Source organism: Nonomuraea monospora (genome assembly GCF_039531895.1).
Taxonomy (GTDB): domain Bacteria; phylum Actinomycetota; class Actinomycetes; order Streptosporangiales; family Streptosporangiaceae; genus Nonomuraea; species Nonomuraea monospora.
Genome location: NZ_BAAAQX010000027.1, coordinates 1 through 57,201, shown reverse-complemented (window position 1 = coordinate 57,201; position 57,201 = coordinate 1). Strand labels below are relative to the sequence as shown.

The following is a 57,201-nucleotide window of genomic DNA, read 5'->3' as shown; positions in this document are numbered from 1 at the left end:
TCTGGTCGCCATGCAGGCCCAGGAGCCGAACTGGCCCTACCTTGGCCTGTGGACCCGGATCCGCGGCTTCACCCACGCCGACCTCACCACCCTGCTCACCCAGGGACGGGTGGTGCGTTCCGGCTTCCTGCGCAGCACGATGCACCTCACCGCGGCCGACGACTTCCGCCGGCTGCGGCCGGTGCTGCAGCCCGTGCTGAGCCGCACCGCGGGCTCGGCCCACTTCCGGCGCAACAACGCGGGGCTCGACCCCGAAGCTCTGCTCGCCGAGGCACACGCCCTCCTGAAGGCCGGGCCGCTGCCCAGAAGAGATCTCGCCAGGCACCTCGCGGCCCTCCATCCGGGCCGCGACGGCCGGACCCTGGCCGGTGAGATCGAGCTGCGCACGCCGCTTGTGCACGATCCGGCGACCGCGTCCTGGGGCGGCTGGGGCACCCGCTCGTCGGTCACCGTCACCGCCGCCGCGACCGACGCCCCGCGCCCCGGCGCACTGCGCGACCTGATCGTCCGCTACCTGGCCGCCTTCGGCCCCGCCACCGTGGCGGACATCCAGGCGTGGTGCGGGTTGACCCGGCTGGACCAGATCGTCTCGGAGATGGACGCCGACCTGCGCCATTACACCGGCCCCGACGGCCGGCGCCTGCTCGACCTGCCCGACGCCCCACTCCCCGACCCCGACACCCCCGCTCCGGTGCGGCTGCTGCCCGCCTACGACAACGCCCTCCTGGGGCACGCCGACCGCAGCCGCGTCATCGCCGACGCCGACCGCGGGCAGGTCGCCCCCGGCCAGGCCAGAGTCCTGCCGACGTTGCTCGTCGACGGCTTCGTCCGCGGCACCTGGTCCTTTACCGCGGGCGAGGTTCGGCTGACGCCGTTCTCGCCGCTGTCGGCGAGCGAACAGCAGGCGGTCGATCGCGAGATCGACCAGTTGCTGCCGTTCCTGTCGCACCGGCGCGCATGAGAAGGCCGATGGCCACCTCCAGTCGTTCGAGATAGGTCTCCCGTGACGCGACCTGATGCTTGAGGCCGATCGATGCGCTGATCATCGTCTGCGCGACAGGGCGAGCCGCCTCCCGTCCTGACTCGGCGGCGATCGCCTCCGTGATGAGTTCCTCGAAACGTCGCCGCGGGACATCGACGATCTCTCCGAGGAGGTCGGGATTGTCCTCGACGACCATCGCGAAGTCGCTCGCCAGCGGGCCGATATAGCGCCTGTTCAGGAGGGGAGGAACTTGGTCAGGAGGTCGGCGAGTTTGCTGAGCGAGTCGGCGAGATCGGCGATCGGGCGCAGGCGGTCGCGCAGCCGGCGGAAGGCGTCGGCGAGGCGGCCCGTGTCCCGCTCCGCCACCGGGCGGGCGGCCTCGGCGAGGAGCTCCGCCGCGTCGCGGCCGGCCCGTTCAGGGTGGTCGATCTCGGTGGAGTGGGCTGCGACGCGGGCCATCAGGTCGGCGAGCAGCGCCTGGAGCTGCACCAGGTTCGGGTCCGCGGGCTGGCCGCTCGTCGTGACGTTCTGGGTGAAGTGGGAGCCGGGGCCGCCGAACTGGCTGCCGGTGAACGTCCCGCTGTAGGTGTATTTGTCCTTGTCGGTCATGAGTTCGCCTCGCCGCGCTGTGTGTTGACGTTCTGGACGAACTGAGAGCCGGGGCCGCCGAACTGCGCGCCCGGGTAGTTGCCGCTGTACTCGTAGTGGGTCGTGCTGGAGATCGAGACCGCGGTGGCCTGGCGTCGGTAGGCGGTGGTGTCGACGCCCTTGTCCTCCAGGAAGTCGAGGACGGCCGAGGTCAGGCGCTCCTCGACGAGCTTGGTGTACTTGAAGGCGTCCAGCTCCTGGATGAGGGTGTCGGCCCGCTCGGCCGCGCCCAGCTCGCGCAGGCTCAGCCTCGAACCGTAGTCGTAGGCGGTGTACGCCCGCGGGTCGTCCACGCCGATGGCGTGCCGGAACGCCTGCCAGGCCATGCGCAGCAGCCGTACGGGAGCGGCGACGATGTCGCGGAACAGGTACAGCCAGCGCCCGCGCAGCGCGTGGTAGACCAGGAGCGGAGGTGAGGAGAGCGGCAGCTCGTCCACCGAGCGGTACAACCCGGCCACGGGCGGCAGCACCGTGACGACGAACTCGGTGTAGAGCATCCGGCCCTCGACCGCGAGGTGCACGAACGCGGTGACGGAGGTCCCCCGGTCCACGGCCGGGATGACGGTGCGGCCCGCCGGGTCGAGGACGTGCGGGCCCTCGGAGTTGATGTCCAGCCGCTGGTAGTGCCGCGCGCCTGCCTGCGGGGTACGGATCACCGCGGCGATCACCTGCTCCGGCAGGTTCGTCCACGGGCAGAGCTGGCCGGGATCCACCAGTGGATGCAGCGCCGGGCCCTTGCCGTTCCAGCCGTGCAACTGGTTGAAGCGGCCGGTGGCGACGATCTGGTCGCGGATGAGCAGGTTGATGATGCCCGCCGGGTGGGACTGGGCGCTCATCTGCGCCAGCCGCTCCCGTACGAACGCGTGCAGCTCCACCGGGTCGATCTCGACCAGCGGCCGGGCCGGCCCCGAGCCGTCGCGCGGGCCCGGCGTGCGGTCCAGCTCGACCGCGATGGTCCAGGCCCTGGCCGTGTCGCCGGCTCCGAGGAACGGGTTGCGTCCGGAGTAGAGCGTGACGTTCCCGTGCTGCGCCGCGCCGATCCAGCGCAGCCGCTGCTCGGCCCCCGTGTCGGCCGCCGAGCCAGGCGGCGGTGGCGGCGCTCCGGGGCGCAGGTCGCGGCCGATGACGCGGAACACGGCGACCCGGTAGCCGGCGGCCACGCCGAGGGACAGGAGCACCACGATGAGCAACTGCAGCGACAGGGCGGCACTGCTCGGCGGCGCGCCTCCTTCACGGAAGGAGCTGAGCTCACGTGCGGCGACGTAGGCCACGAGCGCGAAGATGACCGGTATCCCCATCAGCGTCGAGATGACGAACCAGACGAGGATCTTGTAGGGGCGGGAGAGCCGGCGCAGCGGCCGCACGGTGAGCAGCGCGAACGGGATCACCACGGCGAGCCACTGGATCATGACCTCGGTGAACAGGAGCAGGCCGCCGGCGAGCACGACGGTCAGGACGACCTCCCGCGCGAGCAGGAACGATCGCGCGCGCAGGCAGTGCCGCAACACCGGGACCACGTCGAAGCCGCCGTGCGAGGGCGCCACGCCCCGGTGCCGGTTGCGGATGAGCTCGCGCAGCGCCGTCTCACGGAACGACGGATCGAGGTACGCCGCGACCGCCATGTACCGGGTCGCGTTGCGCATGGCCGCGCCGAAGGGGACCTGCGGAGTGGCCGTCGGGTCCGCTGCAGGCGGACTGGTGTACATGCCGGGCTCCTCTCGGGGGAGAGATCAGCCCCACATACGTTAGGCGAATGGTAACCGTACGACTACAGAAAAGTGATTCGGGAATGTATCCTTTTCGTCACGCCCTGTGACTAACGCGAGGCGATCAGGCGGCCCGTTCCCAGGCGGTGACGCCCAGGCGGCCGGTCGAGCCGAGGTCGAAGTGGCCCGGGACACGGTGGCCGCCGACCACGAGGGTGGTGCCGAGCTGGGGAGCCTGCGTGGTGCCGCCGTACGTGTTACGCCACACCAGGGCGAAGCGGGCGGATTGGCCCGGACGGAGGGACACGGTCGCAGGCCCGAAATCCTTGACCGCGGTCGTGACCCGTTGCGCGCCCTTGTCGATCTCGAGGTCGAGTGGCTCACCGGCCTCGTCCAGGACGCGGACCCGGGGGTAGCCGTGGACGCTGCGCACCTCGTCACCGCAGTTGGTGAGGATCACGGTCTGGACGCGGAGCCCCATGGCGGCGTTCGGCTGCTCGGCGGTCAGCGACGTTCCCGAGCCGGGACAGGCCGCGGGCGTCAGCCGCCGCACGGCCGTCGGGGGTGCGGGCCGGTCTTGTACGGTGGCCCGCGTGTCCACGCCGCAACCGGCGAGGCACAGCACGGCGAGGGAAAACGCCCGGACGGCGGATTTGACGGTCATCGGACCCCATTGTGGCCCTTCACCGGCTCCTCAGTTGTCGGGGTGCACCATGAGAAGCACGGCGCGGTTGCAGGCGGCCTGGCCCCGGTACTGGTGCGGGCGCCCGGCATCGAACCGGATGGAGTCGCCTTCGGCCAGGTCGGTGAGGGAGTCGGCGGGGCCTGTGGTGACGTGTCCGCGGGTGAGCACGAGGCACTCCTCGACGCCGGGCAGGTGGGCGTCGGAGTGCTGGGTGTTCTGGCCGATGGCGATGTCGTACACCTCCACGGTGCCGCGCACCCTGATGCGGTGCAGGAGCCGCGCGCTCACCGCGTCGCCCTCGACCTGCGGTCGCCGGTCGTCGGCGCGGACCACCTCGACGGCCGAGGCGGGCGTTTCGAGCAGCTCGCCGAGGGACGCCTTCAGCGCGGTGGCCAGGGCCCACAGGGTGCTCAGGGTGGGGTTGCCCTGGCCCTGTTCGATGCCGTGCAGCGTGGTCTTGCTGATGCCGCCGGCGGCGGCCAGGTCGGCCAGCGAGGTCCCGGCCGCCGTGCGGAGCCGGTGCACGTTCTGCCCCACCACTTGCGTAAGATCCATGCGTATCAGCATAGTGGTATGCATGTACCAGCGAAACGGTTCGGAGGCGACATGACGGTGACGCGGCTGCGCGACATCCCGGGCATCGGTGTGGACACCGTCGGTGACGCGGCTGACGCGATGGACGACCCGGAGTTCCTGCGGCTGGAGAACCTCGACACCGACCTGCGTCCGCCCGCCGTCGCCCTGGCCGCCACGCATGCCGCCGTCGAGGACGACGCGGCCAACAGCTATCTGCCGTTCCAAGGCCATCGTTCCCTGCGCGAGGCCGCCGCCGGGCACGTCGGACGCGTCAGCGGGCGCCCCTACGATCCGGCCACCGAATGCGTCAGTGTGGCCGGCGGGCTCAACGGCGTCCTCAACACCCTGCTCGCCACCGTGGAGGGCGGGCAGGAGGTCGTGCTGTGCGACCCCATCTACGCGGGCCTGGTCAACCGGGTGCGGCTCGCGGGCGGAATCCCCCGCTTCGTCCCCGCTCAGCCCAGCTCGGACGGCTGGACCGTCGATCCCGAACGACTCGCCGACGCCGTCGGACCCAACACGGCGGCGGTCCTGATGATGGGGCCGGCCATGCCGACCGGCCTCGTCCTGGACGAGCGCCACTGGTCCGCCCTCGCCGACGCCTGCGAACGCCACGACGCTTGGCTGATCTACGACGCGGCCATGGAACGCATCCGCTTCGACGGCCGCCCGCCCAGCCACCCCGCAGCCCACGAGGGCCTGGCGCGGCGCACCATCACCGTCGGCTCGGCCTCCAAGGAACTGCGGCTGATCGGCTGGCGCGTCGGCTGGGTCGTCGGCCCCGCCCCCATCATGGCCGACATCCGCCTCGTCGGCATGACCAACGTCGTCTGCCAGGTCGGCCTGGCCCAGCAGGCCGTGGCCGCCGCGCTGGACGCACCCGACGCCGATGCCGACGTCGCCGCCGCCACGGCCACCTGGCGACGGCGCTGCGAGACCGTCCTGGACCAGCTCGCCGCCTACCCGGTCATCCGGCCGCACGGCGGCTGGTCACTCCTCATCGACACCAGGCCCCTGCGGCTGACCGCGTCCGAGCTGTCGCGGCGCCTGTTCGACCGGGCGAAGATCGCAGCCACTCCCATGGACGGCTGGGGCCCCAGCGGCGGGCACTATCTGCGGCTCGTCTTCGCCAACGAACCCGTCGAACGCCTCACCGGCCTCGGCAAGCGCTTCCGCCTGGCCCTCTGACGCCAGCTCCCACGACACCGTCCGATTCCCGAAAAACGAGGCATCCGATGACACCTGCAACGTTCGATGATCTTCTGATTCCCGGCACCCAGGCCTGCCGTGGCGCCCTGGAGGTGGCCACCACGTACCACACGCCCTCCCTGCTCAACCACTCCATCCGCGCCTACCTCTGGGCGGCGGCCCACGCCCAGAGCAACGGCATCGCGTTCGACGCCGAGCTGCTGTACGTGTCGGCCTTGCTGCACGACATCGGCCTGGTGGCGGAGTTCGACAGCCACACGGTGCCCTTCGAGGACGCGGGCGGCCACGTGGCCTGGGTCTTCGGCGCCGGCGCCGGCTGGCCCCCGCAGCGCCGGGCACGGGCTTCGGAGATCATCATCCGGCACATGTGGCCCGAGGTGCCGGTGGAGGAGGACCCGGAGGGGCACCTGCTGGAGCTGTCCACCGCCATGGACATCTCCGGCCGCCACATCGACCAGCTCCCGGCCGAGCTGCGGCGCGAGGTGCTCGAGCGCTACCCGCGCCTGGACCTGGCCAAGGAGTTCATCGCCTGCTTCAACGAGCAGGCGGCGCGCAAGCCGGGCAGCACCGCCGCACAGTCCGTGGCCGGCGGGGTCGCCGACCGCATCGCCCGCAACCCGCTCGGCATCTGACGATGCCGCGGCGCTGCGGCTGCGCCGTCACCTTGACTCACCGCGAACCTGACGATGCCGCGGCACTCCAGCCTCGCCGTGACCTCGACTCACCGCAAACCTGACGATGCCGCGGCACTCCAGCCTCGCCGTGACCTCGACTCACCGCGAACCTGACGATGCCGCGGCACTCCAGCCTCGCCGTGCCCTTGACTCGCCGCGCCGGCGCGCGGGCCGGCTCCCAGCAGGTCACCGCCCTACGCGGCGAGCACGTCCATCCCACCGCGCCCTGACCGCCGGACCAGGTCGGCGGCGGCTTCGGGCCACTCCGGGTGACCGAAGGTGAAACCCGCGCCGAGCAGCCGGCCGGGCACGACCCTGCGGCTTTTCAGCAGCAGCTCCGTGTCCGAACGCAGCACGAACGCCCCAGCCTCGGCCATCCACCTCGTGGCGGGCAGCCCGACAGGAACTCCCCGCGCGCGGCGCAGCGCCCGCATGAACGCGCGTTGCGGCAGGGGGTCCGGAGCGGCGAGGTTGACCGGCCCGGCGAGGTCCTCCCGCTCGATGAGGAATGCCACGGCCCGGGCGAAGTCCTGGTCGTGGATCCACGACACGTACTGCGCGCCACCGCCGACCGGCCCGCCGAGCCCCAGGCGTGCCAGCCGCAGCAACACGTCGAACACGCCGCCGCGATCGGGGCTCATCACCATGGCGGCCCGCAGGCTCACCTTGCGCGTGCGCGGCGTGCCGGCCCGCTCCAGTTCCCGCTCCCACGCCTTCGCGATCTCCACGCTGTACGCCCAGTAGCCCGGCACGCCGGGCTCGCCGCCGCCGATCACGCCGGTCGCCTCGTCATGGGGGGCGTCGAAGCGGTGCGCGTAGATGGTGGCCGTGCTCATCTGCAGCCAGACGCGCGGAGGACGCGCCGCCGCCGCGACGGCCTCACCGACCACGCGGGTGGAGCGCACGCGCGAGTCCATCATGGCGCGCAGGTTCGCCGGCGTGTAGCGGCAGTTGACGCTGCGGCCCGCCAGGTTGATCACGACGTCGCAGCCGTCGATCTTCTCGGCCCACGGGCCGAGGGTCGCGGCGTCCCAGTGGACGTGGCCGTCGCGCGCGGGCCGCCTGGTCAGGAGGACGACGTCATGGCCCGCGGCCGTCAGGGTGCGGTCGAGGATGGCGCCAATCTGCCCGGTTCCTCCGGGTATCACGATTTTCATCCGGCTACCCCCAAGGTCTGGATCGAGCGTAGCGCGGCGGGCTGAACACGTTCAAAGCCGGGTGTTCATCCAGGGCGATCGTCCCGTCCTGACCGAGGACGACGCGTCCGGCCTGCTGGGTCAACCCTGCGGTGGTACGGGTTGCGGCGGCCACCGCGTCGGCGGCGGTGAGGTGGGGCGGACACCCGGCCCGACACGTAGGCGGCGACGTCGCCGGGCAGGTCCCGTGGGGTGAAGCGGGGGCCGGTCGGGGCGCGAGGCCAGCAGGTGCCAGCGGCGGCCCCAGATGACGAGCCGGTACGGCTCGACGCCGCGCACGGTGGCCGCGCCGACGTGGTAGCCGAAGGGAAGCCGCTCCCGAGACGACGACTCCTCGATCCCCGCGATGGCACCGCCGGGCGCGGTCCGCAGACCAACGGTGACGGCGACCCCCTCCTCGTCGTCCAGCAGCGACGGCGACAAGTACGGCGCCGCCGCCGAGCCGGTAGCCGAGGTTGCGCAGGCGCTCCACGTCGGCCCGTACGGTCCGCCCGCTCACCTCGCTTCCCCCGAGGAACCCCGACACCACAGGAAGTGCCCTCAGACGGGCTGGCCGATCGGCCGGATGGTCAGGGTGTTGAGGTCGGCGCCGCCCGGCTGGCCGAGGGCGAAGCAGATGGCCTCGGCGACCGGCTCGGGCGACATGGCGAACGGCGGGACGCCGCCCTGCCAGAAGGCGGTGTCGGTCATGCCGGGGTTGACGAGGGTGACGCCGACGCCGCGGCCGGTGGCGTACATGCGCAGGTTCTCGGCCATGCCGGTGACGGCCCACTTGGTGGCGGAGTAGAGGTTGGCGGGGCTGTTCTTCAGGCCGGCGACGCTGCCGATGAGCACCAGCCGCCCGCTCGTTGCCTCGAGGTGGGGCAGGGCGGCGTTGGCCAGCAGGGCGGGGCCGAGGACGTTGGTGAGGACCATGGGCGCCCACAGTTCGGGGTCGCCGTCGGCGATGGTGCGCGGGTGGTCGGCGGGGATGAAGCCGGCGTTGGCCACCGCGCCGTGCAGGGCGCCGAAGTGGTCCACGGTGCGGGTCACGGCGGCTTGGGTGGCCGGCCAGTCGGCGGCGTCGGCGACGATGCCGAGCAGCCGGTCGGGGTGGCCGGTCTGGTCGAGGAAGGTCTTGAGTTTGGTCTCGTCGCGGCCGGTGACGGCCACGCGGTGGCCGCGGTCGAGGAGCAGTCGTGCGGTGTGGGCGCCGATGCCGCTGGTCGCGCCGGTGATCAGTACGGTCTTGCCGGTCATGCTCATGCTCCCGGGTGTCGGAGGTCCTGCTGCACAGGACGGCTTCGTACGGTGCTGGGCGGCCAGATCGCCTGGCCCGTCCCCGTGTCGCAGGTCGCGTTCGGCCTGCTGACCCCAGGAAACCGGTCTGGCCGCGCACGAGGCAGAGCGCGTTCATAGGGGGGACAAGCTCAACCCCCTTACCGCCGTCACCTGCGCGAACCCTGCGGCTACCGTGGTAGGCATGGACGACCGGCCCGACCACCGCGCCCAGATCCGGGATTTCCTCGCCACCCGGCGCGCGAAGCTCACCCCTGAGCATGTCGGGCTGCCCGCCGGCGGCCGGCGCCGGGTTCCGGGGCTGCGCCGCGAGGAGGTCGCGGTGCTGGCCGGGGTGAGCACGGAGTGGTACACGCGGCTGGAGAAGGGCCACATCAGCGGCGTGTCGGAGGAGGTGCTCGACGCGGTGGCCCAGGCCCTGCGTCTGGACCAGGACGAGCGCACCTACCTGTTCGACCTGGCCCGCGCCGCCCGGCCCGCTCGCCGCGCGCCTTCGCGCCGCAAGGAGGTCCAGGTTCCGCCGCGGGTCCAGTGGCTGCTGGACTCCATGACGATGTCGGCGGCGTGGGTACGCAACGGCCGCGCCGACATCGTCACCTGCAATGCGCTGGCCCGGGCCCTGCTCGCGCCGGTCTTCGACAGCCCGACCACCGCTCAGCACGGCGGCGCGAACCTCGCCCGCTACGTCTTCCTCGATCCGGACTCCCGGCGGTTCTTCGTCGACTGGGACGAGGCCGCCGTCATCAGCGCCGCGCTGCTGCGCGCCGAGGCCGGGCGCGAGCCCCACGACCGGGCCCTGCGCGACCTCGTCGGCGAGCTGTCCACGCTCAGCACGGAGTTCCGCGGCCAGTGGGCCGCCCACGACGTGCGCATCCGCCACGACGGCGGCAAGCGGCTGTGGCATCCGCAGGTGGGCGACCTGGAGCTGACCTACCAGTCTCTCGACCTGCCCATCTCCAGCCGTACGGTGTACGGCCTCACCGTCTACACCGCCGAGCCGGGCAGCACCTCGGAAGAGCGGCTCAAGCTCCTGGCCAGCCTGGCAGCCACCCAGCCGGCGCCCCCTGTCGACCGGCCGCGTTGAGGCGCGCCTGATCCGCTTCTCGCCGCTCAACACTCGGGTCGATCCGGGGCGGTGATCGCATTGACGCGCGACGCTCGCAAGGTTACGGTCAGGACCGTTATCGCGCACAAATGAACGCCATCACGGAGGTGGTGCTGTGCACACCTTTGCAAACAGTCCCTTACGGCAGGGCTCCCAGGTGGAAGGCGGCGGCGCGTGAGACGCGCCGCGCTGTGCGGAACGGCCGCGACGGCGCTCCTGGCGGCACTGCTCACGGCCCTGCCAGGAGCCCCGGCGTACGCGTCCGACCTGCGGATTCTCAACGACGGCTTCGACGACGGGCTCGTCGGGTGGAGCGGCTCGCACAGCCCGGGCGGCGTGGACCCGGTGGTGTGGGACGGACGCACCACCGCCCGCGTCACCGACACCGGCCCGGCCGCCGCCTACGGCAGGGAGAGCATGCCCGGCCTGCCCGCCACGGTCGGCACGCGCTACACCCTCAACGCTACGGTCTGGGCCGAAACCGGCAGCGCGCACCTGTATCTCCGGTTCAGAGACGCCTCCGGCCGCCTCCTCACCGGCGGCGCGAACGCCTCGGCGACGGGCCGGCGATGGAACCGGGTGATGACCTCGGGCGTGGCCCCCACCGGCACCGCCACCGTCTCGGCCCTCATCTACTCGGGCGTGGCCGACGTGGGCACCGCCTACTGGGACGAGGTGCTGATCACCAAGGACCTGACCGACCTGGGCGTGCAGATCGAGAGCAGCGCGCCCAACGCCACCACGTTCGCGGGCGGCAAGGCCTACGCCCTCTACACCGGCACCGCCGACGTCAATCCGCAGCTCGCGGAGATCGACCTGGCCACCGCGAAGGCGACCAGGAAGATCACCATCCCGGACAGCGCGGCCAGCCCCACTGTCGGCGGCTGGGCGGCGGCCACGGCCACCGACGGCAGCGTCTACCTCGGCACCTATCCGAACTCCAAGCTGTACCGGTACGTCCCCGGCCAGTCCACGATCGCCGATCTCGGGCGCGCGGAGGGCGGCTACTCCTTCATCTGGGACCTGGAGCCCGGAGCGGGCGGGAAGGTGTACGGCGGCACGTACAACGACGGCCGCTACTTCAAGTACGACGGCGGCGCCTTCACCACGATCGGGTCCGTGCCCATCGTGGCCGGCGCGCAGTACGTCCGCAGCCTCGCCCACGACCCGGACGCCAACGCCACCTACCTCGGCACCGGCACGGACGCCGGGCTGGTCAGGTTCGACAACGTCACCGGCCAGGTGGACGACCTGCTCCCGGCCGCGTACGCGCACAGCTCCATGGTGGGCGGGCTGACCTGGACCGGGGGCAGGCTGTTCGCCTGGATCGACCGGACGCTGCTCGTCCTGCGCGTCGCCCGCGAGGCCGGCGGCGCGTACACCGCGGTCACCGACGCCGCCCTCACCGACGTGGACCTGCACCACTCGCCGGCCCGCGACGGCAAGGTCTGGTTCGTCAAGGAGGGGCTGCTGCACTCCTACGACGTGGCCACCAGGTCCGTGCAGGCCACCTCCGTCCGCCCCGGGCTCGACGTCACCGGCTACACCTGGTCCGGCGCCACCCTGGCCGGGCTCGGCGCGGCCGTGGACGGCACCAGGATCTTCACCTACGACCCGGCGACGGGCGCCTCCAGCAGCAGGCTCGTCTCCGGCGCCCCCGTGCTGCCGGCCGCGATCAACGCGCTCGGCGCGGGCCCCGACGGCCGCGTCTACACCGGCGGCTACCTGACCGGCGGCACCGGCGTCCACGACCCGCTGCGCGGTGACGGCGACGACAGCAGGCCCGACACGCCGACGCTGGCCGGGCTCGACCAGACCGACAGCGTGCTGGCCCACGACGGGCGGCTCTACCTCGGCGTCTACCCGTCGGCCAAGCTCTACGGCTACGCTCCCGGGGGCTCCTGGCCGCCGGCGCTCCTCTACACCGGGGGCGCGGCGGGCGACAAGGCCGACGACTGCGAGCCGGGCGAGGGGCCGCCGCCGCAGGACCGGCCGTACGCGCTCGCCGGCGGCCCGGACGGCGCCGTCTACATGGGCACGGTGCCGAAGTACGGCAAGCGCAGCGGCGCCCTCACCATCTGGAGACAGGGCACGACCGGGCGAACCCTCTGCGTCGTCCCGGACCAGTCCGTCGTCTCGCTGGCCTACGCCGGAGGCAAGCTGTTCGGCGGCACGTCCACGCGCGGCGCACTGGGCGTGGACCCCGTCTACGCGCCGGGCGCGTCGGCCACGCTCTTCTCCTTCGACCCCGCCACCGCCGCCGTGCGCCTGCACCCCCTCCCCCTGACGGCGCCCAAGGCCGTCACGGCCCTGGCGGAGGTGGACGGCGAGCTGTGGGGCCTGGCGGGCGGCTCGCTGTTCACCCTCGACCCCGCGCAGCCCGGGACGATCACCGCCAAACGGCTGTTCCCCGACCCCGACTGGGCCGCCAGGCCGAGCCTCGCCTGGCGTGACGGAGTGCTGCTCACCGTGGCCCAGGACCCGGACCACGTGTACGGCACCTTCGGCGACCAGCTCTTCCGCATCGACAGAGCGACGAAGACGGCGACCGTGCTGCTGACGGTGGCCGGGATGGAAGGCCTGACGGCCGACGGCTTCGGCAACCTCTACTACAAGATCAACGAGCGGCTGTACCGGTTCGCGATCCCGCGGCCGTAAGCACCCCCTGCTCAGAAAGCGAACCCATGCGAAGAATCCTCACGGCGTTACTCACGCTCCTGACGGGCGCGACGCTCACCGTCGTCGCCGTGCCCGCGCTCCCCGCGCAGGCCGGGATCTGGCACGAATATCCGTCGCCGGCGAACAGGACCTGCAGCGACACCCGCGTCTACAACGGCACCGCCTACCAGGTCTGCCTGGAGTTCAACTACGCGCGTACGCAGGTGCGCAGCGTCGCCTTCATCAGCCCGGGCGCGTACACCAACTTCCAGGTGAACCTGCGCCTCTGGTTCGGCGGAGGCGGAGCCGACATCTCCGACTCGTGCCCGACGATGACCACCAACGCCAGCAGAGCCTGCTACACCGCCTTCACCGACCTCGACCGCCCGTACGTCGTCACCCAGGCCACCTTCGGCATCGCCGGGACGTGGCAGCTCCCGGTCCGGGCCCTGGACATGCGGCTGTCCGCCAAGCAGCAGGAACGGGACAACTGGTGCGGGCCGGGCGCCGTACAGACCACGCTCGCCACGATCGGTGTCTCGGCCCCGCCCCAGTCGGAGCTGGCCGTCAAGCTCCAGACCGACGAGACCCTCTACGGCGTGACCATGCCGGGCAGGATCCCCGGCACGATCAACTCCTACCTCTCCGCCTCCGACTGGCAGTACAAGTGGGAGGAGATCTACGTCGCCAACGGCCAGACCTACGAGGCGGGCATCGACCGGATCGTCACCTCCCTGTCGCGCGGCAGACCGGTGATCGTCCTGGTGATCCCGGGCAAGCTGCCCTGGTGGAACTCCTCCACGCCGACCCTGCGGCACTATCTGACCATCCACGGGTACGGCGGCGTGGTCCACGCCGACGGGTCCGTGCATCCCTCGACGTTCAAGGTGGCCGACTCCGCGGACGGGAGTGAGCACTCCATCGACGTGGACAAGCTGCTCCTGGACAACGCCAACCTCGCCTGGAACGGGATCGACACCGTCGCCATCGTACGAACCTGACCCCGGCCCGGGGGGCGGGCGCGTCCCGGCGCGCCCGCCGTCCCGTGCCAGGCGCCGCTCAGTGGCCAGCCGGTGCATGCGCAACGAAAAGGCTGGTCAGCAGGAGCAGGCCGCGTGGGCCGATCTCGTCGCGCCGGACCACCAGCCCGGCCGCCGCGCGACGCCCGGCGCCCCGACGTCGCAGGCCGGGGTCGCGACGTCGCAGGCCGGGGTCGCGACGTCGCAGGCCGGGATCGCGCGGCCCGGCTCAGCGCGGTGGCACGTCGTCGATCTGGACGAGGTTGCGACCGCGCAGCGTATAGAGGCGGCCGCGTTCGTCGGCGTTGAGGTGCGGCCCGCTGAACCAGCCGCCGTCGCTCCCGGCGATCACCGCGCTGGCGGCGAAGGTCCTGCGGTCGAAACGGAACACGGTGGTGTCGGACACGCCGTAGACGGCGCCCCGGTTGGTGACCAGGGCCGCGAATCCCGGGCAGATGCCGCTCAGGTCGGCGGTGTGCACAATCCGTCGGGTGCGCAGATCGACGACGAAGAACCCGCCCTGCCGCGCCAGCCCGTACAAGTGCCGCCCGAGAACGGCCAGGGCCGCGACGCCACGGGGCTGCTGGGGGTCCAGCCGCCACAGCTCCCTGCCGGTGACCGGGTCGCAGGCGACCAGGGTGCCGCGCGGCCCCTGACTGTAGGGGTTGTCGCCGCCCAGGTAGGCGACGCCGTCCTTGGCGGCGACCGCGCGTACCAGCTGGAGGTCGTCGATGGGGTTGACGTGGATGGCGGACCTGCCGGTCTTCGGGTGGTAGGTCCACAGGGAGCCGCCGCCCTCGGTGTCGGACTGCGCCCCGACCAGCAGCAGCCGGTGGACGTCGTCCCAGCAGACGTCCAGCGGCCGGTTCTGCTCGGCGGGGAAGCCGGCGACCTGACGGGGTGGTCCGCCGTCGGCCGGGTCGTACGCCCAGACGCCCTCCGCGCTGTACTGGCCGGTGTAGAGCACGCCGCCGAGCACTTCGGCGTCCTTCGCCTCGCCGGGAACGCGGAGGTTGACGACCTCACCGGTCCGCAGGTCGTGGCGGGCCAGGGCGCCGGTGCCGCCGAGGTAGACGTACCCGCCGCCGGCCGCGATCCCCATCCCGAGCTGCGGGTCGGCGGGAGCGCCCGCTTCGCCGAGGTCGGTGACCACGGACGTGCGGGCGGCGAGGTCGATCTCCGCGACGAAGCCGTAGCCCGAGACGACCGCCAGCCTGCCGTCCACGTGGTCGACGCCCCAGATCTCGCCGAGGTCAGGCCCGTCGAACTCGACCGCGGCGATCGTCTTCGACGTCGTCGAGTAGGCGTGCACGCCGGACTCGGTGGCGAAGTAGATGTGGTCGCCGTTCGCGGTGAACATCTTGACCGTCTTCCCGCTCGTGGGCAGCACGGTGTAGGAGGACAGGTCCGCCAGGTCCATGACGGCCAGTTTCGCGGGCTCGGTCGAGCCTGACGTGCCGACGACGAGGTGGTCGCCGATGACGGCCAGTTCGCGCAGGCTGGGGTCCTTCTCCAGCTCCGCCGGCACGACGGAGGTGAAGGTGCGCGCGCCGCGGTCGAAGGCGAACAGTGACGCCTTGCTCGCGCCGCCTCCGCCGGTCAGGACGCTGCCCGCGCCGAAGAACACCGTCGTCTCGGTGGCCACGACCGCTCTGGCCAGGGTGGCGTTCGGATCGGGCACCCCGAGGCCGGCCACCTGCCCGGTGGCGGGGTCGTACTCCCACAGCGCGGGCGCGGTGCCCGGCACGCCGCCGACGGCGTACACCTTGCCGTCCGGCGCCACCGAGAGGTCGCGGATGTCGCGGTCGCCGATCGTGCCGACCGCCTCGGCCGCCGTGCCCGTGGCTGTCAGGTCCCACCGGAACAGGTTCGGCGGGCCCGCCTTCTGCTGCAGGACACCGGCGTACAGGTACCGGCCGGACGGGTCGGCCGCCAGCGCCTGGACGGCGTAGCCGGCGCTGAGATCGGTGCGCGAGACCACCTTGCGCGTCGGCAGGTGGAAGCCGACCACCCTGGCCGGGTCGAGGTTGCGCGAGCCGATGTAGACGGTGTCGCCGACGAGCACGCCGCTCATCAGCGAGAACTGCACGATTCCCGGCCCCAGGTCGGTGATCTTCGTCCGGGACGGCGACGCGGCGCCTGCCGGTGCGGCCGTCGTGGTGACCGTCGCGGCGGCCAGGGCGGCGGCTCCGCCGAGCCGCAGCAGGTGGCGCCGGTCGAGGATGGGGGGTTCGTTCATGGGAGTTCCTTGTTCGGGGGTGTCATGCCGAGCGGTGCAGCAGGGCCGGGTTCACGGGATGGACGAACGGCCGGCCCTGGGTGAAGCGCTCCAGCTCGTCGAGGGCCGCCCGGGTCAGCCGCCGGAGCTCTCCCCCGAGGGAGCCGGCGATGTGCGGGGTGAGGAGCACGTTGGGCAGGCTGTACAGCGGGTGGCCGGCGGGCAGCGGCTCGGGGTCGGTCACGTCGATGACCGCGTGCAGGCGCCCGGACACCAGTTCGGCGGTGAGCGCGCCGAGGTCCACCAGGGAGCCGCGCGCGGTGTTGATCAGGGTGGCGCCGTCGCGCATGCGGGCCAGCCGGTCGCGGTTCAGCAGGTGGCGGGTCTCGGGCAGCTCGGGCGCGTGCAGGCTGACGATGTCGCTGCGCTCCAGCAGCTCCTCCAGCGGGACCAGCTCGGCACCCGCCGTATCGGCGTGCAGGTACGGATCCGCGACGAGGACGTCGAGGTCGAAGCGGCGCAGCAGGTCCATGACCCGGCGGCCGATGGCCGAGGCGCCCACGATGCCGACGGTGCGGCGGTAGTTGCCCAGGTCCGGGAAGACGGCCGTCCAGTCCAGGGCGGCCTGGTGGCGGCGGTAGAGGCCGGCGATCTGCGGGACCCGTTTGCCGGCGAAGAGGATGGCGGCGACCGTGTACTCGGCCACGGGGATCGCGTTTCCGGCCGCGCCCGAGGTGACCGCGATTCCCCGTTCCCAGCACGCGTCGGTGATGTGGTGCTTCACCGAGCCCGCCACATGGACGACCGCGCGCAGCGCGGGCGCCCGGTCGAGCACCCGGCGGTCGATCGGCGGGCAGCCCCAGGAGGTGATCAGGACCTCGACCTCCCGCAGCGGGACACCCGTGAAGTCCTGGACGACCACGGCAGGGTCCACCTTCACCAGCGACGTGAGCCGGGCCAGCTCCGCGGGGCCGAAGAGCGGATCCCGGTGGACGGGGTTCATGGCCAGCAGCGCGTGGATCATTTGACGGCTCCCGCGGTCATGCCCGCCTTCCAGTGGCGTTGCAGCAGCAGGAACGCGATGACGAGCGGGATCACGGCGACCAGCGAGCCGGTGATGGCCAGCAGGTAGTTCTCCGGGTGGCCCTGGTCGAAGGCGGCGGCGTTCCAGGTGAACAGGCCGAGGTTGACCGGGTAGAGCCGCTGGTCGGAGAGCATCACCAGGGGCAGGAAGAAGCTGTTCCAGATGTGGGTGAGCTGGAACAGGAAGATCGTGACGAAGCCGGGCCGCAACATCGGCAGGGCGATGCTCCGGAACGCCCGCCACTCGCTCGCGCCGTCCACCCGTACCGCCTCCAGGACCTCGGCGGGCACGTACGAGGCGCTGAACACCCGGGCGAGGTAGACCCCGAACGGGAAGACCAGCCCCGGCAGGAACGCCCCCCAGAAGGTGTTGACCAGCCCGATCCTGGCCGCCAGCAGGTAGAGCGGGAGCGCCGTCGCGGTGGCCGGGACCAGCACGCCGAGCAGGACGAAGCCGAACAGCTTCTCCTTCCAGGGCACGGCCAGCTTGTCGAAGGCGTAGCCGGCCAGCACGCACAGGAAGGCGGCCACGGCGGCTCCACCGACGGCGTAGAGCAGGGTGTTGCCCAGCCAGCGCAGGTAGATCCCGTCGGAGGCGGTCATCAGGTGCCGCAGGTTCGCCCAGAGCTGGAACCTGTTGCCGGGGGCGAACCCGTTGGTGCCGAACAGGTCGTCGATGTCCTTGGTGGCCGACATCAGCAGCCACAGCAGCGGCAGGAAGGTGTAGACGGTGGCGAGTGCCAGCGCGCCGTTGACCCCGGCGCGGGAGAGCAGGGCGGCGGGCATCGAGATGCGGCGGGGTTCGCTGCGGTCGAGAGCCAGGGTCATCGCGGCTTCCTCCCGGACGTGGCGCGGGTCACGACGAACGACAGGACGGCGCCGAGCAGCGCGATGAGCAGCGAGGCGGCGGCGGCCAGGCCGTAGTCGTGGCGGTCGAAGGCGGCGGTGAACGCGTACATGTTCGGCGTCCACGAGCTGCCGACGGTCGAGGCCGCCCGGTTCATGATCTTGGGCTCGGTGAAGAGCTGGATCGCGCCGATCACGGTGAACAGCGCCGCCATGACCACGGCGGCGCGGATCAGCGGGACCTTGATCGACAGCGCCGTGCGGATGCCGCCGGCGCCGTCCACGGTGGCGGCCTCGAGGACGTCCCGCGGCACGGCCTGCAGCGCCGCATAGAAGATGATCATGTTGTAGCCGATCCACTGCCAGGTCGCGATGTTGACCACCGACAGCAGCGCGTGGTCGGCCGAGAGGAAGTCCCACCGCAGCAGGTCGACGATCGGGCTGAGCCCGGGCGTGTAGAGGTAGACCCAGATGATCGCGGCGATCAGCCCGGGTACCGCGTGCGGCAGGAAGAGCGCGACCTGGAAGAAGCGCTTCATCCTGGCCAGCGCCGAGTCCAGGAGCAGGGCCAGGGCCAGCGCGCCGCCGATCATCAAAGGGATGTAGAGCAGGCAGTAGGCCGCGATGACGGCGAATCCGTCGCGGAAGGCCGCGTCCGACAGGGCCCGCACGTAGTTGTCCAGGCCCGCGAAGACCGTTTCCGCGCCGCCGAAGCCGAGCCCGGAGGCCTTCTCGGTGAACAGGCTCAGCCAGGCGGCGTAGCCCAGCGGCGCGATCGTGAGGGCGAGGAAGAGGAGCAGGAACGGGGCGACGAACAGGGTGGCCGTCGCCTGCCGGCGTCCGGTCACGGCGCCACGCTCAGCCCGCGGGCCTTCATGTCGGCCAGGGTCGCCGTCTCGGCGGTGGTGAGCGCGCCGGACAGCGGCGCGTCGTCCTTGACCTCGGCCAGGGAGTCGACGAGCGAGGTGAAGGTGGTGCCCATCGCCGGGCCCCAGGTCCAGCCGGGCACGATGGAGTCGTAGGCGGTGCGGCCGGTGGCGTAGACGTCCTGGCCGTCGAAGAAGCCGGTCGGGAAGGACTGCTTGACGACGTCCACCAGCGCGGGGTCGGCGGGGAACATGCTGCTGGTGCCGCTGGAGACCCAGGCCTTGATGCCCTCGGGGTCGGTGGTGATCCACTTGATGAACTCCGCCGCCTGCGCGGCGTGCTTGGCGCCCTTGGGGACGGCGTAGGCGGAGCCGCCGTACATGCCGGAGGCGGCCTTGCCGTCCCAGGTGGGCAGCGGGGCGACGGCCCACTTGCCCTTCTGGTCGGGAACGGTGGCCTGGAGGCCGCCGGCGCACCAGCTCGCGCACACGTAGGCGACGGTCTCCTCCGCCTTGACGCTCTGCCAGAACGCGTCGAGCAGCGCGGGGAGGGGACGGACGAGATCGTCCCTGACCAGGCCCTGCCAGTAGTCGGCGACCTTCTTCGAGGGCTCGTCGTCGAGGTTCACCTGCCAGGCGTCGCCCTGGGTGCCGAACCACCTGCCGCCCGCCTGCCAGGCCAGGGCGGTCAGCATGGAGGCGTCGTTGTTCCAGAACACGCCCGCGCGGGCCTTCGGGTCGGCCTTCTTCGTCTTCTCGGCGGCCTCGCGGTACTCCTCCCAGGTCGCGGGGACGTCGATCTCGTGCTGGTCGAAGAAGTCCTTGCGGTAGTAGAGCATCATCGGCCCGGTGTCGCGGGGCACGCCCCAGGTCTTGCCGCCGAGGTTGACCAGTTGCTGGACCTGCGGCGGGAACTTCTCCGCGACGACCGCGCCCACGCTCGCGGTCAGGTCCTCCAACTGGCCGGTGCCGGCGACCTCCGGCAGCCGCATGAACTCCACCTGCGCCACGTCCGGGACGGTGCCGGCTTTGACGGCGTTGGCCAGCTTGTTGTAGTACTCCGCCCCCGAGGGCACGGACTCCAGCTTGACCTTGAAGTCCTGGTGCGTCTCGTTGAACTTCTGGGTGACGACGTCTGAGGCCTTCACGGATGACCAGAAAGTGATTTCGTCCGTTGTCGCGGCCACCGAGCCGTCCGTGCCGCCACAGGCGGCGAGGAGGCAGAGCGAGACGATCGCCCCGGTCAGCCCCATCGACTTTCTGATCTTCATAGTGTGCGCTCCCTGCTGATGCGATTGAACGTAATCATTCGATTTCGATCGATAGCATGTCAATGCGAAGAGCGTCACAAAGAGGTCACGGAGAGGGCGTGCCCCGGCTCAGGCTCCGCAGGACGCGCGGACTCTCAGCTCGGGCCGGAGCAGCAGGTGCCGGAACGCGCCGTCAGGGTCGGCCACCCGCCTGGCCAGCAGCTCCACGGCCGCCGCGCCCACCGCGTGCTTGGGCGGGGCGACGGCGGTCAGCGGGATGGCGGCCATCGTCGCCACCTCGTCGTCGTAGGTGACGATCGCGATGTCCCGCGGCACGCTGACCCCACGGGCCATGAGCCTTCGGATGAGCTGCACGGCGTCGAGGTCGTTGTGCACCAGCGCGGCTCTCACGGACTCGGTCGCCACCAGGTCGGCGAACTGCTCGATCTGGGCGCTCATCCCCGCGGGGTCGTGCTCGGCGGAACCGATCAGCAGGCGGGGCTCGGCCGGCCGCATCCCGAACGCCGCCAGCGCCCTGGCATGGCCTTCGAGCAGCCATGGCGTGGTGAAACTCTCCTCGCGGGCCAGGAGCGCCACGTGCTCGTGGCCGAGGCCGGCCAGGTGCTTGACCGCGAGATAGGCGCCGAAGACGTGGTCGGAGGCGACCTGCTCCACGTTCCCCAGCTCGAAGCTCGCCCGCCGCTCGACCATCACGACGGGGATGTCGATGCTCTCCAGCCACCGGCCGGTCTCCGGAGAGGAGGCCAGGTCCATGCTCGGGGTCAGCAGGATCCCGTGCACGCCGTCGGCCAGGAGCTGCGCGGCCTCCTTCTGCTCCTGCCGCAGGTCGTAATGGGAGACGCCGAGGACCAGGCGGGCACCGTACTCGGCCGCCGCGGCCTGCGCCCCCTTGATCACTTCCGGGTAGTAGTAGGAGGTGTTCGGCACCACCATGCCGAAGACCAGCTGCTCGTCCTGCGGCGCGAGCTCCCTCGGCCCCGCCTCGGCGGGCGCCGCCTGCTCCGCCTCCGGCAGCAGGGTGGCGCCGCCGTGGACGCGCCTGAGCAGCCCGCGCCCGGCCAGCTCACGCACGTCGTGCCTGATGGTGACGCTGGAGACGCCCAGCTTCGCCGCAACCTCGCTCACCTTGATCGAGCCTTGCAGGCGCAACGCACGCAGGATCGCCTCGTGTCGCTCCTCGGTCAGCACACCCAGCCCTTTCGATCGTCCCTAGCGAAACCAGTATGGCGGAAGGACCTTGACACGCTTTCGAATGATATCGGATAGTCATCTGGCATTACCGCGATCGGCACGTGTGCTCGGTCGCCGACATGCCCAGGAGGGCAACCATGCACCATCGCATCAGGTGCGCTCGTCCCCTCTTCATCACGATTTCCTGCCTGATCGTCGTACTCGCGAGCGCCGCCGCGTCCGCGGACACGATCATGCGGGCGACGTACGAGAACGGCCGGACCGATTCCGGCTACGCGGGAATCGGCGCGAGCGGGTGCTGCGCCTACTCGCTGAACCCCGACGGCAACCTGCGCCGCACCGGAAACCTCTCCATCCGCTCCACCCTGAGGTACGGAGACCCCGAAGTCTCAGGCGGCCCGAGAGCCGAGAGCGACACCGTGAACCTCACGGCCGCCCGCTTCCAGCCAGGACAGACGACCTGGTACGGCTTCAGCCTCTACATCCCTTCGACGTGGCAGGACGACGCCACGGCCGAGGACATCGTCTTCCAGTGGCACCACACCAAGTCCTCGTGCGACGACCCGAACCGGTCGCCCGCCATGTTCCTCGAGGTTCTCCCGCCGAGCGCGACGGCCGCGAGCAGGTTCCGGCTGCGGGTCAACTCCGACCCGGTCCTGTGCGACCACCGCGACAACGCGGACGCCAACCTGACGAAGACCAGCTACGACCTGGTGGCGCTGACGAAGGGCGTCTGGCACGACTTCGTCCTCCAGGTGGACTGGAGTTACACCCGGACCGGCTCCATCACCGCCTGGCACCAGACCAGCAAGCTCCCCGGCTGGACCCAGGTCCTGAACGCCCAGAACGTGGCAAACACCTACAACAGCGGCACCGGCACGTTCGGCTATCTCAAGTGGGGCATCTACAAGCCCGCCTGGAGACAAGGGCCCACCGCCGTCACGGAACGCGTCGTGTGGCACGACAACGTCGCCGTGGCCCCTGACTCGTCCACGGGATTCCAGGACGCCGACCCGTCGGCATGACGCGCGGCCGGACACCATTCACTGAAGTCACTTCTGGAGACAGCCATGTCGCTCACCCGCCGAACCGTTCTCCGGGCGGCCCTGGCCGGCGCCTGCGCGGCGCCCCTTCCGGCAGGCGGCCCCTCACCCGCCGCAGCGGCCGTGGCCGCGACGACCGAAGTCCCCGACTCCGCGTTCTTCGGCGTGTGGAACGCCACGACCGGCACCTGGCGCACCGCTCCGGTGCTCGACTACGCGGCGTTCCCCGCGCTGGCGCCGGTGGCCGACGCCGCGCGTACCGGCGACTACACCGCGGCACGTGCGGCGCTGCTGCGGTACATGCGCACCCGGCCGCAGCGCACCCCGCCGCAGTGGGCCTACAACGGCGTCTACACCCCGGCGCTCGTCCCCCTGTTCCTCGACCACATCTGGACGCTGGGCAAGGGCGAGATCCACCACTCCACCCTGACCGTCGGAACGCACTGGACGGCGGTGGACGCCGACGTCACCGACGGGGTGAAATCCGCCGTGAGCACCGGCGGCGTGGGCTTCATGCTCATGGCCCGCCACAAGGAGCCGAGCACGGCCGAGTTCGCCGGCAGGCACGCCGCCGCGGACGCGCCGGAACTGACCCTGACCTACGCCGACGGCACCGTCCGCAAGCTGGCCGCGAGCCAGAGCTGTCACATCGCCGCCGGCCCGGACGCGGCCACCCCGTCCGGCTCCGCGCAGACCCTCCAGGTTCACGACGAGGGCGCCGGCCCGTTCACCGACGCGACCCGCAAGGCCTACCTCTGGTTCGACCTGACCGGCGTGGGCGCGCCGGAGACCGCGGCTCTCCGCCTGACCGGCCGCACCAGCGCCGGCCAGCAGCAGATCATGCTCTACCAGGTTCAGGTCGGCTTCGACGAGACGACCCGGTGCTGGAACAACACCGTCCAGAACACCTTCTCCTGGCAGGGCGATCCGAACGGCTTCGACTGGAGGAAGCCCACCGGCGCCAACGTCGACAACGAGTTCGGCTACCAGCTCCCCCGCTTCTACTTCGCCGGCCCGATCGCCGACGCCTACCGTACCGGGAAGGACGAGCGGATCGCGGCCGGGCTCATCTCCTTGATGACCGACTTCATCACCGACGCCAACGCCACCACCTCCTCGGCCGGCGCCGCGAGCTTCCCGCGCAACCTCGACGCGGCCTGGCGCCACCAGAACTGGTGCTACGCCTACGAGATCCTGCGCACCAGCCCATCGCTCACGGCCGACGCCAACATCTCGATGCTCAAAGCCATTCACACCGGCGGGCGGTACCTGACGAACACCACCTCCACCACCCCCAACTGGATGGTCACCATCAAGAGCTCGCTGCTCTACCTCGGCGTCTGCTTCCCCGAGTTCCTCGCCGCGCCCTCGTGGCGCGACGCGGCGCAGGCCTACCTGGCCCAGCAACTGGCCGGCGCGCTCTACCCCGACGGTGGCTACACCGAGGCTTCCTCCAGCTACGCGATGGGAGTCGCGCAGACCTTCGTCGCCACCGCGAGCGTCCTGGCCGCCAACGGCCATCCGGTCGGCACGGTCGCACCGCTGCGCAGCCTGGCCTGGTACCTGGCCGACCAGACCTACCCCAACGGGTACGACCCCGCCTACGGCGACTCCGGCTACACCGACCAGCGGCCCGCCCTGGCAGCCTTGGCCGACCTGCTCGACGACGACCGGTTGCGCCACGTCGCCACCGCAGGCGCCGCCGGAACCGCCCCCGGCCACACTTCCGTCACCTACCCCGACACCCGCGTCGTGGTGCAGCGCACCGGCTGGCGCGACACCGACTGGTACCTGCGCCTCAACGCCGACCGCGGCAACCACGGCCACCCCGACGAACTCGCCATCCAGCTCTACGCCCACGACCGGCCGCTGCTGCCCGCCATGGGCGCCTACTCCTACGCCGCCGACCCCACCGCCGACTGGCTCCGCACATCCACCCAGGCGCACAACACCGTCACCATCGACGGACGCGCCCAGAGCCCCACCGCCGCCGCGGCCGTCAGCAACCTCTCGCTGCCCTGGGCCGACCTCGCCGACGGCTTCACCGACGCGACCCCCGGCGTCCGCCACCGGCGCAGCGTCCTGTTCCTGCACGGCTTCGGCTGGCTGGTCACCGACACCCTCACGCCGGACGACCCCGGGCAGCACACCTACCAGCAGAACTGGCACCTGCTTCCCGACGCCGGCCCCGTCCTCGACGGCGGCATCGCCCGGACCCGCTTCACCGCGGGAACCCAGCTCACCATCATCCCCGCCGACCCGGCCGCGGTGACCGCCACCATCGAGGACGGCCACTACTCCCCCATCACCTACCAGGTGGCGCCCACCCGCTACGTGTCCTACTCCCTGACCGCGGCCGGCGCCAGAACGCTGAACACCCTCCTCCTGCCCACCCCGCCCGGCACCCGCACCAGGGCGAAACTGTCCGTCCAAACCTGCGACGACGGCGGACGCGCCCTCCGCCTGACCTCCTCGACCAGCAGACTGACCGGCTACCACTTCCAGGCGCCCGGCGACGGCGCCGCACGCCGCTTCGGACCGTACCTGTTCGACGGGTCCCTGGCCTACGTCGATCGCCACGCCGGCGTCCAGCGCATCCTGCTCACCGGCGGAACCCTCCTCCGGCAAGACAGGAGAACCCTGCTCGCCGCCGACGAAGCTCTGCCGACGACGCTGGCCGTACGGCTGGACCAGGTCAAGAGGACCGTCGAGATAGCCGGGCCTGCCGCCGAGGCCGGCGGTCGCCCTCTCCACCTGGCTGCTCCCTGGGCACGCACGGCCACCGTAGCCGGACAGGACGTTCCCATCACCCGGAAGGGCGGCCTGGTGACGATTCCGGCACTGCGCTGAAAGCGCCCCGACAACGGCGCTCCATCCCCGGCGACGCTCGAACGCCTGCACCTCGTTCCTCTCGCAGGGGTGATGGATCAGGGCGCATGGTCGGCGAGCCCGCGCTGGATCAGCCGAGTTGATCTGTTGACCTCGCGGGCCGCTGTCTACGCTCACACACATGGTCACAAGCCCGCCGCTTCCGGCGCTGTTTGTCATCAAGAGCAACCGGTCAACTCATCCGGTTCCATTCTCGTGAAGGGGGTCGCATTCATGCGTCCTGCCATTCCCGGACGGTTCTGGCCGCCCATGTCCCGGCACAAGGCCGCCATCAGCACAGTCTCCGCCGCAGTCGCGGCGCTCGCGGTCGTCCTGGTCCTCAGCACCGCCTCCTCGGCCGCGACCGGCTCGGACGCGGCCAGCGCTCAGGCCGTCACCCGCGGAGCCACCGTGTGTGCCGGGCCGATCAACGTCAGCCTCGGCAGCGGCGAGTTCCTGGCTGCCAACGGCTCCTCCTTCGACTCCAACACCGGCGCCGCCACCGCCGTCAACTGGACGGTGCGGCGCGGCGAGCTGATCAACGCCAACGGCGGCACGACCTTCTTCACCGCCGCCACCGTGATTCGCTCCGCCCGCACCGCCCAGTTCCAGGTCACGGTGCCGGCCGGAGATCCCAGCCTGCCCGGCTCCATCTGGGTCTGTGGCAGCGCCTCGCTCAACCAGCCCGCCCGCATGGAGATGACGCTGAACAAGGTCGGCGCCTGACCCCGAACCCACACCCTCGATGCCCTGCGGCGGAGCCTCGCTCAGCCGCGGGGCATCACCCGCTGCGCCAGCTCCTCATCGCCCGCAGCGGAGCGGTCCTGCCGACGTCAGCTCAGAACATGTCCAGGCGGGTTCAGAGGGCGGCCAGGAGCAGGATGAGCGGGAGGGAGATGACCGACGAGAGCGTCATGGCCAGCGAGTGGGTCTTGAACGTCCCGCGGGTGGACAGTCCCAGCATCGTCTGGAACATCCAGAAGAAGTTGCTGCTGACGTGCGGCAGGAACAGCGCTCCCGAGCCGGCCGCCAGTGCCACGAACACCATCGGGGTGTCCAGGGAGCCGGCCAGCGGGGCGAGGATGCCGGCCGCGGTGATGGCCGCCACCGAGATGGAGCCGAGCGCGATGTGCAGGACCGCGGCCACCAGCCACACGAGGATCAGCGGCGGCAGGATGCCGGCGCTGAACGCGCCGCCGAGGACGTCGGTGAGGCCGGAGCGTTCGATGACGGCGCCGAGGGAGCCGCTGATGCCGGACAGGATGAGGATCGGCCCGCACGACGCCAGCCCGCGTCCCAGGACGGCGTGGATCTCGTCGCGGGAGTGGCTGCGGCTGGTGAGCAGGTAGGAGGCGGTGGCGCCGGCGAACATGGCGATCACCGGGTCGGTCGCGAACGTGAGCACCGGGGACTCCCAGCCGAGGTTGCCTGCGAGCGCGCCCAGGGCGATGAGCAGCAGGGCGGCCACGACCGGCAGCAGGCAGAGCGTCAGGCTGGGCTGGGCCCGCTTGGTGATCCGTTCGCTCTCTCCTGCCACCATGACCTGGCGGGCCGTGCCTGTCGCCGGCGCGGCGGGCTCGGTGCCGGTGGCGTCCGGGATGGAGGGATCCGCGGCGTCGGGGACCTCGTCGAGGTCAGGGTTCCAGCGCAGCACGCGCGGCAGGAGGACGGCGAAGACCAGCATGGTCAGGACGGCCGTCGGGACGCCGACGATCAGCCCGTACCAGAACATCTGGCCGAGCGGCACCTTCAGCAGCCCGGCGATGGCCAGCGCCGCCACGCCCGGCACCACGAACACCAGGCCGGTCTCGATCCCGGCGGTCAGCGCGCCGCCCATCAGCGCCTTGCCGCGCGGTCCGAGGCGGGGGCCGAGCCGGCGCGCCAGCGGTGCGGTCAGCACGAGCAGCACGTCGGAGTAGATGGAGGTGAACAGCGAGCTCAGTGAGACCGCGAAGACGTACGGGATGGAGCGCGGCCCGAAGACGCGCAGCATCGCCTCGATGAGGCGGGGCAGCGCGTCGGTCAGTGTCAGCAGCGAGCCCAGCAGCACGCCGAACGTGACCAGCAACCCGATGTCGGTCATCACCTCGCCGAATCCCGCGGTGACGGCCTCGGTGGTGCCCTCGGCGCCGACACCCGTGGTCAGTCCGAGGAAGATCGTGCCGAACAGCAGCGCGATGACCGGTGGGATCTTCCAGACGGTGATGGTGACGATGATGCCCAGGATGGCGATCCCGGTCATCGTCAGCAGGAGGGTGTGGCTCACGATGGCGCTCCTTGGACGTGATGGTGCACCTCAGTGACGCAGATCACCGGCATACTCGTCCAAGACGGAGTATGTGGTTCTTCTATAGGCAGCGCCTATAGAGCGTGGTGTGGAGAGACAGGACGTGGACGCTCGCCAGCTGGCCTACTTCCTCGCCGTCGTCGATCACGGCGGTGTGCAGCGGGCGGCCGAGGAGCTGTTCGTGGCCCAGCCGTCCGTCTCGCAGGCGATCAAGAAGCTGGAGCGCGGGCTCGGCGCACCGCTCTTCCAGCGGCATGGACGGCACCTGGTGCTCACGGCGGCGGGCGAAGCCCTGGTCGGCCCGGCCCGGCAGGTGACGCGCTGGCTGGCCGCCGCCGCCGACAGCGTGGAGGCGGTGCGGCTGCTGCGTGCCGGGCGGCTGACCATCGCCTCCATGCCCAGCCAGGCCGTCAGCCCGCTGACCGAGCTGATCGCGGGATTCCGGCGGCGGTATCCGGGCGTCCAGGTGTCGGTGCGTGCCGCCGACCGCCCGGCCGACGTCGTCGCGGCCCTGCGGACGGGCGCCGCCGAGCTGGGGCTGATCGCCACGCTCGGCCCTCCCGATCCCGATCTCGAACTGGTGCACCACGTGGTGGACGTGCAGCCGTTCGTCCTGGTGGCGCTGAACGCCGCCGACCTGCCCGCCGGCACCGGCCCGGTGCGGCCCGAGCTGCTGGCCGACGCCCGGCTCATCGTCGGCCAGCCGGGCACCGGGATGCGCCGGGCCGCCGACCGGGTGCTCGCCACCGCGCCCGGCGCCCTGATCGCCATCGAGATGGAGCACCGCGAGGCGCTGCTCCCGCTGGTCCTCGCCGGGGTCGGCGTGGCCGTGGTGGCGGCGTCGTGGCGGCGGCTGGCCGAGCCGATGGGCCTGGTGGTACGGGACCTCGCCCTGGAGGAGGCCCTGCACGTGTCGCTGGCCCATCGCATCGAACCGGTCAGCACCCTGGCCCGCGCCTTCGTCGAGGCGGGCCTGGAGGACCGGCCCGCATAGCGAACGCCTATACGTCAGCCAGGATCCTCGTCTTGGACGGGCGGGGCCGCGGTCGGGCTCAATGGGTGGCATGAGGACCCATCGCATCGCCCTGATCCCGGGAGACGGCATCGGCGCCGAGGTGCTGCCCGCCGCCACCGCCGTGCTCCACGCCGCCGGACGGCGGCACGGCTTCACGCTCGCCTACGACAGCTTCGACTGGTCGTGCGAGCGTTACCTGCGTGAGGGCGCCATGATGCCCGCCGACGGGCTGGAGCGGATCAGGCACCACGACGCCATCCTGCTCGGCGCGGTCGGCTGGCCGGGCGTGCCGGATCACGTGTCGTTGTGGGGGCTGCTGATCCCGATCCGGCGGACGTTCCGCCAATACGTCAACCTGCGGCCGATCACGGTGCTCGACGGCGTGCCCGGCCCGCTGCGCACCGCCACGGCGGACGTCGACCTCGTCGTCGTGCGGGAGAACGTCGAAGGCGAGTACTCCGAGATCGGCGGACGGCTCAACCGGGGATTCCCGGAGGAGATGGCGGTGCAGGAGTCGGTGTTCACCCGGGCGGGCGTCACCCGGGTGGTGGACTACGCCTTCGACCTGGCCGCCCGGCGGCGCGGCGTGCTGACGTCCGCCACCAAGTCGAACGGCATCATCCACACCATGCCGTTCTGGGACGAGATCGTCGCCGAACGCGCCCGTCTCGGCGTGACCTGGAGCCAGGAGCACATCGACGCGCTCGCCGCGAAGCTCGTCCTGCATCCGGAGCGGTTCGACGTGATCGTCGCCTCCAACCTGTTCGGCGACATCCTGAGCGACCTCGCGGCGGCGGTGGCGGGCGGCATCGGCGTCGCCCCCGCGGCCAACCTCAACCCGGAGCGGGAGTTCCCGTCGATGTTCGAGCCGGTGCACGGCTCGGCGCCGGACATCGCGGGCACCGGCGTCGCCAATCCGGTCGGCGCGATCTGGTCGGCGGCCATGATGCTCGACCATCTCGGCCATCCCGAGGCGGGCGACGAGGTGCGCGCCGCCTTCCGCGCCGTGCTGGCCGGGACCGCGATCCGCACTCCGGACCTGGGTGGGCGGGCGACGACCGGGGAATTCACGCGCGAGGTCGTACAGCGGCTGGAACCAGCCGGTGGCTGAGACCGCGCGGACGACTAGTATGCTCCATATATTCAAATATTTAGATTGATGGGAGCAGCGATGTCGAAGGTGCTGATCGTGGGGGCCGGGGCGCTGGGGCAGGTGTTCGGGGCGTGGCTGGCGGCGGCCGGGGCGCAGGTCAGCTATCTGGTGCGGCCGGGCAGGGAAGGCTGGGAGGGGGCTTCGCTGTACCGGCTCAGGCGAGGGAGACCGCCGGTGAGCGAGCGCGTCGTGCCGCACCGGGTGATCAGCGAGCCGCCCGCCGAACCGTTCGACATGGTGTGGCTCTGCGTGGATTCGCCCGCGCTGCGGGGCGAGTGGACGGCTGCGCTGCGCGCGGCGACCGGCGCGGCGACGGTGGTCACCATCGGCCAGGACCCGGGCGATCTGAGCACCCTCGCCCGGGTCTGGCCACAGGAGCAGATCGTCCAGGTGACGCCGACGCTTCTCGCCTACCACGCGCCGCTGGAGCGGGAGGTGCCCGCGCCTGGCGTGGCGTACTGGATGCCGCCCGGCACGGCGATGGGCGTCACAGGAGAGCGCGCCCCGCAGGTCGTCGCCGCGCTCCGGGCCGGTGGCCAGCGGGCCAAGCGGGTGACGCGGGCCGGCGCCGGAGAGCTCACCGCCGCCCGCATGATCCCCTACATCGCCGGCCTGGAAGCCTCCGGCTGGCGCCTGCCCGCGTCGGGCGCGCGGCTGCGGGACGCCGGCGCGGCCGTCCATGAGGCCGTCGCCGTGGTGAGCGCTCAGCACGGGCTGCGCGCCGGCGTCTCCCCGCCGTCCTGGGCCGTGGGTCTGGCGTTGCGCGTGCTGCCCTGGCTGCTCCCCTTCGACCTGCGCGGCTACCTGAGGACGCATTTCACGAAGGTGAGCGCGCAGACCCGGCTGATGCTGGACGGCTGGATCGCCGAAGGCTCCGCCCGGAGGCTGCCGGTCGGCCGGCTGTCGGCCCTGCGCGACTCCTTGCCCGCGTGAGCGGCCCGATCGAGGCCCGCGACGTCCTGGCGCTGTTCGCGCGGACCCGGCCGCTTTTCACCGCCCTGGGCGACGAGCGCAGGCAGGAGATCGTCGTCTTCCTGCTGGAGTCCGCGGCGCCGCGCAGCGTCGGTGACATCGCCGCCCGCCTGGAGCTCTCCCAGCCCGCCACCTCCCACCATCTCAAGATCCTGCGCGACGCGGGGCTGCTGACCGTGCGGCGCAGCGGCACCCTGCGCCTGTACGACCTCAACGCCGACGCCTACCCGGACCTCCTGACCCCGATCCACGACCTCGTCACACTGATCATCTCCTGCGCCTCCGGCCCGGGTGAGCAGTAGCGGGGTTCAGCCGCGGCTGACGGCCCCGATCCCCTCCCGCACCTGGGCCGGCGAGGTACGCCAGGGGGTGCCGTGGCCGGGAAGCACCCAGGACGCGGACAGTCCGGCGATGCGGCCGAGGGAGGAGAGCGCTTCGGCCGGGTCGTCGGTGAAAGGCGCCGGCTGGGGCCCGTACGCCCGGTGAGGACGTGCCGCGCGGTCAGGGCGTCACCGACGAAGACCGCGTCGGCGATCTCGGTTTACTTCCTGCACATAGCGGGTGCGCAGGCCGTTCTTGCGAAGGGAGTAACCGAAGAACCCGAGCGTCGGGCCGAGCCGCAGGGGGCCGAGCGCGGTCTTGGGCTTCTCTCCCGTGCGGGCGCGGGAGCCTGCTCATCCGAGGCGAGCCGGGGATCGGCAAGTCCGCGCTGCTCGGCCTGGCCGCCGAGCTGGCGGGAGGCATGCGGCACCTGCGCGGCACCGGCGTCGAGACCGAGGGCGGAACGCGCCCGCGCTGAGCTGCGCGCGGCCGGGGAGACGGTCACCGCGGGCGCTCCCGACCTGATCACCCTGCTCTCCCCGCAGGAGCTGCAGGTGGTACGGCTGGCCGCCACGGGAGCCACCAACCGGAAGATCGCCGCCCAGCTGTTCATCAGCCCCAGAACCGTCAGCCACCACCTGTACCGCGCCTTTCCCAAGCTCGGCGTGACCACCCGGACCGAGCTCGCCCATCTCGACCTCAGTCCGCTGGGGTGATCGGGGTCACTGGCCGTCCGGGGCCGGTCAGCCGCCTTCCTGGCCGCTGCGGGCGTCCGGTGCGGGGTCGGCGTCCCCGTTCGCTTCGCTGCTGCCCGGCTCGATGATCCCGGTGGCGCGGCGGCCGGCGGCCGAGGGGGCGCTGAGCTGCGGGTCCTCCGGTTGCGGACGGTCGAAGGTGGGGCGGGCCTCCTTCCAGTGGCCGCGGGTGAAGTCGGGCACCTTGACCGGGCGCAGGCGGCCGGACCTCAGCGACTCGTGGCTGAGCGGGATCACGGAGCACCACGCCGCCGAGTCGTAGACGTCGATGTCGGGCGTCATGCCGAGCCGCATCAGCTGCACGAGGCGGAAGATGGAGACGAAGTCGCCGCCGCCGTGCCCGCCGTACTGGTCGGCCAGCCTTTCCAGCAGCGGCCATAACCAGTGGTCGTACTGCTGGCGGATGGCGGTGTAGGCGCTGCCGGTCCGCCAGGTGTGGTCGTCGTGGCCGAGCGATTCGAGGTAGACCCGGGCGTTGTCGAGCTCGATCGACCCGCGCGTGCCGGTGAGCGTGGTCTCCCTGGTGTACGGGTGCGGGGAGTTCACGTCGTGCTCGACCCGGATGAACCGGCCGCGGGCGGTGGTGACGAAGCAGGTGTGCCGGTCGCCCGAGATGTACGGCTTGTCCTGCCAGGACGAGTGGTCCGGGGTCACCCGCGGGTCCTCCTCGCGGAACAGGGCCAGTGCCTTGGGCAGGGAGGCCACGGCGACCAGCTCGTCGAAGCGGTCCCCGCGGTTGATGCCCATGGCGGCCGAGACCGGTCCCAGGCCGTGCATCGGGTAGTGCAGGGCGTTCATCCGGGTCTGCCAGCGCCGCCGCCAGTACTCGGGGTGGTAGGCGCCGCCGAACAGGTACGGCCAGCGCAGGTCGTGGACGTAGCCGCCGGAACCGTGCTGCAGATCGCCGAAGAGCCCCGCCTGGACCATGTTGAACATCTGCAGCTCGGGACGGAAGTAGTTGACGTTCTCCAGGAGCATGCAGTGCTTGCGGGTCCGCTCGGACGTGCGCACCAGGCTCCAGATCTCGTCCAGGTGCGGGGAGATCGGCAGCTCGACGGCCACGTGCTTGCCGTGCTCCATGGCCGCCGCGGCCTGCGGGTAGTGCCACTCCCACGGGGTGGCGACGTAGATCAGGTCGATGTCGTCGCGCTGGACGAGCTTGAGGAAGTCCTGCTCGCCCGCGGAGTAGCCGACCGGCTCGACGTCCTGGAAGCCCTGCTGCATGATGCGGGCGATGGTGCGGCTGACCCGTTCCGGGCGGATGTCGCACACGGCGGTGACGGTGGAGACGGCGCCCCAGCGCACGTCCTGGCTCCCGCCCCGGTTGCCGAGGCCGATGAGCCCGACCCGGACGTTCTCGAAACCCTCGAACGGCACGTTCACCATGCTGCGCTCGCCCTGGGCGCGCGGCGGCTCCCAGGCGGCCGAGGCGTGGGCGACGCCCGTGGCGGCGCCGAGCGAGATGCCGGACCTCAGCAGGTCGCGGCGTGAGGGGGCGTAGCGGCGCGGAGAGGCCATAGCGATCACTCCCTGGTCGTGGACGGTGATGGTGCTTGGCGCTTTCCCCCCGGTAGTGCGCAGTATCGATCGTCCGCTGTCAGGGGGCAAGGGAGGCGCCGCGGCACGGGAGGATCGCCGATCCTCCGTTGCCGCAGCCGAATTCTGCTCCGCAAGCGCTGGCCATGCCGCTGACCTCCTGTCTCCTCTGGCAAGTGGGATGGTGCGGGGATGGGGGAAGCGGGGCACCGGACTGGCGCCTTGCCGCAACGGGGATACTAGGCTTTTCCTGGAGTCGCAGGAGGCGAGCGTTACGGGCTCGGGTTTGGGGTGCGGCTTGACCGCTCCCCCATGATCGCCGCCTCGGCGCTCGGTCGTCCGGGGCCGCCCTCAGCAGGGCGTTGATCGAGCGCAGATTGACGGGATGGCTCCCGTCGTTGTCCGGGCTGGTGATGCGGGCGCTGTGCGGAGCGTTGTCGGCGAAGGCTATCTCCAGGAGCCAGGATCGGCGGCGCAGGGTGAGCACGGGACCGGTTGCGGTGTCGACGGTCCAGCCGTGCCGCCGCGCGCGGCGTGTCAGCGCGTCCGGGTGCATGAGGTCGTCTTTCGCGAGAGGGCGGCCGGAAGAGTCCTGGTTGGTGAGGGCCCGGGCTGAGACGGTGGGCTACCCGCTTCCGGCAGCGAGCCGTCAGCGGCACGACAAAGCGCCCCGCAACCGGCCGGTTGCGGGGGGGCGCCGGGCGTGTCGCAGGCTGCGAAGCCGGAACGGGGGACCTCGTCCTGGCCCGGGTGCCGCGCCGCCCTCTCTCCGGCGTTGCCGTGTCCGCGGGCTGGGGATGTGCCGCGGCAACATCGCCGACAGCCACGTGGTCGCGCCGGGCACGACGCACCAGCCGGATCACGACGGCGCAGACCCGGCGCCATTCCCCGCCGTGATACCAGCAGCAGCCGCGCCCGCCACGGCGAGGTCGGAGCTGGCGGGTCAGGCGGCGGGCCCAGCCGATCCCCACGGGCATGGCGACGTGCACGAGGCCGCCGACGTCGGCTGGGAGCTGGACGCGCTGAACGCCCCGGCCTGCCCCGAGGGCGGCATCCGACTGTCGGTGCACGCCGGGTGCCGCGACACGTCCTACGTCAACGGTCAGCACAAGGGCCAGGCCCTGCTGGACGCCGGCGTACGCCGCACCCTCGTCGTCGACTGGGTCACGCTGCCGCCGAAGGGAGGCTGATCACCGTGGGAGGGAACCGAAGCCCGATCCCGGTGCAGGGGATGTCGAGGCGACGCTGGTGGTGGGTGCGGATCAGCACACCGTCGGCGCCCCTGCGTTTCGTCTACTTGCCGCCGGCCGGGCTGCGCGAAATCTACGTCTACGACCGCGGCGCCCGCGCCGTTCTTCGGCTGGAACGTGTTTCAGAGCGGGGCCACGATCGACGGGGACTGGCGGTCCCTGGTGTACCGGCCCTACCAGTACGGCAGTTTCAGCAACTTCGCGGCGCTCGGCATGCCCGCCCGACGCCGCCGGACGCGCGGGGGTGGGCGCATGCCGGCGTCACGGAATCAGGCAGATGCCGATGTTGGGAATTTGGAAGGTGCACGCGGCCACCTGGGGTGCGGTGGGCGCAGCCATGGCGGGGGCGGCTGCTGCGCTTCCCAACAGCAGGATGCTGAAGATGGCGGCGGTCATGGCGTGTCGTAGGCGACGCATTGTGAATCACTCCTCTGGTGAGAACACTGTTCTGTATGTGATTTCCACCCCCATGACTGCAGAACGTAACGATTGGCAACACTGAGCTATTACGGCAGGTTACAGCTCTATATCGCGCTACATGCCTTGGCTGCGAGCCGCGACGGAGGTGAAGGGAACCTGCAGGGCCCGGACGGCGCCATCGAGAGCCATAGGAGGTCCAGGCCGTCTGGGACGGCTACTCGACCACCGTCGCGTGAGAAGGCCTTGCGATGTTTGCCGTCAGGGAGTCATCGACCTGACGCGGCAGGTCTCTCCACCTGCGCGGCACGTGGCAGCCGCATCGTGGAGGCAAGCTGTTCAACGAAGGTCCGGGATGCGTTCGCCATCCTTCGCCGGCCGCTGGGTCAGCGATGAAGCAGGCCACGCTACGTCGTCGACCGCGAGCCACGGCGCGGCGGCCAGGGCCGTGGGCGTGAGCCCGGCGAAGCTCGCAACCTCCCGGTGCAGGTGGGATTGGTCGACGTAACCGCTCTCGGCGGCGACGCGGGCGGCGGCGTGACCCGCCGCGAGCAGGTGGGCGGCGTGGTCGAAGCGCACCAGCCGGGCGGCGCGTTTGGGGGTGACGCCGAGCTGGGACCCGAAACGGGACCACAGGCGCTTGCGGCTCCAGCCGACCTCGTCCGCCAGGCCGTCGACCCGCACCCGCCCCCTGCTGGTGAACGTCCGCCGCCAGGCGTGGGCGACCTCGGGGTCGACCGGCGGGTGGGCGCCCAGCCGCCGGCCCAGGATGTCCGCCGCGATCGCGAAGCGTTCGTCCCACGACGCGGCGGCGCGCAGCCTGTCCTCGGCCTGCCCGGCGTCGCGGCCCCAGACGTCCTCAAGGGCTGCCACCGTCCCGGTGAGCTCGGCCGATGCGCCGAACAACGTGGCCGCCGCGACCGGCTCCAGCCGGATCTGGAGCAGCTCGCCGACTCCCCAGCCAGTCGCCCGGAGGTCGCCGGGCAGGAGCCCGACGACGACACTGCCGTGCTCGTGCCGGCCACGGGTTTCGTAGGCGACGCCAGCTCCCTCGCTCAGATCGACGAGCAGGGTGACGGACGGGTACGCGACCATGGAGATGTCCACCAAGGCCGGGGCACGGTGGCGGAACCCGGCCATGCTGACCCCCGGCAGCCCAACCGACGGGCGCGGGACCGCGACGTCCACCCATGCCCGGTCAGGTGACGTCCCCGTCGGCAACACCTGGCCAGTCTAGGCATCAGGCATTACGGTGGTCGACGGCCCCGTTGCCGTGAAGCTCAGCAGCAGCTCGCCGACCGTCTCGGGCGCTTCCAGCATGGGCAGGTGCCCGACGCCGGGCAGCAGCTCGACCCGGGCGTCCGGCACCGCGTCGTAACGGTGCGCCGACGACGGCTCCCAGCGGGGATCCGCGACACCGAAGATCACCTGCACGGGAAGGCCGAGGGCGGCCAGACGCTCGGGGACGCTCCGCTCGGCGATGTAGGCGGTGTTGCGGCGCAGCACCGTCCGCATCACGCGGTAGGTGATGTTCCGTACGTCGGCGACCACGTCGTCCGGGAGGTTCACCGGGCGAGCGGCCGTCGCGCTGATCCCCTTGCGGATCATCGCATCCGAACGCCTCGGCCACAGCAGCGGGCCCAACGGCGGGGCCAGCAGGGCCCGCAGGATGAACGGCTGCCGCAGGAGCGCATCCGGACTCGGGCCGCTACTGATCAACGCAAGCGAACCGACGAGGTCGGGACGCTGCTCGGCAAGCGCGGTGGCGACGTAGCCGCCGCTGGAGTGCCCGGCCACGGCGACGTGACGAAGGCCGAGGTCGTCCAGCAGCGCCGCCACCTGGCCCGCCTGCGCGGGCACGTCATACGACGGCGCGGGCGGGGACTGGCCGCAACCCGGCAGGTCGACGCGGATGACGTGATGATGGCCGGCCAGCAGCGGGACCACCGGACCCCAGAAACCGCCCGAGGCCCCCGACCCGTGGATGAGCAGCAACGGCGGCGCCTGCCGCGGGCCGTCATGAACGACGTGCATCCCATGCGAGTGCTCAGTGTCGTATTCACTCATAGGGAGACTGTGCACGGCCGGCCGGCCGCCCGTCTTGGACAAATGTTCCTGCGGAGTCGAACCCGGGCGGTCGTCACCATGACGGCTGTACCAAGGCCGGAACAGGGGTCTGGCAGGCTCATTTCCGGGCGGCGGGAGCCATGGAGATGTTCCAGAAGCCGACGTAGCGGTCGCCGCGGTCGAGCAGTTCGTCGTGGGCGGCGACTTGCCGGAGTCGGTTGCGGGGCCCGGTGCTCGATCAGCGAGGATCAGAACGCCACTTCGGGAAACTGGCCCGCCAGCCGCCGGAACAACTCCTCGTAGCGCTCGATCGCCTGCTGGGGCAGCTCTTCATGGTTTTGCCGTGAGAGTTGACGGCGGTTGTTCGTCGGTGTCCTGTGACATCGAACCCTTGATTTGTGACAACGAAGGTTGAGTGGTCAGCGCGTCGTCTGGTTGTGGACATAGAGCCTGATCCGGCCGTAGGAGGAGGTGCTGGACCGGATCGATGGCCGAGGGGCGGCGGGGTAAGGGCTTGCGGGCCGGAGGCTCGGGGTTGGTGAGGGCGGTTTTGACCGTGCGCTCGGTGACGTGATGGCGCCTGGCGAGGGCGCGCATGGACAGGTTCTCGGTCTCGGCATCGGCCCTTCTCGAACGGCGAGCCCTTGTGCGCGGGCTGGACGTCGATCTCCAGGAACCGGCAAGACCTTGCCGTGATCGCAGACGATCATCTCGGGCACGATGTCCGGCCAGGCGGCCGCGTACTCCAACCGCTCATCCAGGCTGAGCAGCCGGCGATGAGGCAGTACCGAGCGCGCCATGCGCAACGCCTGTACGGCCGGACGGGGGCCAGGGCGTCGCCGAGCAAGACCGCCGCCGCCTGGCCCACGGGATGGACCATCCGCTGGGGCGGGTCGATGTCCAGGACCGGGGCGGCGTGCCACTCCCTGGTCGCGCTGATCATCGCGACGGCCGAGGGTGGCAGCAGCCGCTCCGCCTCGGACAGGACGACGGTGCGGGCGGACCAGCCGATCTGGTGCGGCAGGACGTAGGTGCGGTGGGTGGGGTCGTAGCCGATCAGGTAGCGGAAGCATGCGGCGGTCATGTTGAGGTAGAAGGTCCAGTCGACGCCGATGGTGCCGTCCTTGCGCAGGACGGGGAAGATGTTGAACTGGCTGCTGCCCGGCTCGTAGCGGGTGAAGGCGCACAGGTCCGGCCGGTGCTCGAAGAGTTGGCCGCGCCAGGCGACGTAGCGGCGTAGTTCAGGGGCCAGGTGGGGTCGAGCAGGCGGCGTCCGATGGAGCGGCGTCCGTCGGCGAAGACCACCAGGTCGGCGGTGCCGTCGGCGGCGGCGCGGAGGGGGCGGACGCGGTGGCCGGGGTGCAGCCATCCTTCGGGGAGCCGGTTGAGCAGGGCGGTCGCCGCCGTGCTGACCGCCGCCCGCGTTACGCATCCCGAACGGTTCGCCAGCGGCGGCCCGCCCACCCCGCCCGACCCGCCCGACCCGCCTGGATCAACAAGCCCAAGACCAACCAGCCGATGGACGACGCCACAGAGAAGACGACACAGAATTAGCCCAGCTCAACGGCCTTGATGCCCTCGCCTCGCAGAGCGTGATGGGCCTGCGATGGCAGCGTAGGCTGAGGCATGCTTGACGACCGTCGCGTCACAGCGGCCATGCAGAAGCTTGAGGAAACGCTGCTGGAGTTGCGGAACGCCCCGGACGACATCGACGCCGTGAAGAGGGCAACAGCGAAGGTCCGGAGCGCGGCGTTCAGGCTGGACGAGGATGTCAAGACGTTGCGGGCACGGCGGCGTAGACGGACTGGGCCGGAAAGTGCATGACCTCGACAAGATCGGCGAAATTGTCGACGTGTCTGGCGATGCCACGGAACTGGCTCCCAGTTCCCCCTCGTGCATCCAGATCGGGCGCTGGTGTCGGCTGTGGTCAGGCCGGCGAGTGGACGGCGGAGCTGGGCGCGAGATGGCGGCGACGGCACACGCCGGAGGCGATCACCCGCGCCGTCGACGCGGGGCAGAGCTGGTCGCCGACGTCCGAGACGCCTGCGGCGGCTGAAGCGGGCGGCGGCGGTCAGGCCGGGCACTCCGGCGGCAGTTTGAGCATGGGGAACTCCAGCCGCAGTGAAGCGTCCGCGGGAAGGACGATCGCGCGGGCCCACGGGTCGCTCGCCCAGCAGGCCGGCAGCAGGAAGTAGCGCTGGTTGGAGTGCAGCAGCAAGTGCAGGCCGCGGTACCGATAGCGGTACATCGCGCCGGGGTCCGGCAGCGCGGTCTCCTCGATCCCGGGGCTCTCCAGATGCAGCCGCCGCGCCGAGTACACCACCGTGCTGGGCAGCGCTCCCGGATCGGAGCGGTACGCGGCGGCCGCCTTCATACCCGCCTGCTGCGCGAGCTCGCTGACCGTCCACAGCAGCAGCACCAGGAGGAGCACCACGCACAGGACGCGCTGGAGCACCTGGTCGCCGGTGGAGACGACGCGCCGCTCACTGACCCTCTGATACAGGGAGAGGCCGTAAACGAGCACGAAGACGCCGAGCCCCAGGCTGATGGGCACGGCGTAGGACGGCAGGCGCAAGCGTCCGTTCATGGCCGCCAGTCCCACGACGACGCCCGCCAGCCCGAGCACGGCCAAGACCGCGATCACCCGCTTCACGGCGGTACAGTGCCTGTCCGCGCACCGGATCACCCACCTGTGCGCCAGCGGCGCGATCAGGGCCAGCACCAGGAGCACGATCAGTGGTTCCACCGTCAGGGTGACGCTGCGCAGCACGTAGTCCTGAAAGGACAGGCCCAGCAAGCTGTGGTCCAGGCCGAGTTGCCCGTACATGGTGTTGGCGCGTACGGCCCCGAAGTACATCAGGATCGCCGCGATGAAGGTGGTCGGCGTCACGACGTGCGCCAGGACGGCCCACGCGCGGGTGAGGTCCTGGCCGGTGCCGCCGCCTTCATCCGAGGGCGCGCTCACGACTCGGCGGGGGCCGGGCCGCCGTCCTCCTGCGGGGTGGAGCCGTCTTGCCCGGGCGTCTCGGCCGGGCCGCCGGTGTCCGTCGGGCCGGGCTCGGACTCCGTGGGCTCCACGGGCTCTTCCGAGGAGTACTCGTCGTTCGTGGGGGACTCTTCGCCGGAGGGCGTTCCTCCGCCCGGCGAGGACTCCGTCGTGGTGGGCGGCGACGTGACGGTCGCGCACTCCGGCAGGGTGTCGGGATCGGACGCCACCGAGCACGCATCGCTCAGGAATTCCTTGGGGATGCCGCCGAGCTCCCCGAGATCGGCCCACGCCTCCTTGGCGCTCTCGGTGTCGCCCAAGGCGAGGGCGCTGGTCAGTTTCGATTCGTTGAGCATCCGCAACATCGCCGGGCGCATCGGCGCGGGAATGTCTTCGGCCTGCCGCTCCGCCTCACGGACCGTGCCGCTCGCCTGCCGCCACTGCCGCTGGTTGGCCTCCGCCGCGGCTTTGCACACCTTCGCGACCGCCTTCGCGCCGTCGGTGCCGCCGCCTGAGGCCACCTGGCCCATCTTCTGCGCCGTACCCGCGAAGTCGCCCTCCTTCAGCATCTTCTTGCAGTCCAACCCCACCTGGGCCGCGGCTTCGGGCAGGTCCCCGCTGCCTTCGGTCGGCAGCTCGTCGTCCGCGGTGATGACCGGCCCTGGCTGGGTCTGCCGGGGCGCGCCGGGGCCCGCCTGCCCCGCCCCGCCCTGGCCGTCCGCGCAGCTGCCCGTGAGTAGTGCGGCGGCGGCGATCACCGTCGCCGCGGCCGGCCAGGTCGTCTTCACCGTTCTCCCTTGAGAGCTCGCCGGTATCAGAGCAGGTCGTACCGCGCCGGAGCGGGACCCACGCCCGCGGAACGCGCCGATCATCAATTCCTGGCGAATCCTTGATGCGGAACATCAGATGTCATGGCCGCGTAGTCTGCTGGTCGGCGCGGGGTTGGCGCTGTTGCTGGCGGTGTTCGCCGCTGTCGCGCTGTGATCGGCCTTCGCTTCCCGTGGCGGTGTCCGGCGGGCCGCCGCCCGAACCCTCGACCTCCTGCTGAGATTGGTTCCTTGGTATATGCCGCGGCGCTAGAGCCTGTACGGAGTTCGTATCTTCACGTTGGTCGTAGACTGCGGACCCACAAGACGGCTCCCCGGAGATGAAGACCGGCCAGGTAACTGTCGGGGGTCTTGTCGAACCGGAAGGCCAGCCCGCGCCACTCCTTGATCCGATTGACGTCCCCGCTTCGAGCAGCGGGTGGACGGGCATGCCACCGGCGCCCGTTTCGCCACCTGCTGGTGGGACGCGCCTGGGTCCAGGCCAGGCGAGACATGGCGTCGCGTTCCCCGGTGACCGTTCTTTCCTCAGGACCTGGACGAGATGATACTGCGCCTATGGAGACCAGCCGCCCGCTCGCCGCCGTCCCGTTCGCCCCGGGTCACGTGCCGGTGCTGGGGAACCTGCCGGCCTTCGGCAGGCGGCCGCTGGCGTTCCTGGCGGGACTGCGGCTGGCGGGAGACGTGGTACGGATCGGTCTGGGGACGCGCGAGTTCGTGTACTTCAGCGATCCTGCCGCGGTCCACGACGTGCTCGTGAACCAGGCGGAGTCCTTCGCCAACGACGCCTTCCTCGACCGCATCGGACCGCTGATCCAGGACGAGGCGCTGCTCGTCCTGCCGTACGAGCGGCATCTGCCGTACCGAAGGAGGCTCAACGCGCAGTTCCGGCACGCCCGCGTCCCCGAGATGGCGGCTCGCGCGGCGGAGAACGCGCGGGAGCTGGCCGGCGGCTGGCCCGAGGGCCGGCCGTTCCGGCTGGACCTGGCGCTCCTGCGGCTGTCCGCGGCGAACTCGTGCAGCGCGCTCCTGGGACGGCGGCTGCCGGACGCGGAGGAGGAGGCGGTGGCGCGCTCGGCCATGACCATCGGCGCGCTGCTGACGGCCCGGGCCATGCTCCCCGCCTGGCTGAGCCGGCTGCCCCTTCCTGCCAACCGGCGCTTCGTGCGGGCATGCGAGCTGCTCCGGTCGGTGGCGCGCGGGCACGCGGCGGAGGACTCCTTGCTGCGCTGGCTGGACGCCACCCTGCACGACCCAGCCGACGGCTCTGCGGGCGCCGAGCAGCTCACGGACGAGCGGCTCACCGGGGACGCGGCGACGGTGCTCTTCGGCGGGATCGAGACCGTCTCCAGCGCGATGGCGTGGTTCTTCTGGGAGCTGTCGCAGGCTCCTGAGCTGGCGGGGCAGGTCTGGGACGAGGTCGCCTCCGTCACAGGCGGCCACCAGGTGAGCGGCGGACATCGAAGCGGTTTCCGCCTGCTGGAGGCCGCGTTGTGGGAGACGCTGCGGCTGCATCCGGGCATCGTCTTCACCCGCCGGGCCGAGCGTGAGGTGACCGTCGGCGGCGTGCGGCTGCCGGCCGGGACGGAGCTGCTCGTGAGCCCGTACGCGATGCACCGGGATCCGGCCCTGTTCCCCCGTCCGGACGAGTTCGACCCGCGGCGCTGGCTCGGACGGACGGCCTCTGCCGGGCACGCCTTCCTGCCCTTCGGCGCCGGGCACCGCAAATGCCTCGGCGACAACCAGGCGATGGCACAGATGACGATGTCCCTGGCGGTGATCGGGTCGTCGTGGCGGGTGGAGGTGAGGGAGCCGGGGCAGGTGAGCGAGGTGGTGGCGGCGACGACCCGGCCCGACCGGCTGGAGGCGGTGGCGTGCCGCCGCTAGTCAGACGGCGCTCGGGGCGACGTCGGGACGAACGTCGAGGGGTGCGAGCTCCGCCGTACGACTCGGGGCCTCGAATAACTGCCGGACTCCGCTCAGCTCTTCCGCTCACGGCCATGTTGTCGTCGCATCTGAGGGGACGGCCCGGAGTGGACTCTGGCCGAGGCTTGGGCTTGGACATCCGAGAACCCGGATAGTCCTCCTGGTATGGACCGGCCAGGGCGCATTGACACCCATCAGCACATCGTGCCGCCGTTCTACGCGTCCTGGCTGAGTGATCAGGACATCACGGCCGGCGGCCTGCCGATTCCGGGCTGGAGCCGGGATGACGCCTTGGCCGTGATGGACGGCAACGGCATCACCACCGCGATCGTGTCCGTCTCCACCCCGGGTGTGTACGTGGGCGACGGAACCGCGGCACGCGCCATGGCACAGAGGGTCAACGAGTTCACCGCCGAGGTCGTCAAGGACCGGCCGGACCGTTTCGGCTTCTTCGCCACGCTGACACTGCCGGACGTACCGGGCGCGATCGCCGAGGCCGAGCACGCCTTCGAGGTGCTGGGCGCGGACGGCCCCAGCACTCTTCCGGCTCCGCCGCTGCCGGGCATACCGCCCTACGCGGCCGATTTCCTGCTGGACACGACCCGGGCCGCGATCAACCTGGTGCGCGGCGCGGTGTTCGACCGGCACCCGAACCTGAAGATCATCCTCAGTCATGCCGGTGGCTTCCTGCCCTATGCCGCAGAGCGCATCGCCACCTCGTTCGAGATGAGCCGGTTCGAAGGCCTGATGGCCGATCTTGGCCGGTTCTTCTTCGACACGGCGTTGTCGGCCAGTCCGAGCGCCCTGCCGACGCTCCTGCAGTTCGCCGACCCCACCCGGATCACGTTCGGCAGTGACTGGCCGTATGCCTCGGCTGAGACAGCGGCGCACTTCACTACGAACCTGACGGCCTACCCGCTGGAGGAAGGGCTGCGCACAGCCATCGACCGCGGCAACGCCGAGGCGCTGTTTCCGCGGCTCGCCGGCCGCTCAGGTCGGTGACGCCTCCCGGCGCGGTGCGCTGGGAGGCGTCTGTCACGCCGGCAGGGTCGCGGCCCACTCGGTGAGGGTCTTGGTGAACAGCTGCGGGTCCTGGCCGTGCATCGAGTGGCCCATCTGCGGGAACGACAGGTAGTCGATGCGGCTGCCGGTGGCGGCGACGAGTTGCTGGACGCGGGCCGCCTGCAGGTCGGACAGGGCGCCCATGAGCTGGCCGGTCTTCTCGTCGACCATGCGGAAGTGGTGGGTGAACAGGACCGGGGTCTTGACGGCGGTCAGCATGCGGGCGTGGTCACAGCTGGCGGCCACGGTGCCGGTCCAGAAGGCGCGGGCCCATTCGGGGTCGTACTCCTTGAGGTTCTGCGGTGGTTCGTCGGTGTCGGGGATCAGACCGATCATCCAGGCCGGCAACTCGGTGGGGGCGGCGGCGCGCATGCCGTCCCAGTCGCCGATGCTCCACTGATCGCCCAGGTATTTGCCCCACAGGGCGAACATCGGGCCGACGCCCTGGCGCAGCGACTGGCCGCAGGAGGTGTCGACCTCGGAGTGGAACAGGGGCGGGTCCTCGTAGTGGGCGCCGCGGATGATGCCGGGCGGGGCGTAGGCCGACAGCCAGGCGGCCAGGACGGCGCCGGAGGACAGGCCGCTGACGATGACCGGGCGGGCGATGACGCCGGTGATGAGGCGGACCAGGTCGTTGCCGAAGTTGTCGAGGGTGTAGCGGCCGGCGGTGCGGCTGGAGCGGCCCTGGCCGCGCAGGTCCACGGCATGGCACTGGAAGTGATCCTGCAGCAGGTGCATGGCCTGCTCGTAGCCCCACCAGGACTCCGACTGGCCGGGGACGAGCAGCAGGGCGGGCTTGTCGCCGGTGCCGGCGACGGCGTAGTTGAGGTGGATCTCGCCGGTGTCGAAGCTCTGCTCGGGGAAGTCGTGCGGGACGTAGGTGCTGTCGGGGTGGTCGGGGCCGTAGCGGTGGCGGGTCATCGGGCCTCTCCGAGGATCGACTGCAGGGCTTGGGACAGCTGGGCCGGCGCGTCGGCGGGCTGCTGGGCGCGCCAGGCGATGAACCGGTCGGGGCGGATGAGCACCGCGCCGTCCGATCCGTGGCCGCGGTGGCGGGTCCAGGTGGAGCGGGGGTCGAGCAGATCGCCGTCCAGGTGGCCGACGCGGACGGCGTCCAGCGGCCAGGTCGCGGCGAGTTCGGCGGCGGCCTCGCACCAGTCCTGGCCGCCCTCTCCCGCGATGAGCAGGAACCTGCCGGGCTGGACCAGATCGAGCGTGGACAGCCGCTGTCCGCGCTCGTCCTCCAGCCAGGCATGCGGCAGCGGGTGTCCGGGGCGGGCGCACGGCTGGTAGAGACGGATCGGGTCCGGGTTGGCGGGCTCGGGCGTGCCGTCGTCGAGTACGGCGGCCGAGGTGGCCGAGGGGTAGGTGTAGCCGTACTCGATGTTGTGCTCGTTGAACTCCATGGACTGGCCGGCGATGGCGCGGTGGACGGCGCGGGCGTGCTCGGCGTCTTCGGGCAGGCCGCTCCACAGGCGGCGCAGCTGCCGCCAGTTCGCCTCCGGATCACCGCCGGGCACGATGCCGGCGGCCTGGGTGGCGACGATGTGGTTGAGGGCGTTTTCGACCGAGCGTTGCACGTTGCGGGCGGTGACGGGCTTGCGTTCGGGCTCGTAGGTGTCCAGCAGCCGCTCGTGGGCGTGGCCGTGCAGGACGGCGGCGAGTTTCCAGGCGAGGTTGTGCGCGTCCTGGATGGCGGAGTTGAGGCCGAGGCCGCCGGTGGGCGGGTGGCGGTGGGCGGCGTCGCCGAGCAGGAAGACGCGGCCGTCGCGGAAGCGGTCGGCGACCACGCCCTCGATCGACCAGCGGGTGATCAGGTGCACGGTGAGCGGGTGGTCGGGCAGGCCGAGCGCGGTGCGCAGGTCGGCGATGACCTTGTCGTCGTCGAGGCCGCGCGGGTCGTCGGCGGCGTAGTTGAGGTGGACGACCCATTCTTCGCTGTCGGGGCCCCAGCGGTCGGGACCCATGGGCACCATGGTGGCGCCCCCGCCGGTGTGCGGGAGGGTCAGCCAGCGGATGAGCACCTCGGGGTCACGGGCGACGGCGGACAGATCGGCCGACAGGTGGACGGTGGCGATGCGAGCCAGGTCCCGGGCGCCCTCCATGACGACGCCCAGCCGCCGGCCGACGGTACGGCCGCCGTCGCAGGCCAGCAGGTAGCGGGCGCGCACCTCATACGTCTGGCCGCTGTCTCGGTCGAGGACGGCGGCGGTGACGCCATCGGTGCCGGCGGTGAAGGTGGCCAGTTCGTGGCCGAAGCGGATGCGGCCGGGCGCGAGTTCCTCGGCGCGGGCCTTCAGAACAGGTTCCAGCCGGATCTGGGGCAGGTTGGTCTGGCCTTGCGGACTGGCGGAGGCCCAGTCGCCGGACAGGCCGCCGCAGCCCCACGACTCGACGAGGCCGAAGCGGCGGCCGTAGTCCTCCGTAGGGCCTGCCAGGCCGGCGTACCAGCCGGAGTAGCGCATCTGCTCGGGCGGGGTGCCGCGTTCGTGGATGGTGTCGGCGATGCCGAGGCCGGCCAGGATCTCCATGGTGCGCTGGTTGAGCACGTGCGCCTTGGGCAGCACGGAGGTGGTCGGCAGCGCGCTGACGAGCAGGTGGTCGACGCCGAGCTGGGACAGCAGCATGGAGGCGGTCAGGCCGGCGCCGCCGCCGCCCACGATGAGCACGTCATGCACGGAATCTCTCCTTGAATAGGGCGCGGGCGTTGCCGTGGTTGATCGCCTCGTCGGTGGCCCAGGTGTTGAAGTAGGCGACGGCGAGTTCGGGGGCGAAGGGCCAGTCGCTGCCGTACAGGACGTGGCCGGGCTTGGCGAAGGCCAGCAGCGAGGGCAGCGCGGCAGGGCTGGACGACAGGGCGGTGTCGAAGTAGAAGCCGGCCAGGTCCTCAAGGACTTGGTTCGGGTCGCGGCCGGTGTCGTTGAGGACGGTGACCGCCAGGCGGTGGGCGGCGTAAGGGACGAATCCGCCGGCGTGGGACAGGATGAACCGGATGCGCGGGAAGCGCCGCGGCACGTCGTGCTTGACCAAGCTGAACGCTGCGCGGGTGGTGTCGAGCAGGAAGTCGGCGGCGAACGGCGGGATGCCTTCCACCGGCGGGCCAGGCAACTGGGCAGGATGGACGAAGGCGATGGCGGCGCGCTCGTCCAGGGCGGCCATGAGCGGGTCGAAGGCCGGATCGCCCAGGTAGGCGCCATCGCTGTTGGCCAGGAGCATCACTCCGTCGGCGGCCAGCTCGTCCAAGGCGTGGGCGGCTTCGATGACGGCGGCCCTCACGTCCGGCAGGGTGAGCGTGGCGAAGAAGCCGAACCTGCCGGGATGCTCCTTCGCCACCCCGGCGGCGAACTCGTTGGATTCCCGCGCCACGTAGGCGGCGTCGGCGCCGTCATCGAGATAGGCCCCTGGCGTGGTCAGCGACAGGATGCCGGTGGCGATGCCCTGGCGGTCCATGAACTCCAGCGCCTCGTGCGGACTCCACGAGGGCAAGGGCCGGCCGCCTGGCGCGTGGACGCCGTGCGAGCGCAGCCAGTGTGCGTACCGCTCATGAACCATGTGCTGATGGACGTCGATACGACCGCTCACGCTGTTTCTCCCTGCTTGAGGTAGCCGCCGATCCGCGACCACACCGCGGCCGTGTCGGGGCCGATGCCGGTGGTCCGGATGCGGGCGGAGCCCTCCAGGGTGACGGACGGGTAGGGGGGCGCGCCGCCGAGCACGCAGAGTGAGGCGCGGCCGGTGCGCCGCACGTCGGCGGCCTTGGCCCGGCCGGGTTCGGTGGAGATGAGCAGCCGGTCGCCGTCCAGGGCGAAGTACACCACCGATTGGCGGGTACCTCCATCCGGCCGGGTGGTGGCCAGTACCCCGGCGGTGTGGTGGGCGAGGAAGTCGCGGACGAGCCTGTCGATCATGAGGTCACCGTGCGGTAGCGGATGGAGTGCCGGTCCAGGACGGCGGCCAGTTGCGGGGCCGGGCCGATCAGCACGATCGGGCGGCCGTCTTCGAGGACCACCTCGGCCGGGGCGCCGGGGGCGAGTTCTGTGAGGATGCGGCGCACGGCGTCGGCGAGGAGTTCGGGCTTGAACAGCTTGCCGACCGCGGTGGTGGGCAGCTTGTCCAGGACGTGCACGGCCTTGGGCGCGGCGGCCGGTTCTGGCGCGTACTGCCGTGCCCAGTCCAGCAGGTCGTCCTCGCTGACCGGACGCGAGCACGTCACATAGGCGACGGGAACCTCGCCGGCGTGCGGATCGGGGCGGCCCACCGCGGCGGCACCGGTGACGGCCGGATGGCTCAGCAGGGACTCCTCGATGGAACGCGGGTCGATGTTGTGGCCGCCGCGGATGATGAGGTCCTTGGCGCGGCCGGTGAGGTGGACATAACCGTCGGTGTCGACGTGGCCCAGGTCGCCGGTGAGCAGCCAGCCGTCGAGGATCTTGCCGGTGGGGTCGGGGCCGTCCGGGCCGAGGTAGCCGGGAAAGACGGCCGGACCGCTGATGGCCAGCACCCCGCTCTGGCCGGGCGGGCAGTCACCGGTGGGGCGCTCGCCGCCGTCCACGGTGACGGCCTTGATGTGCTGGTAGGGCAGCCGCAGCCCGACCGACCCGGCCCGGGGGGCGAAGGCCGGGGTGGCGGCGCTGGCGCAGGTGGCCTCGGTCAGCCCGTACCCCTCCAGCATCGGCACTTTCACCTGCTGCTCGAAGTCGGCGCGGACCCGGCCGGGCAGCGGTGCGGCGCCGACCGCGCCGGCCCGCAGGCTGGAGATGTCCACCCCGCCGGGCAGCGGCGGCAGGCTCGCGTACACCGTCGGCACGGCCGAGAACGCGGTCACCCGGAACCGCTCGATGATCCGCCAGAAGTCCGCCATGAGCTGTTTGTCGCGGTAGCCGAGCGGGCCCAGGCTGACCACGGCGGCGCCGTGCATGAACGGCGCCAGCCCGGTGACGTGCACCGCGTTGACGTGGAACAGCGGCAGCCCGGCCAGCGCCACCCCGTCGCCGCCCGCGTAGGCTCCCGAGCAGCCGAGCGCCCAGGCCATGTAGACCTCCATGGCGTGCGTGTGCGGGGCGACCTTGGGAGTGCCGGTGGTGCCGCCCGTGTGGAAGTACGCGGCGAGCTCTTCCGGCTGAGGCCGGTGCGGGGCGATCAGGCGGTCGCCGGGCTGCTCGGCGGCCAGCCGCTCGAAGTCGCCGCTCTGGACCTTCGCCGGAGTGTGCACGGCATCGAGGGAGGCGTTGCCGCCCACGGTCAGCAGCGCCCGCAGTCCCGGCAGCCCTTCGGCCACCCGCAGCGCCTTCTCCCACAGCCCGGGCAGCATCGCCGAGCCGGCGACCACCAGGATCTCGGCACGGGTCAGGGAGAAGATGTCGATGATGTGATGATCGGCGAGCATCGGGTTGACCGGATTGGCCACGCCGACGGCCTGGGCGCCCAGCAGGGCGGCGTAGGTGTGGCCGGAGTTGGGCAGCAGCAGGCCCACCGTCCCGCCGGGCGTCAGTCCCAGGGACGCGTAGAGATTCGCGGCCTGGTGCACGCGTCGCAGCAACTCGCCGTAGGTCCACGTCGTCTCCGCGCCCTCGCCCAGCAGGTGCAGCGCCGGCGCGTCCGGGGTCGCGGTGGCGGTACGGGCCAGCAGCTCGTAGGTGGAGGCGGGCAGGTCCCGCTCAGCCAGCGGCACCGCCTCCACCAGCGGCAGGTCCTCCGGCACCAGCACCAGCGGCCGGTCCCCGTCGGTGTGGTGGCTCATGCGCTGTGCGCTCCCGCCATGAGCGCGGCCAGGTCCTCGGGCTCGATGAACGACGGCGGCACCGGCGGCCCCCAGCTGTAGAGGATGCGCATGTCGGAGAACACTTCGGGCTTCCAGATCGCCTCGTCCACGACGCAGTCCAGGTCGCTGTAGTACTCCGAGAAGTTGCCCGCCGGGTCCTTGAGGTACCAGAAGAAGTTCGAGCCGATATGGTGCCGCCCGAGCCCCCACACGTGCCGCTCCGGGTGGCCCTCCAGCATGTGGTGGGCGCCGCGGCCGATCTCGTCGACGTCCTCGACCTCCCAGGAGGTGTGGTGCAGGTACGGCACGGGCGCCGGCTGGACGAGCACGTTGTGGTGGTCGGTGGAGCAGCGCAGGAACGCGGCGATGCCGGGCACCTCGTCGCTGACCTTGAACCCGATGCCCTCGGTGAAGAAGCGCCGGCTGGCCTCCTGGTCGGTGGAGCCGAGCACGACGTGGCCGAGCTTGCGGGGGCGTACCGGCTGCTCGCGCAGCACGCCGGGGGCGCGGGCGTCGATCCGGTCGGCGCGGCCGGGACCGTTGTAGAAGGGCGCGGGCTCGGCCGGACGGGTGATCCGGCCGGCGACCGACACCTGGACGCGGACATTCGTGCCGGGGTCGGTCACCCGGCCGCCGGCGTCCAGGGTCAGGTCCATCCGGGCCAGGTTCGCGCCGATGCGGGCGAGGTCGTCGGGGTCGTCCACGCCGACGCCCAGCTCGACCAGGCGGCGGGTGGGCGCGTGGACCAGCCGCAACTGCTCGCCGCCGTCGGCGGTGGCGAAGCAGTTCTCGCCGGTCCGCGTGAGGCCGAAGTCGGCGTAATAGGCGGCGGTCTCGGCGACGTTCGGGACGCCGATGGTGATGCGGGTCAGGCGGTGCAGTGTCATGGTCAGGCTCCCGTGAAGCTGGTGCGGAGGGTGCCGATGCCCTCGATCGTGGAGTGCAGGTGCTCGCCCGGGGCCAGGAAGCGGGCCGGGGTGCGGGTGCCGCCGATCCCGCCCGGGGTACCGGTGAAGATCACGTCGCCGGGCAGCAGCGGGGTCACGGCCGACAGCTTCTCGATCAGCTCCGGCACACCGAAGATCATCTGACTGGTACGGGCGTGCTGCATGCGCTCGCCGTCCAGGAAGCAGGAGATCTCCAGGTCGCCGGGGTCCGCGAACTCGTCAGGAGTGACCAGCCACGGCCCCGTCGGCCCGAAGCCCGGGAAGGACTTGCCGAGCGAGAACTGATGCGGCTGCGGCGGCGACAACTGCGTGATCCGCTCCGACAGGTCCTGCCCCACCGTCAGACCGGCCACGTACCGCCAGGCGTCAGCCGCGTTCACCTGATGAGCACGACGGCCGATCACGACGACCAGCTCCACCTCCCAGTCCGTCAGCCCGCCCTCAGGCAGCGCCACCACCGCGTCCTGGCCGGCCAGACAGGAGACGAACTTGGTGAACACCGGCGGCCTGGCACCCGGCTCGATCTGCGACTCCTCGGCATGCTCGCGGTAGTTCACGCCGATCGCGAACACCTGACGCGGCGCGGGCGACGGCGCCCCCAGATCGGCTTCCTCGAACGGCACCGGCTCGGCATCCGGAGTCCAGGACCGCAGCTCGTCCCAGCGCTCGAACAGCGCCTGCGGATCGGCCGGGAAGCGGCCCCCGCCGGCCTTCTCGATGTCGATCGCGCCCGCACCGCTCAACAGCACGGCTCGACCGGCGAGATTGGCGACACGCATGGGCATCCCTTCGTCAACGGCTTGTCACGCCGATTTAACGAAGGTCTCGCCACCCGCCGCTTGTGCTGCTCGCCCAGATTTTCGCCGCAGTTTGGGCTCAGAGCGGCCTCGATCGGGCTCAGAGCGGAATTCGGGCGATCTCCAGCGCCAGCCGCAGCTCCAGCAGGTCCTCCGGAAGCGGCCGGCCGAGCAGCTCCTCGGCCTGCTTGATGCGATAGCCCACGGTGTTGCGCGAGACGTGCAGCAGCTCGCCGGCCCGCTGCGGGCTGCGGCCGGCAGCCAGGTAGACGCGCAACGTCTCGCGCAGCTCCGCCCGCCGCGCGTCCCCGCCGGCCAGCCCGCCCAGCGAGGCCTCGGCGAACCAGCCCGCCCGTTCCCCGCCCGCGGCCAGCAGCGACCGCACCCGGATGTCGGCGTGACGGCACAGCCGGGCCTCCGCCGAAAAGGCCTGCGCCTCCCTGGCACCCAGATGGCTGCGCCGGAACCCGGCCACCCCGTACGCGACGGGACCGACGGCCAGCCGCAACCCCGCCGGCACCTCGACGTCCACGCCGGGGTCGGAGCTTGAGAGCCGCCCCGTCCACGCCCACACGTCCGACGGCCCCGCCTGCACCGTCAGCACGCCATGCCCGTCCATCGCCCGCGCCGCCTCCGCCGCGAAACGCCGCAACACCTCGGCCGGAGTGTCCAGCTCGTCGGCGACGACCACGAAGGCCAGATGGTGACGGCCCAGCTCATACCCCAGCGTGCGCTCGGCCGCGCCCTGGTCGATGCGCCGCCCCGCCACGATGTCGTCCACGATCCGGTGCCGCGCCGCCTCGGTGCTGGCCTGCCAGCGGTTCCGCTCGGCGATGTACTCCTCGGCCATCCGGCTGGCGTGCACGTCAGCGTAGGAGAAGAGCAGCTCGCTGACCCGATGACTCTCCGCCAGCCGCACCGGCTCGGGCTCGGCGTCGATGGCGTCCATCAGCCGCTGGTGCAGGCACGCGTGCCCGATCCGCACCCCGCGCAGCACCAGGTCCAGCGGCACCCCGCGATGCACCAGGTCGGCGTTGCCCTCCACCGCCTCCATCGGCACCATGTCCTGCGCGGGGCGGGCATCCAGGAACAGCCCGGCCAGGGCCGCCAGCACGCTCGCCTCCACCGAACGCCGCAACGTCTCGAACGGCGTCCGGCCGCCGCCGTAGGCCGGCACCTGCCGGATGACCTCCTGCGTCATCCACACGGCCGTCTCCACCGCCCACCCCGCCGGCCCGTCTCCCAGCATCCGACGGGCGAAGGCCAAGGTGGCAGAGGAGGCCGCGGGCGGATGCCCGCCACCCTGCGCCCGCAGGCCCAGCAGCCACTGGCACGGCATGTCACTCACGGGGCCAGTCCTAGCACACGATGACCCGGCGGTGGACACGACCGGGTAGGGCCACGTGCGACAGCGAGGGTCGCGGCCTGGCATAACTCTGTCACCGCTGGCGACTTTCGCCGGCGGATCGGGAACACTCGATGCGATTGCGGCGCCCACGATCAGGACGGCGCTCGTAACCGGTGGTGGCGCTGGGTGATCACCTGTCAGGCTGGCCGGCGCTGGGGTGGCGGCCGGGCGGAACGGGGTGATGCACGGACGCGCGTACCCGGGCGCTCGGCTCCCTTCTCACCACGGTCCTCCTCGCGGTCCTGACCCCCGCCCTCGCCGGCGGCACGGCTCTGGCCGCTCCAAAGATCACGCCGGACGGACTCGCGGACCTGCCCGCGCTGACCCCGGTCATGGACTGCGCCGCCGTCACGGGGCTCGACCTGAGCGGCGTCACCGACGCGCCGGTCACCATCCACTCCGCGACCGTCGTCACGACCGGCGCGCCCGCACCGTACTGCGACGTACGCGGCACCATCGCCCCCGCCGACACCATCGTCCTGCGCCTGCCCCTCAACGGCTGGACCCAGCGCTACATGCAGACGGGTTGCGGCGGGCTGTGCGGCAACGCCTCCATCAACTACGGCCAGGCCGCGACTTGCCCGCCCGACACGGACGGCACGGTCGCCGGCGCGACGACCGACATGGGACACCAAGGGCAGAACGACGGCTCGTGGGCGGCAGGCAACCCGCAGGCGCAGATCGACTTCGCCTACCGCGGGGTGCACGTGACGTCCCAGGCCGCCAAGGCGATCATCGCCGTGTTCTACGGCCGCCCGCCGGCGTACTCCTACTTCACCGGCTGCTCGGACGGCGGGCGGGAGGCGCTGATGGAGGCCCAGCGCCACCCCGGCGACTTCGACGGCATCGCCGCCGGCGCGCCCGCGAACAACATGGTCGTCCAGAACACCTTCCACCACGCCTGGAACGTCCTGACCAACATCGACGGCAACGGCGCCTACATCCTGCTCGCCGGCAAGCTGCCGCTGATCCACAACGCCGTGCTCGCCGCCTGCGACGGCCGCGACGGGCTGCGCGACGGCGTCCTCGACGACCCGCGTACCTGCGACTTCGACCCCGCGACGCTGGTCTGCGCGGCCGGCCAGGACCCCGCGTCCTGCCTGTCGCCGGCCGAGGCCGGCGTGGTGCGCAGGCTGCACGACGGCGCGGTGGACGAGCGCGGCCGGCGGCTGGAGCCGGCGGTCGCCCACGAGTGGGGCTCGGAACTGGCGTGGACCCTGTTCGTGCCGGCGGCCCAGGGGCAGCACACTGAAGTTCACCGCCGAGTCGTTCTGGAACACCGTGCAGTCCTCCAGCTACCTGTCTACCTGTCCGCCATGGACCCCGACCTGGACCGCTTCCAGCGCGGCGGCGGGAAACTGCTGCTCTGGCACGGCTGGAACGACCAGCACATCGCGCCGCGCGGCACACTGGCGTACTACGACGCCCTGCGCGAGACCATGGGCGCCAGGACCGCCGATCGGTTCGCCAGGCTGTACCTCTTCCCCGGCGTCGCGCACTGCGGCGGCGGCGAGGGACCGAACACCTTCGACGTCCTGACCCCCGTGATGGCGTGGGTGGAAAGCGGCAGGCAGCCGGGGAAGATCGTGGCGTCGAACGCGTCCGCCGGGCGTACCCGGCCCGTCTACCCCTACCCGCAGGTCGCCCGCTACGACGGCACGGGCAGCACGGACGACGCAGCCAACTTCGTGCCCCGTACGCCCCGCCCCGAGCCGCGTACGGACTTGCGGTGGCTCGGCGAGCGGCTCTACTCCTCCGACTACCAGACGTGGTGCACGGCGGCGGGGACGAAGCTCGTCTGCCGGCCCGCCGAGACCTGGCTGACCCGCCGCAAGTCCACCTGATCCGGATCGTGGCCGGGGGATCGCCGATCCCCCGACCCCTACACCGGACGGTGACGACTGATGCCACCTTCGACCAACGTTGCAGCTCAGCAGCTTCTGACCGCACCGAAGGATGCCGGGACCTCCGCACCGAACCGGGCCCGTTCACCCCTTCCGGTCTCCCTGCGGTCTCCCCCGGCTTCCTCGTTCGACCTGATCACGCCCCGCTCCCCGCGAGCCGTACCCTGATCCGTCCCGCCCGGCCGAGACCCGGCCACCGCATCGACCACGCCCGCCCGCACACACGTCGCGCTACCTCCTCGACATGTCCCAGCTCGGCGAACGCCGCTCCCACCCAGCCTCCGAGCACCACGAAGAACCGATTCACCATCCCCCATGAAGCGCATCCTCAGCCAGTGGTGGCGCCTTCTGCCGGGCAGCCGCAGCAGAGAGGGCCGGCGCGGTGAAGGCCTCCAAAGGCGGCCGGCACCGTCGCCGTGTCGTCGAGACCGAAGAGTATGTAGCGATGCTGCACCGCATGGTGGACGCCCTCGCCAGACGACTCTCCGACGACCCGGTCGGCCTGGTGCATGTCGAGCCCCTGCGTGAACACCTGCGAGACGCCATGAACATCGCCATCGCACTCAACCAGGAAAAGCCCCGCGGCTACTCCTTCGGAGAGTTGGCGGAGATCCTCGGCATGCGCCGGGAATCCGTCTACGAACGCGCCGTCAGAGGCCGCACGCTCCTCGCCGACATGCGGGCCCGACTCGGCGTGACCAGCCTGCGCCGGCACCGCGAAACACGCCTCCAAGAGGCGGCACTACGGACCGCCGCCCGGCAGGAGGACCGCAGTGACCCGCCGGCACTCGCCTGTCCAGGAGCAAGCCGCCGGCCTTTCGGCCGCGAGAGCAACTGGCAGGCTCTCCGGCGCCTCGACCAGAGCAGCCTTCCGCAGTTCCGGAGTGACGGCAGCACGCCGTCTGGCTCACCCGCGGCGGACAGGAAGAGACGATCAGGAAGTTCCGTCGCGTAATACTGCCCCTGCTGACGAGACCCTCCAGCGCCGGACCGCGCACGGCACCTGCTCAGCCCGATCTGCCTTCCGGTCGAGCAGCCATCCATGGACTCCGCATCGGGCCCGGCTCGCCCCGATCCGGCTACGGGCGCCCGTCAATGATCTCGAGTTGCTCGATGGTGCCGCCAGGGCCGCGCTCGCCTGAACACCGGAGCTCCGCTCATGAACCGGCAGTATCGGCAGATCAACGTCGCCTTCCCGTCATGGGTCAACGCCGAGACCGTGGCCGTGGCGCATATCGCTCCTCAGTTTGAGGAAGCCCGCGTCCGAGGGTGGATCGCCTTGTGGTGGTTCATCCGCAAGAGCCCCTGCTGGCGGATCCGATACCTCCTCTCCGACGGCGGCCCCGAGGCAGAAACTTCTGCACCGCCGTCTGACGAAGCTGGTCAGCATCGGGCGCATCCTCTCCGCCACACCCGTGATCTATGAGCCGGTGCTCCACGCCTTCGGCGGCACCGAAGGCATGGACGGCGCCCACCAGCTCTTCCACGACGACAGCCGTCATCTGCTCGCCCGCCTCACCGCAGGCCGCCATCACTCGAAGGGTAATCACCACCGCGAACTGGCCGTCCTGCTGTGCGCCGCGCTCATCCACGCCGCCGGCCAGGACTGGTACGAACAGGGCGACATCTGGGCGCGCGTGGCCGCTCACCGCGAACCGGCGTCTTTTCCGCCTCGACCAGCTCGACCAGATGCGCCGGCTGATGAGCGTGCACCTCGCCGCCCTCTGCCGGCCGGGTGCGCCCCTCGCCGATCACCTGCGGCAGCACTACCTTGAGCTCGACACCGTAGACGAACTAGTCGTTTTCCAGACCCGCCTTGCACTGACCATGATCGACCTTGCGGGGGCCTACAGCAGCCAGACGCGGCATCGATCGCCGCTCGAATCGGACACCACATCCGCACAATCGGTGACGGCTACGCGGCACGAGACCTCCTCGCACACCAGGCATGCCGCACAGTTCTCACGGACGCTCACAAGCGAACGCTCCTCGCAATCGTCGAGGCAGCCGGACTGAGCACAGGCGCCATACCCGAACGACTCAAAGATGATCTCCACGTCGCAGTACAGATGAGCGAGGCTCCAATCGCTACCCACTTCGGCACCCGGCTACTCACCACGCCTGCTCTCTGCGGAGAATCAACGGAGTGGTGAGGCGGAACCATCCCCGCATGCGCGGGGAGCACAGGCCCGCGAACTCTTCTGCACGGTCGGGCCGGGGACCATCCCCGCGCGGGGATGGTCCCTGGTAGGTCTCCTGGTTGGCCTGCGTGTGGGCGTCGGCCCCGCGCCTGCGGGGATGGTCCCTCAACCGAGCTCAGCGGGCCCACCAGGACGCGGTCGGCCCCGCGCCTGCGGGGATGGTCCTCCGGCGCGCATGACGACTACGCCGACTCCTGCGTCGGCCCCGCGCCTGCGGGGATGGTCCGCACCTCTTCCTGATCGACGCGGGGGACGTGACGTCGGCCCCGCGCCTGCGGGGATGGTCCGCCCATCACCCCGCGAGTTGTCCGTCCCGGAACCTGTCAATTTGATCAAGGCAGTTGAGCTGGGCTAATTCTGTGCCGTCTTCTCTGTGGCGTCCTTCGGTTCGTTGGTCTTGGGCTTGTTGATCCAGGCGGGGCCGGGCAGGTCGGGCGGGGTTGGCAGACCGCCGCTGGCGAACCGATCGGGATGTGTGGCGTGGGCGGCG

The 57,201-nt window shown here is 71.3% G+C and carries 50 protein-coding genes and 1 pseudogene (1 of these 51 only partly in view); 21 read left to right on the top strand and 30 right to left on the bottom strand.

Features of this window, described 5'->3' with window-relative positions:
- Positions 1-961, top strand: the 3' portion of a protein-coding gene (locus ABD331_RS39665) for a winged helix DNA-binding domain-containing protein (RefSeq protein ID WP_344487159.1). 98 nt of this gene lie to the left of the window's left edge; 961 of the gene's 1,059 nt are visible here — the last part of the coding sequence; the start codon falls outside the window, past its left edge; its stop codon occupies positions 959-961.
- A gap of 255 nt (positions 962-1,216) precedes the next feature.
- On the opposite strand, the gene ABD331_RS39660 is transcribed toward ABD331_RS39665, so the two are convergent.
- The 4 genes from ABD331_RS39660 to ABD331_RS39645 all read right to left on the bottom strand — a co-directional run bounded on the left by ABD331_RS39660 (position 1,217) and on the right by ABD331_RS39645 (position 4,576).
- Positions 1,217-1,591, bottom strand: a complete 375-nt coding sequence (locus ABD331_RS39660; RefSeq protein WP_344487157.1) for a hypothetical protein — start codon at positions 1,589-1,591, stop codon at positions 1,217-1,219.
- Positions 1,588-3,336, bottom strand: a complete 1,749-nt coding sequence (locus ABD331_RS39655) for a hypothetical protein (RefSeq protein ID WP_344487155.1) — start codon at positions 3,334-3,336, stop codon at positions 1,588-1,590. Before ABD331_RS39655 ends, ABD331_RS39660 begins: the two co-directional genes overlap by 4 nt.
- 124 nt (positions 3,337-3,460) lie before the next feature.
- A complete protein-coding gene (locus ABD331_RS39650) occupies positions 3,461-4,000 on the bottom strand; it encodes a DUF4232 domain-containing protein (RefSeq protein WP_344487153.1) in 540 nt (179 codons plus the stop codon).
- Between the two features lie 30 nt (positions 4,001-4,030).
- Entirely contained in the window at positions 4,031-4,576 is a 546-nt protein-coding gene (locus ABD331_RS39645) for a helix-turn-helix domain-containing protein (protein WP_344487151.1), read from the bottom strand.
- A gap of 51 nt (positions 4,577-4,627) precedes the next feature.
- Between ABD331_RS39645 and ABD331_RS39640 the strand changes: the two genes are divergently transcribed.
- Entirely contained in the window at positions 4,628-5,785 is a 1,158-nt protein-coding gene (locus ABD331_RS39640; protein ID WP_344487149.1) for a pyridoxal phosphate-dependent aminotransferase, read from the top strand.
- 47 nt (positions 5,786-5,832) lie between these two features.
- A complete protein-coding gene (locus tag ABD331_RS39635) occupies positions 5,833-6,438 on the top strand; it encodes an HD domain-containing protein (RefSeq protein WP_344487147.1) in 606 nt (201 codons plus the stop codon).
- A gap of 236 nt (positions 6,439-6,674) precedes the next feature.
- Here the strand turns inward: ABD331_RS39635 and ABD331_RS39630 are convergent, their stop codons facing one another.
- From ABD331_RS39630 to ABD331_RS39620, 3 genes are all read right to left on the bottom strand, one after another.
- Positions 6,675-7,637: a TIGR01777 family oxidoreductase gene (locus ABD331_RS39630; RefSeq protein WP_344487145.1), complete on the bottom strand. Its 963-nt coding sequence runs from the start codon at positions 7,635-7,637 to the stop codon at positions 6,675-6,677.
- A gap of 120 nt (positions 7,638-7,757) precedes the next feature.
- Positions 7,758-8,099, bottom strand: coding sequence for a WYL domain-containing protein (locus ABD331_RS61100; RefSeq protein WP_425566158.1), 342 nt, complete (start codon positions 8,097-8,099; stop codon positions 7,758-7,760).
- Between the two features lie 117 nt (positions 8,100-8,216).
- The gene (locus ABD331_RS39620) at positions 8,217-8,915 is read right to left on the bottom strand and encodes an SDR family oxidoreductase (RefSeq protein ID WP_344487143.1); all 699 of its coding nucleotides are present in this window, start codon (positions 8,913-8,915) and stop codon (positions 8,217-8,219) included.
- Between the two features lie 223 nt (positions 8,916-9,138).
- On the opposite strand from ABD331_RS39620, the gene ABD331_RS39615 reads away from it, so the two are divergent.
- From ABD331_RS39615 to ABD331_RS39605, 3 genes are all read left to right on the top strand, one after another.
- Positions 9,139-10,038: a helix-turn-helix transcriptional regulator gene (locus ABD331_RS39615; protein ID WP_344487141.1), complete on the top strand. Its 900-nt coding sequence runs from the start codon at positions 9,139-9,141 to the stop codon at positions 10,036-10,038.
- Between the two features lie 195 nt (positions 10,039-10,233).
- Positions 10,234-12,717 carry an NHL repeat-containing protein gene (locus ABD331_RS39610; RefSeq protein ID WP_344487139.1) on the top strand — a complete coding sequence of 828 codons (2,484 nt, stop codon included), beginning with the start codon at positions 10,234-10,236 and terminating at the stop codon, positions 12,715-12,717.
- A 26-nt stretch (positions 12,718-12,743) separates the two neighbouring features.
- Complete coding sequence (locus ABD331_RS39605) at positions 12,744-13,718, top strand: C39 family peptidase (RefSeq protein ID WP_344487137.1); 975 nt, start codon at positions 12,744-12,746, stop codon at positions 13,716-13,718.
- A gap of 247 nt (positions 13,719-13,965) precedes the next feature.
- On the opposite strand, the gene ABD331_RS39600 is transcribed toward ABD331_RS39605, so the two are convergent.
- From ABD331_RS39600 to ABD331_RS39575, 6 genes are all read right to left on the bottom strand, one after another.
- The gene (locus ABD331_RS39600; protein WP_344487135.1) at positions 13,966-15,975 is read right to left on the bottom strand and encodes an outer membrane protein assembly factor BamB family protein; all 2,010 of its coding nucleotides are present in this window, start codon (positions 15,973-15,975) and stop codon (positions 13,966-13,968) included.
- A 22-nt stretch (positions 15,976-15,997) separates the two neighbouring features.
- On the bottom strand, positions 15,998-16,978 hold the full coding sequence (locus ABD331_RS39595) for a hydroxyacid dehydrogenase (protein WP_344487133.1): 981 nt from the start codon (positions 16,976-16,978) through the stop codon (positions 15,998-16,000).
- The gene (locus tag ABD331_RS39590; protein WP_344487131.1) at positions 16,975-17,865 is read right to left on the bottom strand and encodes a carbohydrate ABC transporter permease; all 891 of its coding nucleotides are present in this window, start codon (positions 17,863-17,865) and stop codon (positions 16,975-16,977) included. Before ABD331_RS39590 ends, ABD331_RS39595 begins: the two co-directional genes overlap by 4 nt.
- Positions 17,862-18,731, bottom strand: coding sequence for a carbohydrate ABC transporter permease (locus ABD331_RS39585; protein ID WP_344487129.1), 870 nt, complete (start codon positions 18,729-18,731; stop codon positions 17,862-17,864). Before ABD331_RS39585 ends, ABD331_RS39590 begins: the two co-directional genes overlap by 4 nt.
- Complete coding sequence (locus ABD331_RS39580; protein ID WP_344487127.1) at positions 18,728-20,020, bottom strand: ABC transporter substrate-binding protein; 1,293 nt, start codon at positions 20,018-20,020, stop codon at positions 18,728-18,730. Before ABD331_RS39580 ends, ABD331_RS39585 begins: the two co-directional genes overlap by 4 nt.
- Before the next feature lie 108 nt (positions 20,021-20,128).
- Positions 20,129-21,208, bottom strand: a complete 1,080-nt coding sequence (locus ABD331_RS39575) for a substrate-binding domain-containing protein (protein ID WP_344487125.1) — start codon at positions 21,206-21,208, stop codon at positions 20,129-20,131.
- Between the two features lie 140 nt (positions 21,209-21,348).
- Between ABD331_RS39575 and ABD331_RS39570 the strand changes: the two genes are divergently transcribed.
- The 3 genes from ABD331_RS39570 to ABD331_RS39560 all read left to right on the top strand — a co-directional run bounded on the left by ABD331_RS39570 (position 21,349) and on the right by ABD331_RS39560 (position 25,848).
- Positions 21,349-22,236 (top strand): polysaccharide lyase family 20 protein, encoded by an 888-nt coding sequence (locus ABD331_RS39570; RefSeq protein ID WP_344487123.1) that lies wholly within the window; start codon positions 21,349-21,351, stop codon positions 22,234-22,236.
- Between the two features lie 45 nt (positions 22,237-22,281).
- Positions 22,282-25,104, top strand: a complete 2,823-nt coding sequence (locus tag ABD331_RS39565; protein ID WP_344487121.1) for an alginate lyase family protein — start codon at positions 22,282-22,284, stop codon at positions 25,102-25,104.
- Between the two features lie 252 nt (positions 25,105-25,356).
- Positions 25,357-25,848 (top strand): hypothetical protein, encoded by a 492-nt coding sequence (locus ABD331_RS39560; RefSeq protein WP_344487119.1) that lies wholly within the window; start codon positions 25,357-25,359, stop codon positions 25,846-25,848.
- Positions 25,849-25,981: 133 nt separating this feature from the next.
- Here ABD331_RS39560 and ABD331_RS39555 read toward each other — a convergent pair whose 3' ends face one another.
- Positions 25,982-27,388: a GntP family permease gene (locus ABD331_RS39555; RefSeq protein WP_344487117.1), complete on the bottom strand. Its 1,407-nt coding sequence runs from the start codon at positions 27,386-27,388 to the stop codon at positions 25,982-25,984.
- Between the two features lie 124 nt (positions 27,389-27,512).
- Here ABD331_RS39555 and ABD331_RS39550 point away from each other — a divergent pair, with 124 nt between their 5' ends.
- From ABD331_RS39550 to ABD331_RS39530, 5 genes are all read left to right on the top strand, one after another.
- Complete coding sequence (locus ABD331_RS39550; RefSeq protein ID WP_344487115.1) at positions 27,513-28,403, top strand: LysR family transcriptional regulator; 891 nt, start codon at positions 27,513-27,515, stop codon at positions 28,401-28,403.
- 70 nt (positions 28,404-28,473) lie between these two features.
- Positions 28,474-29,535 (top strand): tartrate dehydrogenase, encoded by a 1,062-nt coding sequence (locus ABD331_RS39545; protein ID WP_344487113.1) that lies wholly within the window; start codon positions 28,474-28,476, stop codon positions 29,533-29,535.
- Positions 29,536-29,595: 60 nt separating this feature from the next.
- The gene (locus ABD331_RS39540) at positions 29,596-30,510 is read left to right on the top strand and encodes a ketopantoate reductase family protein (protein ID WP_344487111.1); all 915 of its coding nucleotides are present in this window, start codon (positions 29,596-29,598) and stop codon (positions 30,508-30,510) included.
- Positions 30,507-30,851: an ArsR/SmtB family transcription factor gene (locus tag ABD331_RS39535; RefSeq protein WP_344487109.1), complete on the top strand. Its 345-nt coding sequence runs from the start codon at positions 30,507-30,509 to the stop codon at positions 30,849-30,851. Before ABD331_RS39540 ends, ABD331_RS39535 begins: the two co-directional genes overlap by 4 nt.
- A 72-nt stretch (positions 30,852-30,923) precedes the next feature.
- Entirely contained in the window at positions 30,924-31,586 is a 663-nt protein-coding gene (locus ABD331_RS39530) for a helix-turn-helix transcriptional regulator (RefSeq protein WP_344487107.1), read from the top strand.
- 27 nt (positions 31,587-31,613) lie between these two features.
- Here ABD331_RS39530 and ABD331_RS39525 read toward each other — a convergent pair whose 3' ends face one another.
- The gene (locus ABD331_RS39525; RefSeq protein WP_344487105.1) at positions 31,614-33,143 is read right to left on the bottom strand and encodes a Gfo/Idh/MocA family protein; all 1,530 of its coding nucleotides are present in this window, start codon (positions 33,141-33,143) and stop codon (positions 31,614-31,616) included.
- 815 nt (positions 33,144-33,958) lie between these two features.
- Between ABD331_RS39525 and ABD331_RS39520 the strand changes: the two genes are divergently transcribed.
- Positions 33,959-34,351 (top strand): hypothetical protein, encoded by a 393-nt coding sequence (locus ABD331_RS39520; protein WP_344487103.1) that lies wholly within the window; start codon positions 33,959-33,961, stop codon positions 34,349-34,351.
- A 321-nt stretch (positions 34,352-34,672) separates the two neighbouring features.
- Here the strand turns inward: ABD331_RS39520 and ABD331_RS39515 are convergent, their stop codons facing one another.
- The 5 genes and pseudogenes from ABD331_RS39515 to ABD331_RS39500 all read right to left on the bottom strand — a co-directional run bounded on the left by ABD331_RS39515 (position 34,673) and on the right by ABD331_RS39500 (position 38,264).
- The gene (locus ABD331_RS39515; RefSeq protein WP_344487101.1) at positions 34,673-34,807 is read right to left on the bottom strand and encodes a hypothetical protein; all 135 of its coding nucleotides are present in this window, start codon (positions 34,805-34,807) and stop codon (positions 34,673-34,675) included.
- 360 nt (positions 34,808-35,167) lie between these two features.
- Complete coding sequence (locus tag ABD331_RS39510; protein ID WP_344487099.1) at positions 35,168-36,052, bottom strand: helix-turn-helix domain-containing protein; 885 nt, start codon at positions 36,050-36,052, stop codon at positions 35,168-35,170.
- A gap of 9 nt (positions 36,053-36,061) precedes the next feature.
- Positions 36,062-36,895, bottom strand: a complete 834-nt coding sequence (locus ABD331_RS39505; protein ID WP_344487097.1) for an alpha/beta fold hydrolase — start codon at positions 36,893-36,895, stop codon at positions 36,062-36,064.
- Positions 36,896-37,143: 248 nt separating this feature from the next.
- A pseudogene (locus ABD331_RS61095) lies at positions 37,144-37,260 on the bottom strand (NACHT N-terminal helical domain 7-containing protein); the annotation flags it as partial.
- A gap of 341 nt (positions 37,261-37,601) precedes the next feature.
- Positions 37,602-38,264 (bottom strand): Rossmann-fold NAD(P)-binding domain-containing protein, encoded by a 663-nt coding sequence (locus tag ABD331_RS39500; RefSeq protein WP_344487095.1) that lies wholly within the window; start codon positions 38,262-38,264, stop codon positions 37,602-37,604.
- A gap of 257 nt (positions 38,265-38,521) precedes the next feature.
- On the opposite strand from ABD331_RS39500, the gene ABD331_RS39495 reads away from it, so the two are divergent.
- Positions 38,522-38,719, top strand: a complete 198-nt coding sequence (locus tag ABD331_RS39495; RefSeq protein WP_344487093.1) for a hypothetical protein — start codon at positions 38,522-38,524, stop codon at positions 38,717-38,719.
- Between the two features lie 247 nt (positions 38,720-38,966).
- Here the strand turns inward: ABD331_RS39495 and ABD331_RS39490 are convergent, their stop codons facing one another.
- Positions 38,967-39,860 carry a hypothetical protein gene (locus ABD331_RS39490; RefSeq protein WP_344487091.1) on the bottom strand — a complete coding sequence of 298 codons (894 nt, stop codon included), beginning with the start codon at positions 39,858-39,860 and terminating at the stop codon, positions 38,967-38,969.
- Entirely contained in the window at positions 39,857-40,669 is an 813-nt protein-coding gene (locus tag ABD331_RS39485) for a hypothetical protein (RefSeq protein WP_344487089.1), read from the bottom strand. Before ABD331_RS39485 ends, ABD331_RS39490 begins: the two co-directional genes overlap by 4 nt.
- A 594-nt stretch (positions 40,670-41,263) precedes the next feature.
- Here ABD331_RS39485 and ABD331_RS39475 point away from each other — a divergent pair.
- Both ABD331_RS39475 and ABD331_RS39470 read left to right on the top strand, forming a co-directional pair.
- A complete protein-coding gene (locus ABD331_RS39475; protein WP_344487087.1) occupies positions 41,264-42,592 on the top strand; it encodes a cytochrome P450 in 1,329 nt (442 codons plus the stop codon).
- Positions 42,593-42,796: 204 nt separating this feature from the next.
- Positions 42,797-43,633, top strand: coding sequence for an amidohydrolase family protein (locus tag ABD331_RS39470; protein WP_344487085.1), 837 nt, complete (start codon positions 42,797-42,799; stop codon positions 43,631-43,633).
- A gap of 33 nt (positions 43,634-43,666) precedes the next feature.
- On the opposite strand, the gene ABD331_RS39465 is transcribed toward ABD331_RS39470, so the two are convergent.
- The 8 genes from ABD331_RS39465 to ABD331_RS39430 all read right to left on the bottom strand — a co-directional run bounded on the left by ABD331_RS39465 (position 43,667) and on the right by ABD331_RS39430 (position 52,537).
- A complete protein-coding gene (locus tag ABD331_RS39465) occupies positions 43,667-44,614 on the bottom strand; it encodes an alpha/beta fold hydrolase (RefSeq protein WP_344487083.1) in 948 nt (315 codons plus the stop codon).
- A complete protein-coding gene (locus tag ABD331_RS39460; RefSeq protein WP_344487081.1) occupies positions 44,611-46,371 on the bottom strand; it encodes an FAD-dependent monooxygenase in 1,761 nt (586 codons plus the stop codon). Before ABD331_RS39460 ends, ABD331_RS39465 begins: the two co-directional genes overlap by 4 nt.
- Positions 46,364-47,275, bottom strand: coding sequence for an amidohydrolase family protein (locus tag ABD331_RS39455; protein ID WP_344487079.1), 912 nt, complete (start codon positions 47,273-47,275; stop codon positions 46,364-46,366). Before ABD331_RS39455 ends, ABD331_RS39460 begins: the two co-directional genes overlap by 8 nt.
- Positions 47,272-47,601, bottom strand: coding sequence for a TIGR03618 family F420-dependent PPOX class oxidoreductase (locus tag ABD331_RS39450; RefSeq protein WP_344487077.1), 330 nt, complete (start codon positions 47,599-47,601; stop codon positions 47,272-47,274). Before ABD331_RS39450 ends, ABD331_RS39455 begins: the two co-directional genes overlap by 4 nt.
- Positions 47,598-49,433 (bottom strand): acyl-CoA synthetase, encoded by a 1,836-nt coding sequence (locus tag ABD331_RS39445; protein ID WP_344487075.1) that lies wholly within the window; start codon positions 49,431-49,433, stop codon positions 47,598-47,600. Before ABD331_RS39445 ends, ABD331_RS39450 begins: the two co-directional genes overlap by 4 nt.
- Complete coding sequence (locus ABD331_RS39440) at positions 49,430-50,341, bottom strand: VOC family protein (protein ID WP_344487073.1); 912 nt, start codon at positions 50,339-50,341, stop codon at positions 49,430-49,432. Before ABD331_RS39440 ends, ABD331_RS39445 begins: the two co-directional genes overlap by 4 nt.
- A gap of 2 nt (positions 50,342-50,343) precedes the next feature.
- Positions 50,344-51,180, bottom strand: coding sequence for a fumarylacetoacetate hydrolase family protein (locus ABD331_RS39435; protein WP_344487071.1), 837 nt, complete (start codon positions 51,178-51,180; stop codon positions 50,344-50,346).
- A 118-nt stretch (positions 51,181-51,298) separates the two neighbouring features.
- Positions 51,299-52,537 (bottom strand): PucR family transcriptional regulator, encoded by a 1,239-nt coding sequence (locus ABD331_RS39430; RefSeq protein WP_344487354.1) that lies wholly within the window; start codon positions 52,535-52,537, stop codon positions 51,299-51,301.
- 401 nt (positions 52,538-52,938) lie between these two features.
- Here ABD331_RS39430 and ABD331_RS39425 point away from each other — a divergent pair, with 401 nt between their 5' ends.
- From ABD331_RS39425 to ABD331_RS39415, 3 genes are all read left to right on the top strand, one after another.
- Positions 52,939-54,450, top strand: coding sequence for a tannase/feruloyl esterase family alpha/beta hydrolase (locus ABD331_RS39425; RefSeq protein ID WP_344487069.1), 1,512 nt, complete (start codon positions 52,939-52,941; stop codon positions 54,448-54,450).
- Positions 54,451-54,892: 442 nt separating this feature from the next.
- Entirely contained in the window at positions 54,893-55,465 is a 573-nt protein-coding gene (locus ABD331_RS39420) for a hypothetical protein (RefSeq protein WP_344487067.1), read from the top strand.
- A gap of 292 nt (positions 55,466-55,757) precedes the next feature.
- Positions 55,758-56,285, top strand: coding sequence for a thiopeptide-type bacteriocin biosynthesis protein (locus ABD331_RS39415; RefSeq protein ID WP_344487065.1), 528 nt, complete (start codon positions 55,758-55,760; stop codon positions 56,283-56,285).
- Positions 56,286-57,201: the final 916 nt, after the last annotated feature.

Bases quoted from the DNA above. Each gene is read 5' to 3' on its own strand.
- ABD331_RS39440 (WP_344487073.1), bottom strand. From the start codon at position 50,341: ATGACACTGCACCGCCTGACCCGCATCACCATCGGCGTCCCGAACGTC.
- ABD331_RS39560 (WP_344487119.1), top strand. From the start codon at position 25,357: ATGCGTCCTGCCATTCCCGGACGGTTCTGGCCGCCCATGTCCCGGCAC.
- ABD331_RS39545 (WP_344487113.1), top strand. From the start codon at position 28,474: ATGAGGACCCATCGCATCGCCCTGATCCCGGGAGACGGCATCGGCGCC.
- ABD331_RS39500 (WP_344487095.1), bottom strand. From the start codon at position 38,264: ATGGCTGCACCCCGGCCACCGCGTCCGCCCCCTCCGCGCCGCCGCCGA.
- ABD331_RS39660 (WP_344487157.1), bottom strand. From the start codon at position 1,591: ATGACCGACAAGGACAAATACACCTACAGCGGGACGTTCACCGGCAGC.
- ABD331_RS39445 (WP_344487075.1), bottom strand. From the start codon at position 49,433: ATGAGCCACCACACCGACGGGGACCGGCCGCTGGTGCTGGTGCCGGAG.
- ABD331_RS39540 (WP_344487111.1), top strand. From the start codon at position 29,596: ATGTCGAAGGTGCTGATCGTGGGGGCCGGGGCGCTGGGGCAGGTGTTC.
- ABD331_RS39465 (WP_344487083.1), bottom strand. From the start codon at position 44,614: ATGACCCGCCACCGCTACGGCCCCGACCACCCCGACAGCACCTACGTC.
- ABD331_RS39615 (WP_344487141.1), top strand. From the start codon at position 9,139: ATGGACGACCGGCCCGACCACCGCGCCCAGATCCGGGATTTCCTCGCC.
- ABD331_RS39630 (WP_344487145.1), bottom strand. From the start codon at position 7,637: ATGAAAATCGTGATACCCGGAGGAACCGGGCAGATTGGCGCCATCCTC.
- ABD331_RS39570 (WP_344487123.1), top strand. From the start codon at position 21,349: ATGCACCATCGCATCAGGTGCGCTCGTCCCCTCTTCATCACGATTTCC.
- ABD331_RS39600 (WP_344487135.1), bottom strand. From the start codon at position 15,975: ATGAACGAACCCCCCATCCTCGACCGGCGCCACCTGCTGCGGCTCGGC.
- ABD331_RS39590 (WP_344487131.1), bottom strand. From the start codon at position 17,865: ATGACCCTGGCTCTCGACCGCAGCGAACCCCGCCGCATCTCGATGCCC.
- ABD331_RS39495 (WP_344487093.1), top strand. From the start codon at position 38,522: ATGCTTGACGACCGTCGCGTCACAGCGGCCATGCAGAAGCTTGAGGAA.
- ABD331_RS39505 (WP_344487097.1), bottom strand. From the start codon at position 36,895: ATGAGTGAATACGACACTGAGCACTCGCATGGGATGCACGTCGTTCAT.
- ABD331_RS39635 (WP_344487147.1), top strand. From the start codon at position 5,833: ATGACACCTGCAACGTTCGATGATCTTCTGATTCCCGGCACCCAGGCC.
- ABD331_RS39430 (WP_344487354.1), bottom strand. From the start codon at position 52,537: ATGCCGTGCCAGTGGCTGCTGGGCCTGCGGGCGCAGGGTGGCGGGCAT.
- ABD331_RS39425 (WP_344487069.1), top strand. From the start codon at position 52,939: ATGGACTGCGCCGCCGTCACGGGGCTCGACCTGAGCGGCGTCACCGAC.
- ABD331_RS39470 (WP_344487085.1), top strand. From the start codon at position 42,797: ATGGACCGGCCAGGGCGCATTGACACCCATCAGCACATCGTGCCGCCG.
- ABD331_RS39650 (WP_344487153.1), bottom strand. From the start codon at position 4,000: ATGACCGTCAAATCCGCCGTCCGGGCGTTTTCCCTCGCCGTGCTGTGC.
- ABD331_RS39435 (WP_344487071.1), bottom strand. From the start codon at position 51,180: ATGCGTGTCGCCAATCTCGCCGGTCGAGCCGTGCTGTTGAGCGGTGCG.
- ABD331_RS39520 (WP_344487103.1), top strand. From the start codon at position 33,959: ATGTGCCGCGGCAACATCGCCGACAGCCACGTGGTCGCGCCGGGCACG.
- ABD331_RS39605 (WP_344487137.1), top strand. From the start codon at position 12,744: ATGCGAAGAATCCTCACGGCGTTACTCACGCTCCTGACGGGCGCGACG.
- ABD331_RS39580 (WP_344487127.1), bottom strand. From the start codon at position 20,020: ATGAAGATCAGAAAGTCGATGGGGCTGACCGGGGCGATCGTCTCGCTC.
- ABD331_RS39640 (WP_344487149.1), top strand. From the start codon at position 4,628: ATGACGGTGACGCGGCTGCGCGACATCCCGGGCATCGGTGTGGACACC.
- ABD331_RS39655 (WP_344487155.1), bottom strand. From the start codon at position 3,336: ATGTACACCAGTCCGCCTGCAGCGGACCCGACGGCCACTCCGCAGGTC.
- ABD331_RS39525 (WP_344487105.1), bottom strand. From the start codon at position 33,143: ATGGCCTCTCCGCGCCGCTACGCCCCCTCACGCCGCGACCTGCTGAGG.
- ABD331_RS39475 (WP_344487087.1), top strand. From the start codon at position 41,264: ATGGAGACCAGCCGCCCGCTCGCCGCCGTCCCGTTCGCCCCGGGTCAC.
- ABD331_RS39595 (WP_344487133.1), bottom strand. From the start codon at position 16,978: ATGATCCACGCGCTGCTGGCCATGAACCCCGTCCACCGGGATCCGCTC.
- ABD331_RS39565 (WP_344487121.1), top strand. From the start codon at position 22,282: ATGTCGCTCACCCGCCGAACCGTTCTCCGGGCGGCCCTGGCCGGCGCC.
- ABD331_RS39450 (WP_344487077.1), bottom strand. From the start codon at position 47,601: ATGATCGACAGGCTCGTCCGCGACTTCCTCGCCCACCACACCGCCGGG.
- ABD331_RS39620 (WP_344487143.1), bottom strand. From the start codon at position 8,915: ATGACCGGCAAGACCGTACTGATCACCGGCGCGACCAGCGGCATCGGC.
- ABD331_RS39645 (WP_344487151.1), bottom strand. From the start codon at position 4,576: ATGGATCTTACGCAAGTGGTGGGGCAGAACGTGCACCGGCTCCGCACG.
- ABD331_RS39515 (WP_344487101.1), bottom strand. From the start codon at position 34,807: ATGACCGCCGCCATCTTCAGCATCCTGCTGTTGGGAAGCGCAGCAGCC.